At 49.2% G+C, this 56848-nt stretch carries 42 protein-coding genes; 29 read left to right on the forward strand and 13 right to left on the reverse strand.

Annotated elements, in window-relative coordinates; genetic code table 11:
- Positions 1–171: 171 nt before the first annotated feature.
- The 3 genes from pstB to HMPREF3091_RS21245 form a co-directional block, all read right to left on the reverse strand.
- Positions 172–984, reverse strand: coding sequence for a phosphate ABC transporter ATP-binding protein PstB (pstB, locus tag HMPREF3091_RS21235; protein WP_070718871.1), 813 nt, complete (start codon positions 982–984; stop codon positions 172–174).
- Between the two features lie 66 nt (positions 985–1050).
- The gene (pstA, locus tag HMPREF3091_RS21240) at positions 1051–2724 is read right to left on the reverse strand and encodes a phosphate ABC transporter permease PstA (RefSeq protein ID WP_070718874.1); all 1674 of its coding nucleotides are present in this window, start codon (positions 2722–2724) and stop codon (positions 1051–1053) included.
- Entirely contained in the window at positions 2721–4925 is a 2205-nt protein-coding gene (locus tag HMPREF3091_RS21245) for an ABC transporter permease subunit (RefSeq protein ID WP_070718877.1), read from the reverse strand. The genes pstA and HMPREF3091_RS21245 overlap by 4 nt, the downstream gene beginning before the upstream one ends.
- 168 nt (positions 4926–5093) lie before the next feature.
- Between HMPREF3091_RS21245 and ppk1 the strand changes: the two genes are divergently transcribed.
- The 4 genes from ppk1 to HMPREF3091_RS21265 all read left to right on the forward strand — a co-directional run bounded on the left by ppk1 (position 5094) and on the right by HMPREF3091_RS21265 (position 9894).
- A complete protein-coding gene (ppk1, locus tag HMPREF3091_RS21250) occupies positions 5094–7160 on the forward strand; it encodes a polyphosphate kinase 1 (RefSeq protein WP_004091971.1) in 2067 nt (688 codons plus the stop codon).
- A 24-nt stretch (positions 7161–7184) separates the two neighbouring features.
- Positions 7185–8708, forward strand: coding sequence for an exopolyphosphatase (ppx, locus tag HMPREF3091_RS21255; RefSeq protein ID WP_004091961.1), 1524 nt, complete (start codon positions 7185–7187; stop codon positions 8706–8708).
- Between the two features lie 221 nt (positions 8709–8929).
- On the forward strand, positions 8930–9400 hold the full coding sequence (locus tag HMPREF3091_RS21260; RefSeq protein ID WP_246840040.1) for a hypothetical protein: 471 nt from the start codon (positions 8930–8932) through the stop codon (positions 9398–9400).
- A gap of 77 nt (positions 9401–9477) precedes the next feature.
- A complete protein-coding gene (locus HMPREF3091_RS21265; protein ID WP_070718880.1) occupies positions 9478–9894 on the forward strand; it encodes a hypothetical protein in 417 nt (138 codons plus the stop codon).
- Positions 9895–10051: 157 nt separating this feature from the next.
- Here HMPREF3091_RS21265 and HMPREF3091_RS21270 read toward each other — a convergent pair whose 3' ends face one another.
- The 3 genes from HMPREF3091_RS21270 to phoB form a co-directional block, all read right to left on the reverse strand.
- Positions 10052–11008: a PstS family phosphate ABC transporter substrate-binding protein gene (locus tag HMPREF3091_RS21270; RefSeq protein WP_070718882.1), complete on the reverse strand. Its 957-nt coding sequence runs from the start codon at positions 11006–11008 to the stop codon at positions 10052–10054.
- Positions 11008–12357, reverse strand: coding sequence for a phosphate regulon sensor histidine kinase PhoR (gene phoR, locus HMPREF3091_RS21275; RefSeq protein WP_035503075.1), 1350 nt, complete (start codon positions 12355–12357; stop codon positions 11008–11010). Before phoR ends, HMPREF3091_RS21270 begins: the two co-directional genes overlap by 1 nt.
- A 109-nt stretch (positions 12358–12466) precedes the next feature.
- On the reverse strand, positions 12467–13156 hold the full coding sequence (phoB, locus tag HMPREF3091_RS21280; RefSeq protein WP_004091956.1) for a phosphate response regulator transcription factor PhoB: 690 nt from the start codon (positions 13154–13156) through the stop codon (positions 12467–12469).
- Between the two features lie 218 nt (positions 13157–13374).
- Between phoB and sbcD the strand changes: the two genes are divergently transcribed.
- Both sbcD and HMPREF3091_RS21290 read left to right on the forward strand, forming a co-directional pair.
- Complete coding sequence (gene sbcD / locus HMPREF3091_RS21285; RefSeq protein ID WP_070718885.1) at positions 13375–14634, forward strand: exonuclease subunit SbcD; 1260 nt, start codon at positions 13375–13377, stop codon at positions 14632–14634.
- On the forward strand, positions 14631–18317 hold the full coding sequence (locus HMPREF3091_RS21290) for an AAA family ATPase (RefSeq protein WP_070718887.1): 3687 nt from the start codon (positions 14631–14633) through the stop codon (positions 18315–18317). Before sbcD ends, HMPREF3091_RS21290 begins: the two co-directional genes overlap by 4 nt.
- A gap of 199 nt (positions 18318–18516) precedes the next feature.
- On the opposite strand, the gene HMPREF3091_RS21295 is transcribed toward HMPREF3091_RS21290, so the two are convergent.
- On the reverse strand, positions 18517–18873 hold the full coding sequence (locus tag HMPREF3091_RS21295) for a DUF1294 domain-containing protein (protein WP_070718890.1): 357 nt from the start codon (positions 18871–18873) through the stop codon (positions 18517–18519).
- A 259-nt stretch (positions 18874–19132) separates the two neighbouring features.
- Here HMPREF3091_RS21295 and HMPREF3091_RS21300 point away from each other — a divergent pair, with 259 nt between their 5' ends.
- The 5 genes from HMPREF3091_RS21300 to ptsP all read left to right on the forward strand — a co-directional run bounded on the left by HMPREF3091_RS21300 (position 19133) and on the right by ptsP (position 25531).
- The gene (locus tag HMPREF3091_RS21300) at positions 19133–19456 is read left to right on the forward strand and encodes a PTS fructose transporter subunit IIB (protein WP_008814167.1); all 324 of its coding nucleotides are present in this window, start codon (positions 19133–19135) and stop codon (positions 19454–19456) included.
- A 48-nt stretch (positions 19457–19504) separates the two neighbouring features.
- Positions 19505–20761 carry a PTS fructose transporter subunit IIC gene (locus tag HMPREF3091_RS21305; protein ID WP_004091947.1) on the forward strand — a complete coding sequence of 419 codons (1257 nt, stop codon included), beginning with the start codon at positions 19505–19507 and terminating at the stop codon, positions 20759–20761.
- A 112-nt stretch (positions 20762–20873) separates the two neighbouring features.
- Positions 20874–21968: an aminopeptidase gene (gene ypdF, locus HMPREF3091_RS21310; RefSeq protein ID WP_070719034.1), complete on the forward strand. Its 1095-nt coding sequence runs from the start codon at positions 20874–20876 to the stop codon at positions 21966–21968.
- Complete coding sequence (gene ypdE / locus HMPREF3091_RS21315) at positions 21965–23008, forward strand: aminopeptidase (RefSeq protein ID WP_070718893.1); 1044 nt, start codon at positions 21965–21967, stop codon at positions 23006–23008. The genes ypdF and ypdE overlap by 4 nt, the downstream gene beginning before the upstream one ends.
- A 27-nt stretch (positions 23009–23035) precedes the next feature.
- The gene (gene ptsP, locus HMPREF3091_RS21320) at positions 23036–25531 is read left to right on the forward strand and encodes a phosphoenolpyruvate--protein phosphotransferase (protein ID WP_070718896.1); all 2496 of its coding nucleotides are present in this window, start codon (positions 23036–23038) and stop codon (positions 25529–25531) included.
- Here the strand turns inward: ptsP and HMPREF3091_RS21325 are convergent.
- From HMPREF3091_RS21325 to HMPREF3091_RS21335, 3 genes are all read right to left on the reverse strand, one after another.
- Positions 25528–26409, reverse strand: a complete 882-nt coding sequence (locus tag HMPREF3091_RS21325; protein WP_004091942.1) for a helix-turn-helix transcriptional regulator — start codon at positions 26407–26409, stop codon at positions 25528–25530. The two genes, ptsP and HMPREF3091_RS21325, sit on opposite strands and share 4 nt — an antisense overlap.
- A 54-nt stretch (positions 26410–26463) precedes the next feature.
- Positions 26464–26946, reverse strand: coding sequence for a DNA gyrase inhibitor SbmC (sbmC, locus tag HMPREF3091_RS21330; RefSeq protein ID WP_004091941.1), 483 nt, complete (start codon positions 26944–26946; stop codon positions 26464–26466).
- 164 nt (positions 26947–27110) lie between these two features.
- On the reverse strand, positions 27111–27659 hold the full coding sequence (locus tag HMPREF3091_RS21335; protein WP_070718898.1) for a hypothetical protein: 549 nt from the start codon (positions 27657–27659) through the stop codon (positions 27111–27113).
- 286 nt (positions 27660–27945) lie between these two features.
- On the opposite strand from HMPREF3091_RS21335, the gene HMPREF3091_RS21340 reads away from it, so the two are divergent.
- A complete protein-coding gene (locus tag HMPREF3091_RS21340) occupies positions 27946–29271 on the forward strand; it encodes an MFS transporter (RefSeq protein ID WP_070718900.1) in 1326 nt (441 codons plus the stop codon).
- Between the two features lie 69 nt (positions 29272–29340).
- On the opposite strand, the gene mak is transcribed toward HMPREF3091_RS21340, so the two are convergent.
- Positions 29341–30246 (reverse strand): fructokinase, encoded by a 906-nt coding sequence (mak, locus tag HMPREF3091_RS21345; protein WP_070718901.1) that lies wholly within the window; start codon positions 30244–30246, stop codon positions 29341–29343.
- A gap of 301 nt (positions 30247–30547) precedes the next feature.
- Here mak and rdgC point away from each other — a divergent pair, with 301 nt between their 5' ends.
- Complete coding sequence (gene rdgC, locus HMPREF3091_RS21350; RefSeq protein ID WP_070718904.1) at positions 30548–31459, forward strand: recombination-associated protein RdgC; 912 nt, start codon at positions 30548–30550, stop codon at positions 31457–31459.
- 100 nt (positions 31460–31559) lie between these two features.
- Here rdgC and ppnP read toward each other — a convergent pair whose 3' ends face one another.
- Together ppnP and HMPREF3091_RS21360 are read right to left on the reverse strand one after the other, a co-directional pair.
- On the reverse strand, positions 31560–31847 hold the full coding sequence (gene ppnP / locus HMPREF3091_RS21355; protein ID WP_004091927.1) for a pyrimidine/purine nucleoside phosphorylase: 288 nt from the start codon (positions 31845–31847) through the stop codon (positions 31560–31562).
- Positions 31848–31974: 127 nt separating this feature from the next.
- Positions 31975–32928 (reverse strand): aldo/keto reductase, encoded by a 954-nt coding sequence (locus tag HMPREF3091_RS21360; RefSeq protein WP_070718907.1) that lies wholly within the window; start codon positions 32926–32928, stop codon positions 31975–31977.
- A 398-nt stretch (positions 32929–33326) separates the two neighbouring features.
- Between HMPREF3091_RS21360 and HMPREF3091_RS21365 the strand changes: the two genes are divergently transcribed.
- The 16 genes from HMPREF3091_RS21365 (at position 33327) to HMPREF3091_RS21440 (ending at position 56723) form a co-directional block, all read left to right on the forward strand.
- Positions 33327–34616: an MdtA/MuxA family multidrug efflux RND transporter periplasmic adaptor subunit gene (locus HMPREF3091_RS21365; protein WP_070718910.1), complete on the forward strand. Its 1290-nt coding sequence runs from the start codon at positions 33327–33329 to the stop codon at positions 34614–34616.
- A complete protein-coding gene (locus tag HMPREF3091_RS21370) occupies positions 34616–37765 on the forward strand; it encodes an MdtB/MuxB family multidrug efflux RND transporter permease subunit (protein WP_070718913.1) in 3150 nt (1049 codons plus the stop codon). Before HMPREF3091_RS21365 ends, HMPREF3091_RS21370 begins: the two co-directional genes overlap by 1 nt.
- A complete protein-coding gene (gene mdtC / locus HMPREF3091_RS21375; protein WP_070718916.1) occupies positions 37762–40860 on the forward strand; it encodes a multidrug efflux RND transporter permease subunit MdtC in 3099 nt (1032 codons plus the stop codon). Before HMPREF3091_RS21370 ends, mdtC begins: the two co-directional genes overlap by 4 nt.
- 96 nt (positions 40861–40956) lie before the next feature.
- A complete protein-coding gene (gene mdtD, locus HMPREF3091_RS21380) occupies positions 40957–42381 on the forward strand; it encodes a multidrug transporter subunit MdtD (protein WP_004091909.1) in 1425 nt (474 codons plus the stop codon).
- On the forward strand, positions 42378–43760 hold the full coding sequence (baeS, locus tag HMPREF3091_RS21385) for an envelope stress sensor histidine kinase BaeS (RefSeq protein ID WP_070718919.1): 1383 nt from the start codon (positions 42378–42380) through the stop codon (positions 43758–43760). The genes mdtD and baeS overlap by 4 nt, the downstream gene beginning before the upstream one ends.
- Positions 43761–43786: 26 nt before the next feature.
- Entirely contained in the window at positions 43787–44491 is a 705-nt protein-coding gene (gene baeR, locus HMPREF3091_RS21390; protein WP_193763953.1) for an envelope stress response regulator BaeR, read from the forward strand.
- Between the two features lie 173 nt (positions 44492–44664).
- Entirely contained in the window at positions 44665–45006 is a 342-nt protein-coding gene (locus HMPREF3091_RS21395) for a YegP family protein (protein WP_004091895.1), read from the forward strand.
- 590 nt (positions 45007–45596) lie between these two features.
- Complete coding sequence (locus HMPREF3091_RS21400; RefSeq protein WP_004091894.1) at positions 45597–46808, forward strand: PfkB family carbohydrate kinase; 1212 nt, start codon at positions 45597–45599, stop codon at positions 46806–46808.
- A 26-nt stretch (positions 46809–46834) separates the two neighbouring features.
- Positions 46835–47572, forward strand: coding sequence for a glutamine amidotransferase (locus tag HMPREF3091_RS21405; RefSeq protein ID WP_070718926.1), 738 nt, complete (start codon positions 46835–46837; stop codon positions 47570–47572).
- Positions 47573–47663: 91 nt separating this feature from the next.
- Positions 47664–48623, forward strand: a complete 960-nt coding sequence (locus tag HMPREF3091_RS21410; protein WP_070718928.1) for a DMT family transporter — start codon at positions 47664–47666, stop codon at positions 48621–48623.
- Positions 48624–49655: a phosphotriesterase family protein gene (locus tag HMPREF3091_RS21415; protein ID WP_070718932.1), complete on the forward strand. Its 1032-nt coding sequence runs from the start codon at positions 48624–48626 to the stop codon at positions 49653–49655. It abuts the gene before it with no gap.
- A gap of 292 nt (positions 49656–49947) precedes the next feature.
- Complete coding sequence (yegQ, locus tag HMPREF3091_RS21420) at positions 49948–51321, forward strand: prephenate-dependent tRNA uridine(34) hydroxylase TrhP (RefSeq protein WP_004091889.1); 1374 nt, start codon at positions 49948–49950, stop codon at positions 51319–51321.
- Between the two features lie 649 nt (positions 51322–51970).
- A complete protein-coding gene (yegS, locus tag HMPREF3091_RS21425; protein WP_004091888.1) occupies positions 51971–52870 on the forward strand; it encodes a lipid kinase YegS in 900 nt (299 codons plus the stop codon).
- Between the two features lie 222 nt (positions 52871–53092).
- Positions 53093–54307, forward strand: a complete 1215-nt coding sequence (gene manD / locus HMPREF3091_RS21430) for a D-mannonate dehydratase ManD (protein ID WP_070718933.1) — start codon at positions 53093–53095, stop codon at positions 54305–54307.
- Positions 54308–54323: 16 nt separating this feature from the next.
- Entirely contained in the window at positions 54324–55343 is a 1020-nt protein-coding gene (locus HMPREF3091_RS21435) for a Zn-dependent oxidoreductase (protein ID WP_070718936.1), read from the forward strand.
- A 96-nt stretch (positions 55344–55439) separates the two neighbouring features.
- Positions 55440–56723 carry an MFS transporter gene (locus HMPREF3091_RS21440; RefSeq protein ID WP_004091883.1) on the forward strand — a complete coding sequence of 428 codons (1284 nt, stop codon included), beginning with the start codon at positions 55440–55442 and terminating at the stop codon, positions 56721–56723.
- The last annotated feature ends 125 nt before the right edge of the window (positions 56724–56848 follow it).

The following is a 56848-nucleotide window of genomic DNA, read 5'->3' on the forward strand; positions in this document are numbered from 1 at the left end:
AGCGACTGGCCCCCCGACTCGGACGCCTGCACAGTGTACATGTCGGTTTCGGTGTATTAGGCGTACGAAACCTCACACAATTCCCATGTAGATTTCAGCGCATTAGGCATACGAAACCCTTCACAGTTCTATCAAAATACCCGCACAGCGAATCGTTCTAGCATAGAAATGTCACCCATACCTACCCGTAATATAATCCTCAGTCCTCTTCTGTCTTGGCGAGGTAAATAAGGTATCGGTATCGGCATATTCCACCACTTCTCCCTGATGGATAAATGCGGTGTAATCGGATACTCGTGCGGCCTGCTGCATGTTGTGCGTCACCAGCACCACGCTGTAATTTTGTTTTAACCCAACGATCAGTTCTTCAATCGTTAAGGTTGAGATGGGATCTAACGCCGACGTTGGCTCATCCAACAGCAATACTTCCGGTTCAATGGCGATAGCGCGGGCAATAACCAGTCGTTGTTGCTGACCGCTGGAAAGCTTAAAGGCGTTATCACTCAAACGACCTTTCACCTCATGCCATAATGCGGCCTGCCGCAACGCTCGTTCAACGGTCTCATCTAAGACGCGGCGATCGCGCACACCGTTTAACCGCAGACCATAAACCACGTTTTCATAGATAGATTTCGGAAACGGATTTGGCCGCTGAAACACCATGCCTACACGACGACGCAGCGCAGCCACATCAACATCATTGCCGCTCACGCGGCTACCGTTGACGCTTACCTCACCTTCCACGCGGCACTGTTCCACTAAATCGTTCATACGATTAAAGCAGCGCAGCAACGTTGATTTTCCGCAGCCAGAGGGCCCAATCAATGCGGTTACCCTATTTTTAGGGACGCGTAAATTCACGTCAAACAGCACCTGTTTGGCACCATAAAACAGATTCAGGTCTTGAGCGGCCAATGCCGTTTGCTCTGGTGGCAATGCTTGGACATCCAATAGGGGCAATGTTTCCGGTGCGGTTAAACCCACGGGATTGACTCCTCACAATAAATACCTATCCCTGCGGAATTCGAGGAATAGATAGGCAACAAACCGTTATAGCGACAGCGCACGATACTTCTCACGTAAATAATGACGAATCGACATCGCGGCTAAATTCAGCCCTACCACCAGCGTCACTAACAAAAATGCCGTAGCAAACACCAGCGGACGAGCTGCCTCAACGTTCGGACTTTGCAGTGCGCCGTCATAAACTTGGAATCCTAGATGCATAAATTTCCGATCTAGGTGCAAATAAGGGAACACGCTATCAATTGGCAATTCAGGCGCTGATTTCACCACCCCAACCAGCATCAGAGGGGCGGTTTCACCGGCAGCTCGCGCAATGGCGAGGATCAGCCCTGTTAGCATCGCAGGCACCGCCAAAGGTAAAACAACACGGCGCAGCGTTTCTGCCTTAGTGGCTCCCAATGCCAAAGATCCTTGTCGTAACGAAGCGGGAATTCGCGCCAAACCTTCCTCGGTAGAAACAATCACCACCGGCAGCGTTAACAGCGCCAGCGTGAGTGACGCCCATAACAGCCCCGGCGTGCCAAACGTTGGATTCGGCAGCGATTCACTAAAGAGCAGTTGATCTATCGAGCCTCCCAGTACGTATACAAAGAAACCTAAACCAAAAATACCGTACACAATGGAGGGCACCCCCGCCAAATTCACGACCGCAATACGAATCAAGCGGGTAAACCAATTCTTACGCGCATATTCATGCAGATATACGGCGGCAATCACGCCCAAAGGCATCACAATCACGGACATGAGTATCACCATGAGCATGGTGCCGAAAATTGCGGGGAAAACTCCGCCTTCGGTATTGGATTCTCGCGGGCTATCCACCAGAAATTTTTTAATCTGCTTCGCCCAGTGGCGAACTTTGTCGCCCGTACTCATCGCATTCGGCTGCCAAGCGTCGTGAATTTCATAAATCGGAATTTCTCTCTGCACGCCGTTCATATCACGTAATAGAACGCTATCGCTTTTTTGCTCTCTACCCAGCGCATCTATACGAGCAATCAACTGTTGGTGTTTACGCTCCAACTCCTGACGCTCGGCTTTTACCTGTGCTTGTAAACGCGCATCCCATTTCCCCTTCATTTCGGCCTGCCGCTGTGTCAAACGTAGGCTCTCAAACTGGGCGCTGATGGCAGAAAGCTGATGCTGACGCAAATGTGCTATTTTCTGGCTGAGCTCTTTAGTTCTGGCAATTCGCCTCTCAAGATCGCGGACTATTTCGCGGCCAACCAAAGGTTGCCCATTCTCCAGCAGCCCAACCAAATAACCATAAGCATTACCGTTATGTTCGCGCTCCAGAACCAGTAGCTCTTTAGGCTTACGTGTATGGTTGATATCCTCAGCCATCACGACTAAAAAATCCTGATTTTGCCACTCACGGTTACCAATTTTAATGAGAAAGCGTGAAAGCTGGGCGGGTGCGTTCGGCGCTAATTTCACACCGGCATCCAACAGTTGCTGACGCGGAACCTGAGTGATGCCGTAACGCTCACCGATAATATGCTGCCCGCTTTTCAGCTCAAACTCATAGACGGAATGCGGCCAGAAATAACGCATTCCCTGCCCCGCGAGCAAAACGATCAACCCGATCAGCGCCAAGAGGCTGATAGTCACGGCGCCAGCGCTGAGCCAAATCCACGGGCGTCCGCTGCGCATCCAAGGCGTTTTTGTCGCGTTTTGAACCGGCCCCTGAGTACTCATAGCCCTTCCCGCTCAGCGCTGTAGCGCAGGCGTAGCTTCAAACGCACGGCTTCAGCCAACGTGTTGACAATAAAGGTAAACAGGAACAAGACCAGCGCGGTTAAGAACAGCACGCGGTAATGCGCGCTTCCCACTACCGCCTCTGGCATTTCAATCGCAATATTGGCCGCCAATGCTCGCAGACCTTGGAACGGCGTATTATCCAACAGCGGTGTGTTACCCGTCGCCATCAGCACAATCATGGTTTCCCCTACCGCCCGTCCCAGACCAATCATCAAGGCGGAAAATATCCCAGCACTGGCGCTAGGCAACAGCACTCTCATCAAGGTTTGCCACTGGGTCGCCCCCAGCGCCAAAGAGCCCTGAGCCAAACTGGCTGGCACGCTAAACAGCGCATCTTCTGCCAGAGAGAAAATAACCGGCACTAATGCAAATCCGAGTGCAATCGCGACTACCAGCGTATTACGCTGATCGTAACCGTCGCCCAAACGCTCATGCAGCGGCATACCCCATAATAAAATTTCTACATGAGGAGCCAACATGAACCACAGCACCAGCAGTATCGTCAGCAACGGCAATAACACACAGACGTCAAACCGATAACCTGTCCGCTGAGCAAGTGCAGGGAAAAGGCGCGTCCAAAGCGCGGCTCCGCCGACAATCACCAAAGGGATTAGCACCGGAAGCGCCAGCAAAGCTAAAAGATGGTTCTCAATGATGGGAGCCAGCCAAATCGCGGCGACTAAACCAATCACCACCGTAGGAAACGCACCTATCATCTCAATCGCGGGTTTGACTACGCTTCTCTGACGCGCAGACATAAAACAGGCGGTATAAATTGCCCCAGCCACCGCCAGCGGCGTTGCAAATAAAAGCGCATAAAAAGCGGCCTTCAGCGTGCCAAACACGACAGGCCATAGGCTGTACTTGGCCTGATAATTATCGCTGCCTGACGTGGTTTGCCACACATAGTCTGGCTGGGGATAGTTCTCAAACCAAGTCGGTTTGAGCAACGTTTTCCAGCTGATTTCAGGGTAATCGTTGTTCAGTGGATACCAAAACGCGCCCTTCATCGTCTCTACCAGCAGCCCTTTTCCCTGCGGATCGAACCATGCGGTTTTGACTCCTGATTCGATCGACGTCTGCAATACCGCGTTTTCACGTAGAGAAGAGTAGAGTTCCAGTTTTCCACTCGGTGCCAACGCCGCAAATACTCGCCGGTACGGTTCATTAATCAGCATGCTATCGGCTAAGGCTGGCTGATAATGTCTAATTTCAGTCAATTCGCGTTGGCCGTTACGTTGTACATCAAACCATTGGCTAATTTGGCCTTTCGCATTTTGTAGCAACAGAGAGCTGGCTCCCGGCAGCAATGCCATGCGGACGATATTTTTTTGCGCGGGTTTTTGTGGGTCGAAAATAATATTCTGACCTTTACCTACCCCCGCCTGACTTAGCGGGAAAACGCTAAGTTGATTCGGACTGAGCACAAACAGGCGACTCCCCTCTGGAGACAGTAACACCTGACTCACGGGGGCGTTCACTTCAATCTGATTCACCTGCCACCCCGTCGATGCAGGCTGACCTAGCAGTACCCGACCATCCTGCGTCAACGCCGCTATCATTGGCTGATGTTGTTGCATCCCTACGCTAAGCTGGCGCAGCGGCTGGTGCTTATCATCAAACTGTTCCGGCGTTGAACCCCGTAGATAGACCCAGTCTGGGGCGAAGTGGCTGGTATCTCCGGTTTTACCCACCGGGTGGAACTGCGGGCTCACTAAGAGCACTTTACCATCCACGGTGGCTAGTGCGATGGTGGGAAAATCGCCGTTCATACTGGCGGCAGCACTCGGGGCAGTCGCGGTAAACGGCTGTTCCTGCAAAGGTTGCAGCGGCTTATCGGCTGGCTGAAGCGCAAGAAACATCCCTTTTCCATTCTCATCAATGCGCCATACCATTTGGTGGGTCGCATCAACGCCGACGGCTAGCGCGTTGCCATTTTTCGGCCAAGCCAGCGCTTGAGGTTGACCAATACTGGCGGGTTTAAACAACGGCCAGACAGCAACCAGCAAATAGACAAAAATTAACATCAGCATAGCTAGCACCACCATCCCGCCCGCGCTAACGACGTAGCGAGTCAGGCGATCTCGCCAGGCTCGACGCTTATCACGTATTAATAACGCAGGTGTAGTGTGATCCATGCAAATTCCATTAACAGGGCGAATAAAAGCGACACAGCATAATATGGCATCATTGTTAACGCTACATTACTGTTTGGTCATTGGACTTTAGCGTCAACTTCTCGCCATAATAAAGGCAGACACTGGGTACTCCCACTTTTATCGTCGCTGTCTAGTATTGGAGTCGCAATGGGTCAGGAAAAGCTCTATATCGATAAAGAACTGAGTTGGTTGTCATTTAACGAACGCGTTCTACAAGAAGCCGCAGACAAGAGCAATCCGCTCATCGAGCGCATGCGTTTTCTGGGAATTTACTCCAGCAATCTGGATGAATTCTACAAGGTTCGGTTTGCCGATCTGAAGCGCCGTATTCTTATCAGCGAAGAGCAAGGTTCGACCGGCGCCTCACGCCACTTACTCAAAAAAATTCAGGCCAAAGTTCTCAAAACCGATCAGGAGTTCGATTCGTTATACAACGAGCTGCTGCTAGAAATGGCGCGTAATCAGATTTTCTTGATTAACGAGCGCCAGCTCTCAGAGAACCAGCAGGTATGGCTGCGCCAATATTTCAAGAATCACCTACGCCAGCACATCACCCCGATTCTGATAAACAATGAAACCGATTTGGTCTCGTTCCTCAAAGATGACTACACCTATCTAGCCGTCGAAATTATTCGTGGTCATCACACCAGCTATGCGCTGCTGGAGATCCCTTCCGACAAGGTTGAGCGCTTCATTATACTTCCGCCGGAAACCCCGCGCCGCCGCAAGCCTATGATTCTGGTCGATAATATCCTGCGCTACTGTCTGGATGATATTTTCAAAGGCTTCTTCGATTATGACGCGCTGAATGCCTATTCCATGAAAATGACTCGTGACGCGGAATATGACTTGGTAACGGAGATGGAATCCAGCTTAATGGAGCTGATGTCATCAAGCCTAAAACAACGTCTCACCGCAGAGCCAGTACGCTTTGTTTATCAGCGTGATATGCCGGATGAACTGGTTGAACTGCTACGTCAGAAATTAGGGATATCCTCCTACGACTCGGTGATCGCCGGTGGTCGATACCACAATTTCAAAGACTTCATTAAATTCCCGAATGTCGGCAACGCCCATTTGGTGAATAAGCCGTTGCCACGTTTGCGCCATATCTGGTTCGATAAATTCCGCAACGGATTCGACGCCATCCGCGATCACGATGTGCTGCTTTACTATCCGTATCACACCTTTGAGCACGTACTTGAACTGCTGCGTCAGGCCTCGTTTGACCCCAGCGTGCTAGCCATAAAAATCAATATCTATCGCGTCGCCAAAGATTCTCGCATTATCGAATCGATGATCCACGCCGCACACAACGGGAAAAAAGTGACCGTCGTGGTGGAGCTGCAGGCACGCTTCGATGAAGAAGCTAACATCCACTGGGCGAAGCGTTTAACCGAAGCCGGCGTACACGTCATATTCTCCGCGCCAGGGTTGAAGATCCACGCCAAGCTGTTCCTGATCTCACGTAAAGAAGGCGATCACATCGTTCGTTACGCTCATATCGGTACCGGTAACTTCAACGAAAAAACCGCGCGTCTGTACACCGACTATTCCCTGCTCACCGCCGATGCGCGTATTACCAACGAAGTGCGTCGGGTGTTCAATTTTATTGAGAATCCGTATCGTCCGGTCAGTTTCGAGCATTTGATGGTATCGCCACAAAACTCGCGTCGTATGCTTTACCAGCTTATCGATCAGGAAATTACCAGTGCACAGGCGGGGCTAAGCGCTGGGATCACGCTGAAAATCAACAATCTGGTTGATAGAGGCTTGGTCGATCGCTTATACACCGCCTCTTCGGCTGGGGTAAAAATTCGCCTTTTGGTACGTGGCATGTGCTCGCTGGTGCCAAATATTCCGGGCGTTAGTGAAAACATTCAGGTTATCAGCATCGTCGATCGATTCTTGGAGCACGCGCGCGTCTACGTGTTTGAAAATCATGGCGATCCGCTGGTATATCTCTCATCTGCCGACTGGATGACGCGCAATATCGACTATCGTATTGAAGTTGCCGTATCCCTGCTCGATCCAACGCTGCGCCAGCGCGTATTGGATCTGTTGGAACTGCAGTTCAGCGATACCGTCAAAGCACGTTTTCTTGATAAAGATCTCAGTAACCGCTATGTTCCGCGCGGAAATCGCCGCAAGGTACGCTCTCAGTTGGCTATTTATGATTACCTCAAAGCTCTTGAACAGCCCGATAACCAATAACAATTACAGACTTATAGGCCGCTTATGCCGCTAACTCATTCTAATAATAAACCGCAGGAAATTGCTGCTATCGACTTAGGCTCTAACAGTTTCCATATGGTTATTGCCCGTATCGTTAACGGCGCGCTTCAGGTTCTGGGACGCCTGAAGCAACGGGTACATCTCGCCGATGGCCTAGACAGCAACAACATGCTGAGCGAAGAAGCCATGGAACGTGGCATCGCTTGTTTGGCATTGTTTGCTGAGCGTTTACAAGGTTTTCCTGCAGAAAACGTCTGTATCGTTGGCACCCATTCATTGCGTCAAGCCGCCAATGCGGAAGAGTTTCTCAAACGGGCAGCAAAAGTGATTCCCTACCCGATTGAGATTATTTCCGGTCACGAAGAAGCGCGTCTGATTTTCATGGGTGTGGCACACACCCAGCCAGAAAAAGGACGCAAGCTGGTAATTGATATCGGCGGCGGCTCCACGGAAATGGTTATCGGGGAAGATTTCGATCCGCTGTTGGTAGAAAGCCGCCGGATGGGCTGCGTCAGCTTCGCTCGCCAGTTCTTCCCGAACGGTACTATCAGCAAAGATAACTTCCAACGTGCGCGCCTAGCTGCGGCGCAAAAGCTGGAAAATATGGCGTGGCAGTATCGCATTCAAGGCTGGCAGGCTGCTCTCGGCGCGTCTGGTTCGATCAAGGCGGCCCATGAAGTGCTGATTGCTTTGGGCGAAAAAGATGGGCTGATCACGCCAGAACGTCTGGAATTGCTGCGTAGCGAAGTCCTCAAGTACAAACGTTTTAGTGAGCTAACGCTCCCGGGACTATCAGAAGATCGCCAAGCCGTCTTTGTGCCGGGGCTCTCCATTCTCTGCGGTGTGTTTGATGCGCTGGCGATTAAACAGCTACGTCTATCGGACGGCGCATTGCGCGAAGGGGTTCTGTATGAGATGGAGGGCCGTTTCCGCCATCAGGACATCCGCAGCCGCACCGCTCGTAGTTTGGCGGAACATTACAATATAGACCGCGAGCAGGCTCAGCGTGTGCTCAGTACGGTGCAACAGCTGTATGCACAGTGGATGGCGCAGAATAACAAACTGGTGCATCCACAGTTGGAAGCACTACTGAACTGGGCGGCGATGCTACATGAAGTTGGCTTAAGCATTAACCACAGCGGCATGCACCGCCATTCGGCCTATATCCTGCAAAACACCAACCTACCGGGGTTTAATCAGGAACAGCAGTTACTTCTGGCAACGTTAGTACGCTTCCACCGCAAAGGCGTGAAGCTCGATGAACTGCCACGTTTAACGCTGTTTAAAAAGAAACAGTACATTCCGCTGATTCAAATTTTGCGGCTGGCGACGCTGCTAAACAACCAGCGCCAGTCCACTACGACACCGGAATCACTAGAGCTAGAAACGGATGGTTTTCACTGGATCCTGCGTTTCCCTAAAGGCTATTTGCAACAAAATAACCTTGTACAGCTGGACGTGGAAAAAGAGCAGTCATACTGGAAAGATGTAGAAGGCTGGCATCTATTGGTAGAAGAGCAACTGTGAAGTAAAATATTGGATTAGCCATCCCCGATTATTAATCAGGGAAACATCAAACATAGCCATACTTATTTAGCTGGTGGATAATACCACCAGCTTTATTTCAGATTGTGGACACTTTAATTTCCTGCATAAACATTAATTAATCAAATAGCCATTGATAACAGCGCCACCGCCTTGCTAATCTACGTTCAACAACATGGGTAATCCAGTTCTTGAGGTGAGGCGTGAAAAGACCGCTATGTGTCTGGTGTGTTTTATTCATATTAATGCTTTTTATTTTATTTTTCATACCATTAAGTATACATGCTTTGTTTTCATCAATAGCTTTAATCAATAAATACCCATCATTGAATATTGCTATGTATCTCATCGTGGAGTTTATTATCAGAGTGGTTATCGCCATTGTTATGATATGGGCGGTAGTTTCTGTATTTAAAAGAAAAAAACTTGGAAGGCCATTAGCATCGCTATCACTCATTATTATATTTTCCATGAAGATTTATGCTCACAACTCTGCCACCGGTTCTTCAAACCTACTATTTACACTGGATAACGATGCACAAAGAGCTGGCGCATATTTGGCTGACTTAATTGAAGTACTGTTATTCGCCACTCTATTATTTAGATTTAACTTCTCTCATGCTTCTAAAAAATACTTCACTAAGGAAAGTTCAATTAAAATAACAGAGACTTAACTTCAAAAAAAATAACATTCATCCTTTTATTTTACCGGAACAGACTTATAACATTGTTGTTTCATGGAGTATCACCGATGGAACGTAAAAAGAATCAAACCACTAAAATTATCATATTTGTTACGTTGGGTATGCTGGCATTTTTCAGTGCTATTGGTCCAACCCTGTACGCCATGATGCACGGTATAAAGGATGAGGCTCGTGCAGAGATAGATCTGTTGCAAAGTGGACACTTTACAGAAGCCTATCAGGCCGGTTCATCCTCCATGAAAAAAATCATTACGCCTGAAGAGTTTCAGAGATATTTATCACCGATGAACTTTACCGATATTGAAGATTACACCTTTATTCGTATAGCCGTGCAGGATAACCGAGGTGAGCTTTCAGGAAGCGTGACGTTTAAAAATGACCTTGAAGGTGATATTACTGTTCAAATGATAAAAGAAAATAATCAGTGGAAACTGCTATCTGTCGAACTAGTCAAATTTTTGTAAAACGGAATCAGCGACACTGAATTATTATCTCCTTCATACCCATAGCAACAACGGTATTAACGATGATCATGACTCGCCCCATCGACAGGGCGAGTATGGAGCAAGTCCTGAAACTCGTGACGAACATCAATACAACGCCAATCAATATTAGGTGTCTTTACTTCAACCCCAACTCCGCTCTCACTCGTGCGATATCAGCCGCCGACAGCGGCATATAGCCATCCTGTAACACCAGCTTTTGCCCTTGCTCTGAAAGCACGCTATCCATAAATTCCGCAGTTAATGGCGACAGAGGCCGTCCCGGTGCTTTATTCACATAAATGTAGAGATGGCGCACCAGCGGGTAACGACCTTGCACAATATTTTCAGCCGTCGGTTCTACCGCAGGGCTGCCAAATTTGCTTACCGCTAGCGCTCGCACACCGCTGGCGCGAAAACCGATACTGGCATAGCCAATGCTATTGAGTGAGCCCGCTACGGCCTGTACCACTGATGCCGAGCCAGGCAGTTCGTTCACCCTTGGGCTGAAATCACCGTCGCACAGCACCTGCTGTTTGAAATAGCCATAGGTGCCAGATGCGGAATTACGACCATAGAGCGAAATGGCGCGCGATTGCCACTCCCCTCCCAGCCCCAACTTTTTCCAGTGGGTGATTGGGGAAGCTTCACCACAGCGCAACGTGGTGGAATAGAGACTATCAAGCTGATTAAAGCTAATCTCGCGCAGTGGATTATCCTGATGCACTAACACCACCAGCGCATCCAACGCCACCGGCACTGCCAGCGGCGGATAACCATAGCGTTGTTCAAAGGCTGAAATTTCTGCCGCTTTCATTGGCCGACTCATCGGGCCTAACTGTGCTGCGCCCGCGGCTAACGCCGTTGGCGCACTGGAAGAGCCTGCCGCCTGTAGCTGCACGTTCACGTTGGGATTATCTTGCGAAAAATTAGCCGACCACAGTGACATCAGGTTCACCATGGTATCGGAACCCGCGCTGGAAAGATTACCTGACAACGTGGATGGGTTTGCGGTAGCCAGCGACGGGTAAATAATAAAGCTACAAACGACGCCGACAAGCGCCGCTCTCCAACCCTTTAATTGACATCCCTGCATCAAATTTCCTTACTCGGAAGCCCTTTCTGGCCCTTGTTTTTCGCCGTTGGTTTTTCACCGTTCAACGGCACAATTAAATGGGGTGGAAGAGTAAAAACGAAACGCGTTCCCAAGCCAATTTCACTCATGATATTCAGCGTGGCTTCGTGATGATTCAACGCGTGTTTCACAATGGCCAAACCTAGGCCGCTGCCACCGGTTTGCCGCGAACGCGCTTTATCTACACGATAAAAACGCTCGGTTAAATGCCCTAAATGCTCTGGCGCGATACCCGGTCCGTTATCGCTCACCTCAAACTGCGCGCCCTGCGCTGTTTGCTGCCAGCAGACCTCAATTTTCGTGCCGTCAGGCGTATGGTTCACGGCGTTATACACCAGATTCGACACCGCGCTACGCAACTGATCGTCATTACCAAACACCTTCAGTTTGTCATTAATGCGGAAAGTGATTTCATGGCGACCGTTGCTCAACGAGAGAGCTTCTCGCTCTAACATATGCAGCATTACCGGTACATCGACAATTTCATTGAGTGCAATCGGCGGTGCGGCTTCGATTTTAGACAACGTCAGCAGCTGTTTTACGAGACTATCCATGCGCTTGGTTTGCTCCTGCATGGTAACCAGCGCTTTTTGTCGCACCGGCGCCGCCATATCCTCATCGTTCATCATTTCCAGATAGCCCTGCAACACCGTTAGCGGTGTACGTAGTTCGTGGCTAACGTTAGCAAAGAAGTTACGGCGAGTGCCTTCTAGTTGACGTGTTTGCGTGACATCACGCGCCACCATCAGAAGCTGGCCTTCGGCATAAGGCATCACGCGAAATTCGACAAAACGGCCATTATTCAGATGCAGTGTAAGCGGACGAGTAAAATCCTGAGATTGCAGATACTGAGTAAATTCGGGGTAACGCAGAAGGTTGAGAATATGCTGGCCGTTGTCTTCCGGCCAACGGAAGCCCAATAGATGTTGAGCCAGTCCGTTACACCAAAAAATATTCCCTTCTTCGGTTGTCATGATGACCGCATCGGGGAGAGATTCCGCCCCGCTACGGAAACGTTTAATCAGTAACGCTAACTCACGCCGTCTGCGACGGTTCCGTTGCTGCATCTGATAGAGGCCGTAGAACAACGGTTCCCAACTGCCTCGCCCTGCGGGGGGGGTCATACTACGGTCAACCCATAACCAATGGGAAAGGCGCAGCTGGTTATAGCAATGCCATCCCAAGAGCGCTAAAACGGCGGTCAGTAGAAACCACGGCAGATAGCCGATCAGTAGCCCGAGGATCAATGCCGGAATACAGCAAAACACCAGCTCCAGCAATAATCTTTTCCAAGATAGGCGTTCAAGCACGGTGTTGGCTCTTTATTCTTAACGGAATAGACATAAGGGCTTCCCCAGAATCGTCAAAGCCGCACTCATGCGGCCTTATTCTTAAACGTGCACATCGTGAGCATAGGATTCAAAAACGTGCCGAGAAACGATAACCCGTACCGCGTACGGTCTGCACCATTTTATCATGCCCGCTCAGCTCAAGCGCTTTGCGCAGGCGGCGAATATGTACGTCAACGGTGCGATCTTCTACATAAACGTTAGTGCCCCACACATGATTTAGCAACTGCTCACGGCTATAGACACGCTCAGGATGCGTCATGAAAAAATGCAGCAGCTTAAATTCGGTAGGACCCATATCCAGCGGGGCTTCGTTAGCCATAACGCGATGCGAGGTCGGGTCAAGACTCAATCCCTGCACTTCAATGACCTCTTCCACCGCCATCGGGGAAATTCGCCGCATTACGGCCTTAATTCTTGCTACCAGCTCTTTCGGAGAAAAAGGTTTGGTAATGTAATCATCCGCCCCCACTTCTAAGCCACGCACCCGATCTTCTTCCTCTCCGCGTGCGGTCAACATCATCACGGGGATTTCACGCGTTAGCGCCTCGCGCTTCATATGCTTGATGAACTGGATCCCTGAGCCGCCGGGCAACATCCAATCCAATAAGACTAAATCAGGATAAGGCTCAGACAAAGAGTTCACCGCGCTGTCATAATCCTCTGCTTCTACCGGTTGGTAGCCGTTTTGCTCGAGAACAAAACACACCATTTCACGAATTGGCGCTTCATCTTCTACTACCAATATGCGTCTGGCCATTGTTAATCCTGCTTAAGTTTGGTTGCGGGCGCCATTATGCGTCAGATTTATGACAGATTTATGAAAAATAACAGTATACCCAATATCACTGTCATAAATGTTTTTGTAAACAGGAAGCCGAACTTATGTCAGCGGCTTCACGTCCTCCCGAGTTTGCGTATAATCCCTCTATTCTCCGTAGCCCCTAGGCTACGTTCAGCAAGGACGGCAGGAGTACCATGCGTCTTATCCATACTTCAGACTGGCACCTCGGTCAGCATTTCTATACCAAAAGCCGCAGCGCAGAACATCAGGCTTTCCTTAGCTGGTTGATTAAACAGGCCAGCGAGCATCAGGTTGATGCCATTATTGTGGCTGGTGATGTGTTTGATACTGGATCGCCGCCCAGCTATGCACGCGAGCTGTACAACCGCTTTGTGGTAGAGCTACAGACGACTGGCTGTCAGTTAGTGGTATTGGGGGGAAATCATGACTCGGTAGCCACGCTGAACGAATCGCGGGATTTGCTGGCTTGCCTAAATACGCAGGTTATCGCCAGCAGCGCGGGGGATTTACAGCATCAGGTTCTGCCCTTAAAGCAACGCGACGGTTCTGTCGGCGCCATCCTGTGCGCCGTACCCTATTTACGTCCGCGAGATATTCAAACCAGTCTGGCGGGTCAGTCGGCGGCTGAAAAACAGAATGCGCTGCAGCAAGCTATCGCTGAACATTACCAGTCGCTATACGATCTCGCCGTCGCACAGCGTGATGCATTGGGCGGAAACCTCCCGATCGTCGCCACCGGGCATCTCACCACTATCAGCGCAAGCACCTCTGATTCAGTGCGTGATATTTACATTGGCTCGCTGGATGCGTTTCCAGCTTCGGCATTTCCGCCCGCAGATTACATTGCGCTTGGGCATATACACCGGCCACAGCGTGTGACTAGCAGCGAACACATTCGCTACAGCGGCTCTCCGATTCCGCTGAGCTTTGACGAACTGGGCAGCGAAAAAAGCATCTGTCTGGTCGATTTCGCCGGTTCGACCTTAGAAAAAGTCACGCTGCTCCCGGTGCCGCAGTTTCAACCCATGCAGCTTATCAAAGGCAGTATTGAGCAAATCGAACAGCAGCTCGCCGCGTTTAAAGATTGCGATAGCGAAAAACCTATCTGGCTGGATATCGAAATCAGCAGCAGCGCCTATTTAAACGATCTACAACGCCGCATCCAACAACAGACAGAATCTCTGCCAGTTGAGGTTATTTTGCTACGCCGCAGTAAAGAGCAACGCCTCAGCGCACTCACCCGCCAAGATAAAGAAACGCTCAGTGAACTCAGCGTCAGCGATGTGTTTGAGCGCCGCTTGGCGCAAGAAGAAACCGAGGATGAAAACGTGCTCGCCCAGCAGGCGCGAATTCGAATCCATTTCCATCAAGTGCTGGATGAGCTGGTGCTAGAGCAAAATCAAGACGATACCGCAGAGGGGCATAACGTATGAAAATCCTCAGCCTACGCCTAAAAAATATCAACTCGCTCAAAGGTGAATGGAAGATCGACTTCACGCGCGAGGATTTTGCTAACAACGGTCTTTTTGCCATTACCGGCCCAACCGGGGCGGGGAAAACCACGCTGCTTGATGCGCTATGTTTAGCGCTTTATCACCAAACGCCGCGTTTGAAAGTTTCGCCTACGCAAAATGAGCTTATGACCCGGGGTACCGCAGAGTCCTTGGCCGAGGTTGAATTCGAAGTCAAAGGCACCGGATACCGTGCATTCTGGAGCCAGCGCCGCGCCAACAACAAACCAGAAGGCAATCTACAAGCGCCGAAGGTAGAGCTAGCATTTATCGCCGACGGAGAAATTATCACTGACAAAATTCAAACCAAGCTGCACAAGATTGCCGAAATCACCGGCTTGGATTTTGGCCGTTTTACCAAATCGATGATGCTGTCGCAGGGGCAGTTTGCCGCGTTCCTCAATGCCGATCCCGCCGAGCGCGCAGAGCTATTGGAAGAGCTGACCGGAACCGAAATTTATGGGCAGCTTTCCGAACAAATTTTCCAGCGTTTCAAACAGGCCAAAATCGATCTCGATGCGCTACACGAACGTGCCGCGGGCGTAGAACTACTGAGCGAAGAGGCTCTTGCCCAGCTCGCCGAACGCTTGGCACAGCTACAAAACGAAGAGCAACGCCAAGAGACAGCGCGTAAAACGCTGACGTCTGAACTTCAATGGTTGCAAAAACACCAAGAGCTGACGCAGAACCGCGAGCTATGCAATCAACGTACGGCGCATGCGCAGCAACAATGGTTGGATGCACAGCCTGAGCTTTTGCGCTTAGAGCGCAGCGAACCTGCAGAGAAGCTGCGTCCACTGTTACAAAGCCTACGGCAGACCCGCAGCGACTTATCACTTCTGCTCAAAAGCCAGCAACAGCGCCAAGAACAGCAACAGCGACTAGCCTCGCAGTTGGAACCGCTCCAAACCGCCTCGGCCCATGCGTTAACAGCGAAGCAGCAACAGCAGCAGATCCGTACAACAACGGAAACGCTGATTAACCAGCACGTTGTCCCGCTTGATGCTCGTTTGGCACAAACCCGCGACGCACTCACACAACAGCGGCAAAAGCTGACGCAAATCGATGCAGAAAAACAGCAGCATAATACCGCGCTCGGTCAGTTGCGTGAGCAACTGCAAAAACAGCAACGAGAGCTCAGCCAGCTACAACAAATTCTGATGAAAACCGCTCCGCATGCAGAATGGAATAACCATCTTGGCCGTTGGAAAAGCCAGTTCGAGCAATCTGCCGAATTACAGCAGACGCTGAGCGATCTGCAAAAACGTATCGCCAACGCCGAAAAAGTGCTTACCGCCGACGCTGAAAAGCTCACGCTTCAGCAACAGGCCGGAGCATCGCTCAACCAACGTTTAATTGAACAGCAAAAACGTTGCGCCGAAGCCGAAGAGCACTATCAACAAGCCCAGCAAAGCCAAAACCTACAGCAGTTGGAGGCGATGCGTGAAAAACTGCATAGTGGACAGCCTTCACGCCAGATACTCCTGCAAACCAGCCCGCTGTTTGAAAAAGCGGCTCAGCGGCGGCAACAGCTCCAACAGCAAACCGCTCAGCGAAGCCAAGAGCTGCAAACGCTTGAACAGCTGTTAGCGGCCAAGCGATTAGCCTATAAGGAAAAACGTCAGCATCTCATCGACTTGGAAAAACAGATCGATCTACAGCGACGCGTGATCGGCCTTGAGCAAGAGCGAGCACGCCTGATAGCTGGCGATCCCTGCCCACTCTGCGGATCGTTGGAGCATCCGGCAGTTGAAAACTATCAAGCGCCGATCCTTTCTGACAGCGAGCAGCGACGTGACGCCCTACGCCAAGAGGTAGATACCCTTAGCCGCGAGGGCAGTGAACTTGGCGAACGACAAAAACTGTTGCTTCACACTCAAAGTCAGCAACAGCAAGAAACTCAAACCGTCGACCAAGAAATTACCCAGTACCAACGCCGCTGGGAACAGGCCACTGCTACGCTTGAGCTCAAACTAGCGATTGAAGATCGCACCGCGTTAGAAAACTATCTGGCGGATATCGTTCAACAAGAAGACAGCATTCAGAAAAGCATTCGCCAACGAGAAACGCTGAATAAAACGTGGCAGCAGGCTAAAGATGAGCTGAATAAAATTCAGCAAGAGGCGAGTCACACTATCCAGCAAATCAACCTGCTGGAACAAAGCATTCAAACCCAACGTCGACAGTTGGCAGAGTGGCGCGAGGAATACCACAAACAAACGTCACACCAGCAACAGCGCCAAGAGCGTTTAGCGACAGAGTTGCTGGAGCTGCATTTAGTTGCGCCACTCGCGGGTGAAGAAAACGAATGGCTGGCTGCCCGTGGACAAGAGTTCTCCCTCTGGCAACAGCGTCAGCTTCACAGCCAAAAGCTGACGTTAGAAAACACACGTCTCAGCGCAGATGAACAAAACCTGAGCCAAACATTAGCAACGCTGGAAAAACAGTGGCTAACCCAGCAACAGCTTTGTGCAGAACAAGAAAAGCTGCTCGCCCAGATGCAAGCCGAACGCCAAACGCTGCTTGACGGTCGCAGCGTAGATGACGTACGCCGCTCATTGACTCAGGCTGAGCAGCTGGCTGAAAACCAATTACAGCAGGCGCAGAACGCCGAAAGCGCGGTTCGCCAGCAGTTAGATACGCTGAGCGGCGAGCTTAGCAGCGCCCAACAACAGCTATCACAGTTGGAACAACGGTTAAGCCAACAGCAAACTGATTTCGAACAGGCTCTGTCTGCCAGCCAATTCAGCGATGAAGAGAATCTGCTCGCTGCGCTGTTAGATGAGAGTGAGCATCAACGCCTAACGACGCTACGCGAACACAGCAAAAATCAGCTTTCGCAGGCGCAGGCTTTTTTACAACAGGCTGACGCCGCGCTAGCTGAATGGGTCACTCAGCGCCCTGCGACGTTAGCGGACGACAGCACGCTAGAACACCTAAACCAACAATTAACGGCGCTTGCTGAGCAACTGCGTGAAAATAGCGTTCAGCAAGGACAAATTCAGCAGCAAATCCGCAGCGACGCCGAACGAAAACAGGGGCAGCAAAGCCTATTTGCTCGTATTGAGCAAAGCCGTCAGGAATACGAAGACTGGAGCTATCTCAATCAGCTCATCGGTTCTAGCAGCGGAGATAAATTCCGCAAATTCGCACAGGGACTGACGCTGGATCATCTGGTCTATTTAGCCAATCAACAACTATCTCGTTTACATGGACGCTATTTACTGCAACGTAAAACCAGCGACGCATTAGAACTGGAAGTGGTTGATACCTGGCAAGCTGATGCAGTACGCGATACCCGAACCCTCTCCGGCGGTGAAAGCTTCTTAGTGAGCTTAGCGCTCGCGCTCGCGCTGTCGGATCTAGTGAGTCATAAAACCAGCATTGATTCTCTATTCCTCGATGAAGGCTTTGGCACATTGGATGCAGAAACCCTCGACACCGCGCTCGACGCACTCGACACGCTCAATGCCTCCGGCAAAATGATCGGCGTAATCAGCCATGTCGAAGCCATGAAAGAACGAATACCGGTGCAGATAAAAGTGAAAAAGGTGAATGGATTAGGGATAAGCCGGTTAGAAACGCAGTATGCGGTAGGAGAGTAAAGGTTTCACCGAAGGCTGAAGAGAGCCTACAAGCGGATGGGGTTAGGTTTCGCCTGTCGTTTATGGAAATGCCATGTAATGTTTCGTTCGCCAGTCAGCAACTGCTTTTTCATGAGATTGCTGACATAGGCGAACGATGAGGCGCGACAGCATACTGTTCATGAAATTTCAGTGCCTTAGATATGCGCCCCCAAATCCCCTACCACTGCACGCCAATCCCATACTGATAAACCCAATACATCGTGCCAAGCGTTACCGCTAAATTCAAAATCACCGTAATGATGAAGTAAGTTTTATACGGTTGTTTCTGTGTCTTATGGCGAAAAATCTGCTGGCCAAGGATCGCACCGACCCAGCCGCCAATCAGGCCGAAAAAGAGTAGCGTCATTTCTGGAATACGTCGCCATGACTTCACGGCGGCGAGTTTATCTATGCCATAAATAATCAGCGTTAACGCATTAAGCAACAAGCACCACATCACAAACGGATGCATTGAGAACAGGCTGCCAACCGCAGCCAAAACAAGAAGAAGGTAACAAAAACGATTGATATTCATGCAATAAGCCGATTGGAATGAAATAAAAAAAGCCTGCGTATAGTGAGCTACCTCATCCCATCATGCAACTTTAGCTCTACAACCACACGCCCATCCTCGCGATGCGAGTCAGCTCACACTTCAATGTTAGTGGTTCAAATGTCCAGTAAATGCAGGTTTTGTCCAATAACCTATGCCCTTTCTTAGCCGCCATACTCCTTTCATCGTTTCGCTCTCCCGAAACGGCACTCTCCCCCCAATACCTAACGCAGAGGTGTTTATGTCGAAAAAATTTATCGCATTGTGTGCATGTCCAATGGGATTAGCTCATACCTTCATGGCGGCGCAAGCGCTGGAAGATGCGGCCAAGGCCGCAGGCTATGACCAGATAAAAATCGAGACTCAGGGTGCTGATGGCATCGAGAACCGTTTAACCGCACAAGATATCGCAGAAGCAGACATCATCATTCATTCGGTCGCCATCACACCGGAAGATAATGAACGCTTTGAAAACCGTGATGTGTATGAAATCACGCTGCAAGATGCGATTAAAAACGCAGACGGAATTATCAAAGAAATCGAAGAAATGATTCAGGCTGGCTAATCAATATTCGCTTCTGACTTTCAATCACATCATTAGGGATAACTATCAATGGCGATTAAAAAAAGGAGTGCAGTGAATCCCTCAGCAAATGGCGGTGCTTCACTGACAGCGAATCCGGCATCAACTCCAACGGCAAAACCAAGTATCTGGGGCGATTTACCTCAGCACGTGATGTCTGGTATTTCACGTATGGTACCAACGCTGATTATGGGGGGCGTCATTCTAGCCTTCTCCCAGCTCATTGCCTACGCGTGGCTCGATGTCCCCCCAGACATGGGGATTCTGGACGCCATCAACACCGGCAAGTATGTTGGATTTAATTTATCCTTGATGAAGTTCGCTTATCTGTCGCAGTCCTTTGGCGGCATTCTATTTAGTTTTGCGATCCCGATGTTTTCGGCGTTTGTTGCCAATTCTATCGGCGGAAAGCTGGCCTTCCCCGCAGGCTTCATCGGTGGGCTAATCGCAACTCAGCCAACGCCTGAACTCACCTGGGATCTCAGCAAACTGCAATGGGTTACCCATTCACCGGTTCCTTCGACCTTTATCGGTGCGCTGATTATTGCTATCGCCGCAGGGTACTTAGTGAAATGGATGAATGCAAAAATCCAATTGCCACAATATCTGCTGGCATTTAAAACCACATTTTTACTGCCTATTCTGTCTGCCATTTTTGTCATGCTGACAATGTATTACATCATTACGCCGTTTGGCGGCTGGGTAAACGCATGCATTCGCGTGTTGTTACAAGCCGCTGGCGATAAAGGCGTCCTGATGTATGCGGCGGGGATCTCAGCAACAACCGCAATCGACCTCGGTGGCCCAATTAATAAAGCCGCGGGGTTTATCGCCTTTAGTTTCACGACCGATCACGTGCTACCGGTTACCGCACGCGCTATTGCTATCGTTATCCCACCTATTGGCTTAGGGCTAGCAACATTAATTGACCGCCGTTTAACTGGCCGTCGTTTATTTAGCAGCCAGCTCTATCCACAGGGAAAAACTGCGATATTCCTCGCATTCATGGGGATCAGCGAAGGGGCAATTCCCTTCTTGCTCGAAAGTCCATTAGCCTCAATTCCGGCATACATGACAGGCGCAATCGTTGGTTCTACTGCCGCCGTGGCGTTAGGTGCAGTGCAGTGGTTCCCAGAGTCAGCCATTTGGGCATGGCCGTTAGTCAGTAACTTAGGCGCTTATATGTTTGGTATCGCCCTAGGTGCGGTATTGACCGCGCTGATTACCATCTTCATCCGCAATATTCTGTATAAAAAAGGCAAGTTGCATATCGAGGCCATGTCCTGATTCAGGACTCATCACGTCACCGCTACCACTCGCGTACCCTAACGAACGGTAGCGGATGACACTCCAAATTTGCCCTTCCGAGCTAAGCGAGCATGTCATGCATCAACCTTCTATCACCGCTATCTCACGCTATCAGTCGTGGCTGAAACAGCAAAATTTGGATGCGGTGATCGTTAATTCAAAACAGAATAAGTTTGCCCATACCGGATTACTTAGCGCATCTGGGTATGTCTTTATCACTCGCACTAGTCAGCACATTCTGGTCGATTCTCGCTACATACAAGAGTTATCTGCTAAATCAGACGGTTATCAGCTGCATTTGATTGATGCCCAGAACAGCGCCGCAGGCCACATCAACCAAATTATTGCATCTGAAAACCTCAAGAAAGTCGGCTTTGAAGGCCAACATTTGAGCTACAGCGACAGCATAAAACTGATGGAAAGCATGAATGTCGAGCTGAAACCCGTCGATGTAGATGTCCTGCGCCAAATCAAAAACGCGTCGGAAATTAGCACGTTAAAATCAGCTTGTCTGATGGCAGACCGTGCCTGTGCTCATATCCGTCAATACATCCAGCCGGGCATGACAGAACATCAGATCGCAACAGAGCTCGAGTGGTTTATGAAGAATGAGGGCGCTGAAAAAACCGCCTTCGATACTATCGTCGCGAGCGGCATTCGCGGTGCGATGCCACATGCGAAGGCATCAACAAAAAGAGTCCAAGCCGGTGAATTTATCACTCTTGATTTTGGTGCCCAGCACCAAGGCTACTGTTCCGATATGACACGAACGTTTCTCGTCAGCGGTTCTCAACCACAGGCCATTGAAGAACATCCTCTGTATGGAATCTACCAAATCGTTCTGCAAGCCCAACTCGCCGCGATTGCCGCCATTCGTCCAGGAGTGCGTTGCTGTGACGTCGATAGGGCCGCCCGTGATGTCATTAGCTCAGCGGGTTATGGCGACCATTTTTCTCATAACACCGGCCATGCGATTGGCATTGATGTCCATGAAAACCCGCGATTTTCCCCGAGCGATACCACTCAGTTACAGCCCGGAATGCTACTCACCGTTGAACCAGGCATTTATCTACCTGAGCGAGGTGGTGTCCGTATTGAAGATGTCGTACTCGTCACCGAAAACGGCGGTGAAGTTTTATATCAGATGCCCAAACAGTTACTGCTTACTGGGGGAGACGCCCAATGAATATCGAATTACTACAGGCATTATCTAACGCCGATGCGATTGCATCGTCCGAGCAGGAAGTGCGAGACATTCTGATTACACATGCCAAGCAGTGCAATAAACCGATTTCTTTTGATGGACTGGGTTCCACGTTGATTAGGCTAAACCAATCCACGGGGCCAAAGATCATGATATGTGCTCATATGGACGAAGTCGGTTTTATGGTGCGCAACATCACGCGCGAAGGTGCAATTGAAGTCATCCCGATCGGCAACGTCCGTCAACTCGCACGTTTTATGCAGCCAGTACGTATCACCACCCAACAGGGCAATAAAGTTCATGGCCTATTGGATGCAGAACTCCATGGCGGTGAATCACGCAACCTGTGCGTTGATATTGGTGCAACCTCCGCCGAGGAAGTGAACAACAGCGGTGTAAGAATCGGCGACCGTGTTACCTATGATAGTGATTTCAAAATATTGACGCCAAACTCCAGAATCATGGGTAAGGCTTTCGACGACCGGCTCGGATGTTACCTGCTGATCGAATTGTTGCACGCATTGTGCAATGTAGAGCTAAACGCGGAAATCTGGCTCGTGGCTTCTTCAAGCGAAGAGGTTGGAATGCGTGGTGGTAAAACAGCGGCCAATATCATCGAACCCGATTTAGCGTTGATTCTCGATACCGCCTGCTGGGCGAAAAACTTTGATTATGGCGCTGCCAACCATCGCCAGATTGGTCAAGGGCCAATGTTGGTAATGTACGATAAAACGATGATCCCCTCCCCTCGTCTTCTGGGTTTTATCCAAGATATCGCGTTGCAGCATCATATCCCGCTACAAACAGATATGTTCAGCAACGGGGGCACCGACGGAGGCAATGTGCATCTGTGTGGACGTGGTATCCCAACGGCGGTTTTAGGCGCGCCTACGCGTCATGGACACTGCGCAGCTTCTATCGCTGATTTGCGCGATCTTGAGCAAACCCAACAACTGTTAATGGCTTTGATAAAGCAGCTAAATTCAGATTCAGTGCAACACCTGACGGATTTTTCGCATTAATTCGGCTTCAGAAAAGGATTTACCATCATGTTAAAGATAGAGTTTCTCTGCCCTCTGCCTAACGGTCTGCACGCCCGTCCTGCCTATGAGCTTAAAGAACAGTGCAGCCTGTTTGATAGTGAGATTATCTTTATTAACCAAAGGGTAGCGCACCGTGCCGATGCTAAAAGTTCATTGGCACTGATCGGCACGGGGACATTATTCAATGACGCCTGTCAGCTAGAAATTCATGGTCATGATGAAGAAAAGGCTTATCGTGCACTAGACCTTTATATCAAACAACGTTTTGCCGATAGTGATAGCGAACCCGAACCCGCCGCCGTGGCCACTTCGCGCGCGCTGCCGCGCTCTCTTTCTCGCTTTCAGCCCTCGCTGATTCAAGGCTATGGCTTATCAGACGGCCTTGGGCATGGTGCACTTTTTATCTATCGCCACACTAGCCTTGATGTGTACAAGTCACAACCCGCCACCGTGCAAGATTTACTCTTACTTGAACACAGCATCATCACCTTAGCCGAACAGCTAAACCAACAGCTGGCAAGCTTGAAGGGACAAAGTAAAACCATCATCAATGCGCATCTGTCTTTAATTCAGGACAAAGAGTTTAGCCAAAATATTGTGCGCCATCTGAACCAACGTAAATGCAGTTTAGCCGTTGCCGCCATTGAGAATATGGAAGAGGTATGCGGAAAATTAGCCAATTCAGCCAGCGAATATCTACGGGAGCGCGTACAGGATATTCGTGACATCACAGCACAGTTGTTACAGGTCGCGTACCCAACCATTAACTTGGGGACGCCCTTAACACTACATAAGCCGACGATTATTGCCGCCGACGATATTACACCCAGCCAATTTTTAAGCTTGGATCGGCAATATCTACAGGGCATGGTTTTAGCCCAAACGGGTCGCACATCGCATACGCTGATCCTCGCCCGCTCATTTGGCATCCCGGTCTTATCCGGCATCGAACTGGAAGCCTTACAACAGCTAGATGATAAAGATGTATTTATTGATGCTCAGTTTGGCGTTTTGGTTACTGAGCCTAACGACGACGTGCGCCATTACTTTGCCGTTGCCATGCAGCTCGAAGAAAAAAATCGAATTCGGCAGCTCCAAATGGCTGACTTACCGGCGGTGACGCGCGATGGTCGCTGTTTAGAGATTGGCGCAAATATTGGCACCGCTCAGGAAGCGCCTGCGGCATTTACCCACGGCGCAGAGGGCGTCGGCTTATTCCGTACCGAAATGCTGTTTATGGATCGTGACAAAGCGCCTGATGAACAAGAGCAGTTCGAAGCCTATCAGCAAGTGTTAATGAATGCGGACAACCACCCAGTCATTTTCCGAACCATGGACATCGGTGGCGATAAAAAAATCAGCTATCTCAATATCCCGCAGGAAGAAAATCCCTTTCTTGGCTATCGCGCCGTGCGTATTTATCCAGAGTTCACCGAGCTATTCACTATTCAACTACGCGCTATTTTGCGTGCAGCCACCGTGGGCTATGCTCGTTTAATGATCCCGATGGTGCACACGCTAGATGAGATTTTATGGGTCAAACAGCAAATCAGTGCAGCCCAGCAATCGCTGAAAAACGAAGGGTTACGTTACGCAGAAACCATTGAGCTCGGCATTATGGTCGAAGTGCCTTCTGTGTGTTTTATCATCGATCATTTCTGCGATGAAGTTGATTTCTTCAGCGTGGGCTCCAATGACATGACACAGTACCTCTATGCCGTGGATCGCAATAATCAGCGCGTCGCCCATCTCTATAACCCTATCACGCCGTCATTCTTACGCATGCTGCGCCAGATTATTGATGTTGCTCACCGCCGCGAGCGTTGGGTTGGTCTATGTGGGGAACTCGGTGGCGAAACTCGCTATCTGCCGCTGCTCATTGGTCTTGGCCTCGATGAACTGAGCATGAGCAGTGCACGTATTCCGGCGGTCAAAGAGCTCGCTCGAAAACTTAATGCTCAAGAATGCATTACCTTGGCCAATCATGCTTGTGAGTGCAAATCAGCGGAAGAGATAGAGATCTTGCTCGATTCATTGGCGATCCCTGCAGATCAGAAACCGTTACTCGCTCTTGAAAACATCATCGTTCCTGCCCACATGACGCGCAAAGAGCAAGTTATTCAGTACCTGTGCGGCAATCTAGCCATGCAAGATCGTACAGATAATCCTATTGAACTCGAGGAGGATATTTGGCAGCGCGAAGATATTGTCACCACCGGCGTCGGTTTTGGTTTTGCTATTCCGCATACTAAATCGCCTCATATTAAGCACTCCAGCATCAGTATTGCTCGGCTGGAGCAAGAAATTGACTGGCAATCGGAAATGGGCAACGTCGATTTCGTTATTATGCTCACGCTAGGCGCTCAAGACAGCGTTAGCCATGTAAAAGTGTTTTCTCAGCTCGCTCGCAAATTAGTGAAAAAAGAATTTCGCGATGCGATGCGTTCGGCAACAGATGCCAGCGCGATTTTGGCGTTACTGCAGGCAGAGCTAACGTTTTAAACTGATAAAAACTGCTTTCTGTATTCTGAAGGCGTTAAACCAAACTGCCGTTTAAACAAACGACAAAAATAGTTGCCGTCGCTGTAACCACAGCGGCGAGCAACCTCATTTACATTCAAATGATACTTCTGCAAAATCATCTTGGCTTTCCCTAACCGCACCCAGTGCAAATAATCAATAAAACTCATATTTCCCTCCAATTGAAAAATACGAGACAAATGATTTGCCGTTATATTGAAAATAGCGGCCGTACTCTCACGGCTTAATGCACCCGCATAATTATCCTGAATATACGTACAGATGCTTTTATAGAGAAAAGCCCCACGCTGTATCTTATTGACAGAGGGCAAACTGAGTTGGCTATGACATACATGCAGCAGGCTTAACACCAGATATCGACTCACATTAGGATCTGTGACTCTCGCGCCTAAATAGCTTAATGCTTGTAAAATATGTTCCAGTTCACCGGCATTTTGCTGGGGAACCTCCAATTTACGCAACCGATGAAATCCTGCAGACGCAGCACGTTTATCAAAGAAGCTAAAGCCAATGTATGACGGAGTAAAAAGCAGGCTCAATAATAAAACGTCTTTCTCCCATGTTGGCTGGCTGCTGCTATATGCAGGGATGAAAAGAAGATCGCCATGCGTTAGCGTTCCATGCCTCAGCTCATCGTCATTCAACCGCGCACGGGTGGTATAGGTTCCGCGCAGAACAATGTCGAGACGCGGAAATTTTACCGCAAGGCCACCCATACTCGGCAGATGGCCTTGACTATCCTGATAACGTTGAGCAAAAAACGTATGTTTAAGCTGTTGTGGATTCAACACCAGCCCGCTCAAGAGTTCAGTAAAAAAAACCTGTTCCGTCAGAGACATATTCCCTCGTTATCGGGCGCGGTATCGTCAGTACTCCTTACCGTACTCACCCCATCAGGCATCCGCTTCGGCTTTCTTCACCGGCACACACATTTCAAAATCCCAGATGCCACTTTCAGTGCCATCATTGTGGTATTTTTCAAAACAGGGCGCATTGATCGGCACGTAGCCGCTACGAGGCAACACTTCGTTGAAAAACTCCATCCAAGGCCGACCAAAATCGCCGTCCTCAACGTGAGCCTGCGCGACGGCGTAAAGCCCACCTTTTAAGGTATCGATTCGCACGCCTTCGCTGTTCGCGGGTAAAACGAAATCAGGTTCAACGGAGATCACCGTATCAACGCGCATCTCTTCCGGCGGCACTTCTTCAGGATTGTCATAATAAATAGCCATCCAGTCGCCATTCTCTGGAATATTGTTATTTTCGATCCACTGATATAGCTTTTGGAATCCCTTGCCAACGTTTTGGTCAAGCGGCCCAACCATTCGAATGCCGGCAAAAACACGCTCAGCGCGCTGCTCTACTATCATCTCCATCGTAACGCCCTCTGTTTAACCATAAAGAGTGAACAAGAAACAACTGTATCCATAAACAGTATTACCAATGATGACAAAAAAGCCAACTTCATATGTTCGCTTCTGTGATTGACTGCGCTTATTTGAATAATCCTCACGCCGTACATCATGCGCAAGCAGCGTCACTACTTCAGCGTGAAGCTTTGCATCAACATCACCGGTTCAGTTCTGAGCTGATCTTTCATCGCGAGCTTCACCGTCCAAACGCCTTTAGGATCCTTCTCTTCGCCCATAAAACCAACGGCAGCATTGGTCATGTAAATCATCTCTGGAGCGCCCCCTAAAACACCATGGAAGCAAGGACGATTCTTTTCAGTCATCGCCACGGTGCCATCTGGCTGAATTATCTGGATATCGCAACTGATATTAACAACATGTAGTGGATTACTTTTCGGATTAGAAAAGAAGCTGAGAATATAGATTGTCTCACCCACTTTTGCTTCATTAACCTTTTTATAAAAAGGGGACGTGCCTGAAGGCGTATTCCATTTTTCCTCCCAGTCGGCGTCTGGGGTGATGATCATCATTCCGCCAAAACCGTCCACTGAACGCCTTGATGCCGTATCCGTTGCGGGGCAGTTATTCTTATCCTTCCAACCGTATGATTGGCTAAAAGACGCCGATGAAAGGCCAAGAAAAAGCGTGGTCACCAGAAACGCTATACGTAATTTCATCAATAAATCTCCTTGTTAATTTGGCCACCGTCAGCCAAGTGTTCCCTACGTTGAGAAATTATAGCGCTGCGCTATGCGGAAAGATTTTATTCATTTACCCCAAGTGCTTATCGTCATTTATTCATAGCGACTACAGGTCACTACCGCGCTGATCCACAAAGAACTGGCGAGCTTACAAATAGTTACATTGGTTTTTATGCACAAAAAAGAAACACCCACCGACATCACACTTTTCTTTGCTAATAACTTGTAAAAAAAATGCAAACAAAAACACAGGAAGTAGCACATGACATCATCTGCCTCAGCGCCTTCACAGGCCAACGCCCGAACCGTATTCCGCGTAACCAGCGGTAATTTTCTCGAGATGTATGATTTTATGGTATTTGGCTACTATGCCAGCGCCATTGCCGACACCTTTTTTCCGACTCAAAGCCCCTTCGCCTCGCTGATGTTAACGCTGATGACCTTCGGCGCTGGCTTCTTGATGCGGCCACTGGGAGCCATCGTGTTAGGCGCTTACATTGATCATCATGGACGCCGTCGTGGTCTGCTGATTACGTTAGGATTAATGGCACTTGGCACGCTGACCATCGCCTGTACGCCGTCCTATCACAGCATTGGCATGGCCGCACCGCTTCTCATTCTGGCTGGACGTTTACTTCAAGGGTTTTCTGCGGGTGTGGAACTGGGAGGCGTGTCCGTTTATCTGTCTGAAATCGCGCCAAAAAACCGCAAAGGCTTTTACGTCAGTTGGCAATCTGGTAGCCAGCAAATTGCCGTGATTTTTGCCGCACTGCTCGGGGTGGCGCTGAATCAGTATTTAGGCAAAAGCGTGATGACTGAGTGGGGATGGCGTATTCCATTTATCGTCGGCTGCTTGATCGTGCCTTTCCTGTTTTATATCCGCCGTATGCTTGAAGAAACAGAAGCCTTTAACCAACGCAAACATCGCCCTAGCATGAGTGAGATCACTCGCTCAGTCGCCAGTAACTGGCAGTTGGTATTGGTTGGCATGTTTATGGTGGTAACAACCACGGTATCGTTCTATCTGATCACCGCATTCACCCCAACCTACGGTAAAACCGTGCTGCAGTTCACCGCACAGCAAAGTTTCTTGGTGACACTGTTGGTCGGCCTGTCCAACCTGTTCTGGCTGCCCGTAATGGGAGCATTGTCAGATAAAGTAGGGCGTCGTCCGCTGCTCTTGCTGTTTAGCGCATTAATGCTGCTGACGTCCTATCCTTCTCTGAGTTGGTTGGTCGCTCATCCTAGTTTTGCCCACTTGGTGGAGGTTGAACTGTGGCTGTCATTTATGTACGCCAGCTATAACGGCGCAATGGTGGTGTGTTTAACCGAAATTATGCCAGCCGAAGTGCGAGCATCGGGTTTCTCCATGGCCTATAGCTTAGCCACTGCCATTTTTGGCGGTTTCACTCCAGCAATTTCCAGCTATCTGATCCACGCTACGGGTGATAAGGCCATGCCAGGATTATGGCTTTCTGCTGCAGCAGCCTGCGGGCTGGTGGCCGCGATTGCTCTGCCAGCGATTCAAAAATTGAATCACCAACGCGCGGTGATAGCGCCGAACAACGGTGTCGCGACGCCGAAATAATTGCACGACGTAGAATGACAGAATAATACCTATGTCCCGACCTTCTTACCGGAAAGTCGGGATTTTGCTTCATAGCGGCCAGAGCCATGCCGCACCGCGTACGCCGCTCGAATCACCGTGTTTAGCCTTTCTCACCGGCGTTTGACACTCACGTCCAAATACCCACGAAGAAATCAGCGGTGGAACTGTGGTGTATAAGCGGTCAACGTTGCTCATTCCGCCACCCAATACCACAACGTCAGGATCGATGATATTAATCACATGAGCTAAAGACTTAGCCAACCGTTGTTCATAGCGCGCTATTGCCTTTTCCGCACGAGGATCGCCTTGGCGCGAGAGCGACATAATCTCTGCGCCAATGCGTTTTTCCCCACCTAAACGCTGATAGTCGGTTTCAAAGCCAGTGCCGGAGATAAACGTCTCAATGCAGCCTGATTTTCCGCAATAACATGCAACCTCTTTCTGGTACTGCCACTCATCTTCATTGAGCCACGGTAACGGATTATGCCCCCACTCTCCTGCGATACCGTTGCCACCCGCGTGAACCCGCCCATCAATAGCAATACCCGATCCGCAGCCCGTGCCGATAATCACCGCAAACACCAGATGGGCACCGGCGGCGGCACCGTCCGTGGCTTCCGATACGGCAAGACAGTTAGCATCATTGGCAAGGCGAACCTCTCGCGATAGACGAGCGCAGAGATCTTTGTCGAGCGGCTTACCATTCAGCCATGTGGAGTTTGCATTTTTTACTAGCCCAGTAAACGGCGATAGCGTCCCCGGGATTCCCACCCCAACGCTGCCTCGCTGGCCGGTTTTTTCTTCGGCTAACTCCACCAGCCCAGCAATAGCTTCAACGGTTTGCGCATAGTCATCCCGTGGCGTAGCAATACGATGGCGAAACAGCTCTCGCCCATCGTTTTCCAGCGCGATGACTTCAATTTTAGTACCGCCTAAATCTATACCAATACGCACATTGCCCCCTCGCAAAACGGATAGTTGATCAGGGCTAGTGTGCAGAATTTCTCAAATAATTAATACTACAGCCGCCCCTCTTTATTCGTTATCATGCGCCCTGTTTAATGCTTATTTTTGTATACCCCAAATAATTCAAGTTGTGGGTCGGCGGCAAACTTATCAATCCTCTGGAGCTGACTAAAGCCAGTGACTGGGGTGAGTAAATGCAGCCCCCTGCCCCACAACGTGAAGTATGACGGGCATAAGCTCACATTGCTAAAACATGGCGCGCGATGCGTCACGATCAGGGACAACGCTAATGCTATGGTTTAAGAATTTATTGGTTTACCGTCTGAGCCGCGACGTTCATCTGGTTCCAGATGAAGTGGAAAAACAGCTGGGTTCTATGGCTTTCACGCCCTGCGGTAGCCAAGATATGGCAAAAACGGGCTGGGTTTCACCGATGGGTTCTCACAGCGATGCTCTGACTCATTACGTCAACGATCAAATCCTGCTATGCGCCCGCAAAGAAGAAAAAATCCTGCCGTCGCCGGTATTAAAACAGGCGCTTCAAGCCAAAATTGAGAAGTTGGAAGGCGAACAGGGCCGTAAGCTAAAGAAAACGGAAAAAGACTCGCTGAAAGACGAAGTGCTGCATACCTTACTGCCGCGCGCGTTTAGCCGTTTCAGCCAAACGTGGCTGTGGATCGATATGGCTAACGGCCTGATTATGGTTGACGCCGCGAGTCCAAAGAAAGCGGAAGATACGCTGGCGCTGTTGCGTAAAAGCTTGGGTTCATTGCCAGTGGTACCATTAACCATGGAAAGCCCAATTGAGCTTACCCTGACCGAATGGGTACGCTCAGGCGAAGTTCCCGCAGGCTTTACGCTGCAAGACGAAGCCGAGCTGAAAGCTATTCTGGAAGAAGGCGGCGTCATCCGCTGTAAAAAACAGGATCTGGTATCCGACGAGATTGCGGTACATATCGAAGCCGGAAAACTCGTCACCAAGCTGGCTTTGGACTGGCAGGAGCGTATTCAACTGGTGCTGTCAGATGACGGCTCGCTGAAGCGTTTGAAATTCTCTGAGACAATTCGCGACCAAAACGAAGATATCGATCGCGATGATTACGCTCAGCGTTTTGATGCCGACTTTATTCTGATGACCAGCGAACTGGCTGCATTGATCAAAAACTTGGTCGAAGCGCTAGGCGGTGAGTCAGAGAAGTAAATCGCGGAAACAAGAACGGGCTGAATTAAACTTCAGCCCGTTAGTTTATACCCAAATTAGCCGATGCGGCTTCAAGAGCAATACGTGTTATTTAGAGCTGCTAGCTCAAATACTTACACAGATACGACGTTGGCTCTGCCACCTGCAAGTTAAACTCACTATGACCCGGCACAAAGAAGGTTTCTCCTGATGAGAACACCTGCCAATCAGGCGCACCCGGAATCAACACACGCAGAGCACCTGTAATGACCGTCATCTCTTCCGGTTTATCGGTTGAGAAGGTGTATTCCCCTGCGTCCATTACGCCAATGCTTTGACGCCCAATGCTGCCACTGTCAAAACCAATCGACTTTACTTTACCAGCAAAATACTCATTTACATTCAACATACTATGGCACCTGTATTGAGAAGGGGTTACTGCATATTGGATGAAAAAACCGGTGCTGTCACTGACTTAGTTCACACTGTGAGAGGCCAGCGAAAGTTATCGCCTCAAGCGCTCACTTACTGAACGTTTAGTAGGCGCTGGCGTCGGTAATTAGCGCAATTTGCGACTGGCTCAGCGTTAAACGCGCCGCCAACGCTAATTCCTCTAGCTGCTTTAATGACGTCGCGCTTGCAATCGGCGCCGTTATCCCCGGCTGAGCAATCTGCCATGCCAGTGCAACGGCAACCGGTGAAGCATCAACCTCATGAGCCACCTGCTCTAGCGCATCGAGAATACCTAATCCCCGATGGTTGAGATATTTCGCCACAATGCCATCGCCACGCGCACTCTTATGCGCATCCTCGGCGCTGCGGTATTTACCTGATAGGAAGCCGCTCGCCAGTGCATAATAGTTAATGACGCCCAAATGCTCTTTTTGCACGAGGGGAGCCAGTTCGAGCTCAAAGTTCTGACGGTCATACAGATTATATTCCGGCTGAATCGTCTCATAGCGGGCTAACCCCAGTTCAGCGCTCACTTCCAACGCTTTCGCCAAGCGCTCTGCACTGTAGTTGGAGGCACCAATAGCGCGTACCTTACCTTCTTTGATTAACGCATCGAAAGCATTCATGGTTTCCGCTAACGGCGTATCGCGATCGTCATCATGTGACTGATAGAGGTCGATATAGTCCGTTTTCAGACGGCGTAAAGAAGCTTCTACGGCTTCGCGAATATAACGCGCCGATAGCCCTTTGCGCTGTTCCCCCATCGGTTTGCCTACTTTCGTGGCAAGAATAATGTGATCGCGTTTGCCACTTTTCTGTAGCCAGTTGCCAATAATCGTTTCAGATTCGCCGCCCCTATTTCCCGGCACCCATGATGAGTAAACATCAGCGGTATCAATGAAGTTCAACTGATGCTCCAACAAAGCGTCGAGTAGGCTAAAGGACGTGGCCTGATCGACCGTCCAACCAAACACGTTGCCACCAAATGTCAGGGTAGGCACTCGAATGCCAGAGCGGCCCAGTTCGCGTAGTTTCATTGCAGTCTCCTGTCTTAAGGTTTGTGAAAACGACGTTGATAACGAATACTATTAACACTAATTATTCACTGTGGCGAAATACCTTAAATAATTCGAATGGTATGGGCCGGCAAGTGAGCTCCCCTCGATGAGCTTACTCTCGTCAGTGATTCGGGTAAGTAAACGTAGCCAACAAAAAGACAACTTGAAGTATGACAGGGTGACAAATCAGTCTAATTACAGAAAGGTCTTACTCTCGCTGACCTATCTTCCACATTTCCTTCATTTTTAGATCGAGCCTAAGGCCTAGAATAGTAAACTGTGATGAGTAACTAATTTTTGTTGGTGATTGGGCCACTACGCCCAATATTTATATTTGCGCATAAGCGCGGATATTTCTCTGGAGAATTCTGTCTGCAATGAGTGCTTTCAATAAACCGACCTCCCGTAAACGCCTTTGGTGGGCGATAGCCATTCTCGTTGTGGCTGGTGTGATTGTTTGGCATTACACCAGCAGCGGCAACGCTGACAAACCTGTCGCGGGCGCAGAACAGGCACAGAAAGGCAGAACAGGTGGAAAAGCAGGTGGACGCCGTGGCGGCAGTGGAATGCTAGCCCCGGTGCAAGCCTCGGAAACGCGCACGTCCAATGTGCCTAACTACTTAACAGGTTTAGGCACGGTAACCGCTGCAAATACCGTCACCGTCCGTAGTCGCGTTGATGGGCAACTGATGAAAATCCACTTCACCGAAGGCCAACAGGTGAAAGCGGGAGATTTATTGGCGGAAATCGATCCGCGTCCGTTTCAGGTGCAGTTAGCTCAAGCACAGGGCCAGTTGGCCAAAGACCAAGCTATTTTAGCTAACGCTCGACGCGATCTAGCGCGTTATCAAAAGCTGAGCAAAACCAATATGGTTTCTCAGCAAGAGTTGGATACTCAGGCATCGTTAGTGACCCAGACTCAGGGCAGCATTGTGGCCGATCAGGGCGCCGTTGACAGCGCCAAACTACAGCTGACCTATAGCCGCATCACCGCACCGATTGATGGACGTGTCGGTTTGAAGCTGGTCGATGAAGGTAACTATATCACCAGCGGTGATACCACCGGCTTAGTGGTGCTTACCCAGACACATCCTATTGATGTGGTTTTCACTCTGCCTGAAAGCAATATCGCCAGCATTCAGCAGGCACAAAAAGAAAACGGTAAGTTAGAAGTGGAAGCATGGGACCGCACCAATCAGCACTTACTCACTACCGGCACCTTGCTGAGCATGGATAACCAGATCGACACCAGCACCGGCACCATCAAAATTAAAGCCCGTTTTGATAACCAAGACGACACGCTATTCCCTAATCAGTTTGTTAACGTTCGTTTGAAAGTATCGACTCAAAGTGACGCCGTGGTGGCTCCTGCCGCAGCGGTACAGATGGGGAATGAAGGTAGCTTTGTGTGGGTGCTAAACGATAAAAATCAGGTCAGCAAGCACGCCGTATCCGTAGGCACCCGTGACGCATCAGAAGTGGTGATTACCGGTGGGCTTTCTGCCGGTGAGCGAGTGGTTACTGACGGTATCGATCAGCTTACGGAAGGTGCAACCGTTGAGGTCATTGCGCCGCACACAGAAAATGCGGCTCAGACTCAGGCCACCAGCGGTAAAGATAAAGATATTCCAGCTAAGCAGACCACTGGTAAACAGGACAAGTCATAATGCAACACATGCCTGTCGGTTCTGAAGAGCCTAAAAACGAGATCCCCTCCACCGGCGGGCCTTCTCGCCTGTTTATTCTCCGCCCAGTTGCTACCACGCTGCTGATGGTGGCCATTCTGCTAGCCGGTATTGTGGGTTATCGCTCACTTTCGGTTTCTGCCTTGCCAGAAGTAGACTATCCGACCATTCAAGTTGTAACGCTCTATCCGGGTGCCAGCCCTGACGTAACCACGTCTGCCATTACCGCACCGTTAGAACGTCAGTTTGGGCAAATGTCGGGGCTGAAACAGATGGCCTCGCAAAGCTCAGGCGGCGCATCGGTGATCACCTTACAGTTCCAACTCAGCCTGTCGCTTGATGTCGCTGAGCAGGAAGTTCAGGCGGCCATTAACGCGGCGACCAACCTTCTTCCTAACGATCTGCCCTATCCGCCGATTTACAGCAAGGTTAACCCTGCCGATCCTCCGATCATGACTATCGCCGTCACCTCCGACGCCGTCGCCATGACGCAGGTGGAAGACATGGTGGAAACGCGCATTTCGCAGAAAATTTCGCAGGTCAGCGGCGTTGGCCTCGTGACTATTTCCGGCGGGCAGCGCCCCGCCGTTCGAGTACGTTTAAATGCACCGGCGGTCGCGGCTTACGGTTTAGACAGTGAAACCATTCGTACTGCCATTGCCAACGCCAACGTTAACTCCGCCAAAGGGAGTTTCGACGGCCCGACGCGCTCGGTTACGCTATCCGCCAATGACCAAATGAAGTCGGCGGAAGACTACCGCGATCTGATAGTGGCTTACTCCAACGGTGCGCCGGTGCGTTTAAGCGACGTGGCAACCATTGAGCAAGCGGCAGAAAATACCAAACTGGCAGCTTGGGCAGACAAAAAACCCGCCATTATTTTGAACGTTCAACGCCAGCCAGGCGCTAACGTCATCACCACCGCTGACAGCATTCAGGCGTTACTGCCACAGCTGACGGAAAGTTTACCGAAATCAGTTAAGCTCACGGTGTTAACCGATCGCACCGAAACCATTCGCGCCTCCGTGAGCGATGTGCAAACTGAGTTACTGCTCGCCATCGCGCTGGTGGTCATGGTGATTTACCTGTTCCTGCGCAACGTTCCGGCCACGATTATTCCCAGCGTCGCCGTACCGCTATCGTTGGTGGGCACATTCGCTGTCATGTACTTTCTTAATTTTTCGATCAACAACCTCACGCTGATGGCGCTGACCATTGCCACGGGATTCGTGGTGGATGATGCGATTGTGGTGATCGAAAACATCTCTCGCTATATCGAAAAAGGGGAAAAGCCGCTCGACGCCGCATTGAAAGGCGCAGGGGAAATCGGTTTTACCATCATCTCGTTAACCTTCTCACTGATCGCCGTACTCATCCCGCTGCTGTTTATGGGTGATATTATTGGCCGTCTATTCCGTGAGTTTGCGGTCACGCTAGCGGTGGCAATCCTCATTTCAGCGGTGGTTTCTCTAACGCTAACGCCAATGATGTGCGCCCGCATGCTCAGCCACGAATCGTTGCGTAAGCAGAACCGTTTCTCCCGCGCCAGCGAGCGTTTCTTTGAGCGCGTAATTGCCAAATACGGCGAATGGCTGAAGGTCGTATTGAATCATCCAATGCTGACGCTAGGCGTTGCACTCAGCACATTGGTGTTGACCGTTTTACTGTACATTTTTATCCCTAAAGGATTTTTCCCAATTCAGGATAACGGCCTGATTCAAGGGACGGTGCAGGCTCCGCAGTCCGTTTCCTTTAGCGAAATGGCGCAGCGCCAGCAAAAACTGGCGGCTGAGATTTTGAAAGATCCTGACGTTGCGAGTCTAAGCTCCTTTATCGGCGTGGATGGGACCAACGCAACGCTAAATAGCGGACGTTTGCAGATCAATCTCAAGCCGTTAGATGAACGTAAAGATCGCGTACAACAGATCATCCCGCGCCTGCAAACCCTGGCCGACAAAATTCCGGGGATTAAGCTGTACCTCCAACCGGTGCAGGATCTCACTATCGATACGCAGGTGAGCCGTACCCAGTATCAATTCACGCTGCAGGCCATGTCGTTGGATCAGCTCAGCGCATGGGTGCCAAAGCTGATCGGTGCACTGCAAGAATCTCCCATGCTCAAAGACGTGAGCAGTGACTGGCAAGATCAAGGTCTGGTCGCTTTTGTCAACGTCAACCGTGATACGGCAAGCCGCTTAGGCGTTACTATGGCTGACGTTGATAACGCGCTGTACAACGCTTTCGGTCAACGCCTGATTTCGACCATTTATACTCAGGCCAACCAATATCGCGTAGTTCTAGAACATAATCAGGATCATACCGACGGCTTAACCGCCTTTAACGATCTGTATTTGACCAGTGCAGACGGTAAAAACGTTCCGCTGAACACCATCGCGACTATTGAAGAGCGCTTCGGGCCGCTGTCGATTAACCATGTCGATCAGTTCCCATCAACGACGGTGTCGTTTAACGTTGCCGATGGCTACTCGCTAGAGCAAGCGATGAAAACCATCACTAGCACTGAGCAACAGCTCAATATGCCGGTAGATATCACCACTCATTTCCAAGGCGCCACGCTGGCGTTTGAATCTGCCTTGGGTAACACGTTGTGGCTGATTGTGGCGGCAATTGTGGCAATGTACATCGTGCTGGGTGTGCTGTATGAAAGCTTTATCCATCCTGTCACCATCCTCTCGACGCTGCCTACCGCCGGTGTGGGGGCGCTGCTCGCGCTGATTATGGCCGGCAGTGAGCTGGATGTCATTGCCATTATCGGCATCATTTTGCTGATTGGTATCGTGAAGAAAAATGCCATCATGATGATCGACTTCGCGCTTGCCGCCGAGCGTGAACAGGGGATGGCACCTTATGATGCAATTTATCAGGCCTGCCTACTGCGCTTCCGCCCTATTCTGATGACGACGCTCGCGGCCTTGCTCGGCGCATTGCCGCTGATGTTAAGCACCGGCGTGGGGGCAGAACTGCGCCAGCCGCTGGGGATTTGTATGGTCGGCGGCCTAGTGATGAGCCAGGTTCTAACGCTGTTTACCACGCCGGTGATCTACCTGCTCTTTGATAAGGTTTCAAGAAATACGCATCCCGCGAAAGATCCACAGGAGAGCACCCAGTGAGATTCTCGCCGTCTAAAGGTTTCTTCGCCTTATTCATCAATCGGCCGGTCGCCACCACGCTGCTGACGCTGGCGATCACCCTATGCGGGATTTTAGGCTTCAAGCTATTACCTATTGCTCCGCTACCGCAGGTGGATTATCCGGTCATTATGGTAAGCGCCTCTTTGCCGGGCGCATCGCCAGAAACCATGGCGTCGTCGGTTGCCACGCCGTTGGAACGCTCACTTGGCCGTATTGCCGGTATCAGCGAGATGACGTCCTCCAGCTCGCTGGGGAGCACTCGCATCATTATCCAGTTTGATTTTAATCGCGATATCAACGGTGCCGCTCGTGATGTACAGGCAGCCATTAACGCGGCGCAAAGCTTACTGCCATCGGGAATGCCAAGCCGCCCTAGCTATCGTAAGGCGAATCCGTCTGACGCGCCGATTATGATCATGACGCTTACGTCAGACACCTACGATCAGGCAAAGCTTTACGATATTGCCTCGACTCAGCTGGCGCAAAAAATCGCGCAGGTTGACGGCGTTGGCGACGTTTCCGTTGGGGGGAGTTCACTGCCTGCTGTGCGGATCGAGCTCAATCCTGAAGCCTTATTTAATCAGGGCGTTTCGCTCGATAGCGTGCGAACGTCGATTGCCAACGCCAACGTTCGCCGTCCACAGGGGGCGATCGAAAAGAACGATAAACGCTGGCAGGTACAAGCTAACGATGAGATTAAAACCGCGCAGGATTACCAGCCGTTAATTATTCATTACAACAACGGCTCCGCGGTACGTCTAAGCGACGTGGCTAACGTGAAGGATTCGGTCGAAAACGTGCGTAATGCCGGTATGACCAATGCTAAACCCGCCATTCTGATCATGATCCGTCGCAGCGCTGATGCCAACATTATTGAAACCGTCGATCGCATACGCGAACAGATCCCCGAGTTTCGTGCTCTGATCCCTGCGTCCATCGATCTGCAGGTGGCTCAAGATCGTTCACCTACGATCCGCGCCTCGCTTGACGAAGTAGAAAGTTCGCTGGCGATCGCCGTGGGATTGGTGATCATGGTGGTGTTCTTGTTCCTGCGTTCGGGCCGCGCCACGCTGATCCCTGCCGTTGCCGTACCGGTTTCATTGATCGGCACCTTTGCCGCTATGTATCTGTGCGATTTTAGCCTGAATAACCTATCGCTGATGGCGCTCACCATTGCGACCGGTTTTGTCGTGGATGATGCCATCGTCGTGCTGGAAAACATTTCTCGCCACGTTGAGGCAGGAATGAAACCGAAAAAAGCTGCGCTCATCGGCGCACGAGAAGTGGGCTTCACCGTGCTGTCGATGAGTCTGTCGTTGGTCGCAGTCTTCATTCCATTGCTGTTAATGAGCGGATTGCCAGGGCGTCTATTCCGTGAGTTTTCGGTTACGCTCTCCGTGGCGATCGGCATCTCACTGGTGGTATCCCTGACATTAACCCCCATGATGTGTGCCTATCTGCTTAAGCAGCGCCCTTCGCGCCATCAGGAACGTATTCGTGGCTTCGGCAAGCTGCTGCTAAAACTCCAGCAAGGCTATGGCAAAAGTTTAAGCTGGGTGCTGGATCACGCGCGCTGGGTGCTACTGATCCTGATAGCGACGATTGGGTTAAACGTCTGGCTGTATATTTCCATCCCCAAAACGTTCTTCCCAGAACAGGACGTTGGTCGTTTGATGGGCTTTATTCAAGCTGACCAAAGCATTTCATTTCAGGCAATGCGCGGTAAGCTGCAAGACTTCATGAAAATCGTGCGTAACGATCCAGACGTGGATAACGTGACCGGCTTTACCGGTGGTTCAAGCACTAACAGCGGCATGATGTTTATCTCATTGAAACCATTGAGCGAACGTAAAGACAGCGCCCAACAGGTTATCGCTCGCCTACGAGGAAAACTAGCCAAAGAACCCGGTGCCAATCTGTTTTTAATGGCAGAGCAAGATATTCGCGTTGGTGGCCGTCAGGGAAATGCGAGCTATCAATACACGCTGCTTTCCGACGATCTCAGCGAGCTACGCAAGTGGGAACCTAAGATCCGTGCCGCATTCGCCAAGCTGCCCGAACTCGCTGATGTCAGCTCTGATCAGCAGGACAAAGGCTCAGAGCTGGCGCTGATCTACGATCGTGAAAACATGGCGCGGTTGGGTATCAACGTTGCCGACGCTAACGACTTGCTGAATAACGCCTTCGGCCAACGGCAGATTTCGACTATTTATCAACCACTCAATCAATATCACGTGGTGATGGAGGTCGCGCCGGAGTATACGCAGGATGAAAGTTCGCTGGACAAAATGTTTGTGATTAACAGCGATGGCAAGGCCATCCCACTATCCTATTTTGCCAAGTGGCAACCAGCCAATGCCCCACTGTCGGTCAACCATCAAGGCTTAACCGCGGCGTCAACCATCTCCTTCAACCTGCCTGAAGGCAAAGCGCTGTCAGATGCCTCTGCCGCCATCGAGCGCACCATGACGGCATTAGGTGTGCCGAATACGGTACGCGGCACTTTCGCCGGTACTGCTCAGGTCTTTCAGGATACGCAAAATTCGCAGATCGTTTTGATTCTGGCCGCCATCGCAACGGTGTATATCGTGCTAGGCATATTGTATGAAAGCTATGTGCACCCGCTGACCATTCTGTCGACGCTGCCTTCAGCGGGCATCGGGGCACTATTAGCATTGGAAATGTTTGGCGCGCCCTTTAGCCTGATTGCCCTGATTGGCATTATGCTGTTGATAGGTATAGTGAAAAAGAACGCTATCATGATGGTCGATTTTGCCCTTGAGGCCGAACGCAACGGCGGTATGAGCGCACGTGACGCGATATTCCAAGCCAGCTTACTGCGTTTCCGCCCAATAATGATGACCACGTTGGCGGCGCTGTTTGGCGCTCTGCCGTTAGCATTTAGCAGCGGCGATGGCGCAGAACTGCGTCAGCCGCTGGGGATAACCATTGCTGGTGGTCTGATCATGAGCCAGCTATTAACGCTCTACACGACGCCGGTGGTCTATCTCTATTTTGACCGACTGCGCAGCCGTTTTAGTAAAGTAAAAACGCTGAAACCGCTGCCGAGATAGATCTCATACAGCGGCACATTACCGGACAGCTGAGCGGAAAACGGCGGAGGCATGCCCCTTGCCTAAATTATTGTTTAAACAATCGGAGTTTTATCCATGCCTGAACAATCCGCCTCGGTTCGCTGGCAGCTATGGATTGTCGCCTTTGGCTTCTTCATGCAAACGTTGGATACCACCATCGTTAACACCGCGCTGCCCGCAATGGCAGCCAGTCTCGGCGAAAGTCCGCTGCGCATGCAGTCGGTGGTGGTCGCCTATGTATTGACCGTGGCGGTAATGCTACCGGCCAGCGGCTGGCTTGCCGATCGGGTGGGCGTAAAGCGCGTTTTTTTCAGCGCTATCGTCCTGTTTACGCTCGGTTCGCTGTTTTGTGCGCAGGCTGAAACCCTCAACCAATTGCTGATGGCTCGTGTATTACAAGGCGTCGGCGGAGCCATGATGGTTCCGGTGGGGCGTTTGACCGTCATGAAAATTGTGCCACGCAGCCAATATATGGCAGCGATGACGTTTGTCACCCTCCCCGGCCAAATCGGTCCACTGGTCGGCCCGGCGTTGGGTGGTTTTCTGGTGCAATACGCCAGTTGGCACTGGATCTTTCTGATTAACTTACCGGTGGGAATTGTGGGTGCAATCGCCACCCTGTGGCTAATGCCTAACTACAGCATGCAAACTCGTCGCTTTGACATTCGAGGTTTTGTCATGCTGGCGATGGGTATGGCAACGCTCACGTTGGCACTCGACGGCCACAAAGGGCTCGGGCTAGATACCAATATGATTTATGGTTTGGTACTTTCTGGCGGAATCGCATTAGCCAGTTATTATTGGCACGCCAAACGCAGCGACGCCCCGCTGTTTAGCCTAGATCTGATGAAAACACCGACCTTTTCACTGGGGCTCAGCGGCAGCTTTCTAGGACGCATCGGCAGCGGAATGTTGCCCTTCATGACGCCGATATTTCTGCAAATCGGCATGGGGTTCTCGCCGTTCCACGCCGGGCTAATGATGATCCCAATGATCATCGGCAGTATGGGCATGAAGCGTATCGTGGTGCGAGTGGTGAATCAGTTCGGCTACCGGCGCGTATTGGTCTGCGCCACGCTGGCGTTAGCGGCCGTCAGTTTGGCTCTGCCGTTCAGCGCGATGTATATCAGTCTATGGGTGATCCCCGTGGTGCTATTTTTCCAAGGCATGATCAATGCCATGCGCTTTTCATCCATGAATACGCTGACCCTCAAAGATTTACCTGATGAACTCGCCAGCAGCGGCAACAGTCTGTTATCGATGATCATGCAACTCTCAATGAGCCTTGGTGTAAGCATTGCAGGTCTGCTGTTGGGCTTGTTCTCTCATCATCAAATCACCGCTGACAGCGCGGCGATCCATCAGGCATTTTTGCTCACTTATGGCTGTATCGCGCTGATTATCGCCCTTCCCGCGCTGGTGTTTTTACGTGTACCGGACGACACCTTAGAAAACAACACCCTTGAACGTACCGCGCGTCGCCGCAAGGAGAACTCATGAAACTTGGCATTACTGGCAAACTGTTTCTTGCCATCTTCTCCACCTGCATTCTAGTGCTGATCACCATGCACTGGGGCGTTCGGGTCAGTTTCGAGCGCGGCTTTATTGACTACATTAAACACGGCAATGAGCAACGTGTTCGCCTGCTCGCCGCCGAACTGGAAGAACGCTACGCGCAGGCCGGAAACTGGCGTTTTTTGCGCCATAATGACCGCGTGATTTTCCAGATTATGCATAACATTGAACAAAGCAACGAAGGTAACGATACGCTCCCCCCACACGGCTGGCGCACACCGTTTTGGGTAATTGATAGCCGCAACCGTAAAATGGTGGGGCCGCCGGGCGACATTCCAAGTGAAGGCACACGCCAACCCGTGATGTATCAGGGCCAGACCGTCGGCTGGGTCCTCACGACGCCACCAGAACGTTTAACGCGTAATACCGATATTAATTTTGACCTTCAGCAAAGACGCACCAGTTGGCTCATTGTTGCGCTAGCAACATTGCTCGCGGCGGCGGTGACATGGGCGCTGTCCCGCAGCATGCTGGCTCCAGTGAAGCGGTTGGTCAACGCCATGCACAAATTGGCAGCAGGAAATTTCTCGACGCGCGTTGAAGTGGAGTCACGCGACGAATTAGGTAAACTGGCACAGGATTTTAACCAGCTCGCGATTACGCTTGAAAAAAACGAGCATATGCGCCGAGCATTAATGGCTGATGTTTCACACGAACTACGCACACCGCTGGCGGTGCTGCGTGGAGAATTGGAGGCGATGCAGGATGGCGTGCGCCAGATGACGCAGGATTCGCTCGCGTCGTTGCAAGCCGAAGTAGAAACGTTAACCAAATTGGTCAATGACCTGCATCAGCTCTCTATGTCCGACGCCGGTGCCTTGGCCTATCGCAAACAGCACATTGATGTGATTCATCTGGTTCAGTTGGCTGCCAGTGCATTTCATGATCGCTTTAATTTAAAAAATATCACGCTCTCGCTCGATTTACCGGAGAAAGCCTGCGTATTTGGTGATCCCGACCGTTTATTGCAACTCTTCAATAATCTGTTCGAAAATAGCCTGCGCTACACTGACGGCAATGGGCAATTGCAGGTTAAAGGACAAATCAGCGATACCTCTCTTCAACTCTACTGGCAAGATAGCGCCCCCGGCGTGACCGACGAGCAACTTGAAAAGATATTCGAACGTTTTTACCGCGCGGAAGGCTCGCGGAACCGCGCCAGCGGCGGCTCAGGCCTCGGCTTATCGATTTGCCAAAATATTGTTGAAGCACATAGCGGCGTAATGGTCGCAGAGCATTCTCCACTGGGAGGCTTAACCATCAGCCTGCAATTGCCGCTTGATACGGAAAACTATAAAAGGTAATTGATATGAACAGTATCACTGGAAGTATGGCCATCGACCCATCAGGGCAACATGTATTGATCGTTGAAGACGAACCCAAGCTGGGTCAGCTCCTCATCGATTATCTCACCGCTGGCGGCTACCAGCCCCATCTCTTGGCTGATGGCAACGCGGTGCTGCCGTATGTGCATCAAACACCGCCGGATTTGATTCTGCTGGATTTGATGCTGCCGGGTACCGATGGGCTCACGTTATGCCGTGAAATCCGCCGTTTCTCCGACGTCCCTATCGTCATGGTGACCGCTAAAATTGAAGAAATAGACCGCCTATTGGGATTAGAAATTGGCGCGGATGATTACATCTGTAAGCCATATAGCCCGAGAGAGGTCGTCGCACGCGTGAAAACTATCCTGCGGCGCTGTGTACGCAGAACCGAAGCCAATGCAGAACCGATGTTAATCATCGATGAAAATCGCTATCAAGCCAGCTTCCAAGATCAATTACTGGACTTAACGCCCGCCGAATTCAGGCTATTAAAAACGCTAGCGACTCAACCCGGTACGGTACTGTCTCGCGAACAGTTGCTGAACCATCTTTATGACGACTATCGAGTGGTGACCGATCGCACCGTAGACAGTCATATTAAAAATCTGCGCCGTAAACTCGAACAGCTTGAAAACGGCGAGCCGTTTATTCGTTCGGTCTATGGCATCGGTTATCGTTGGGAAGGCACACCGTGTAAAGTGCTGTAAAAATTAACTCTGGCTCCCGCGTCATCGCGGGAGCACGACGTTTATCGACCTCGCCCTCTCCTGCAAATATTCAGCCATTGTCTATACTTACCTTGATTTATTTAGCATGAAAAGTATCCACGCTCATTAGCGCAGTTAATTGAATACGGCTATGTAGATTTAAGGAGATACCCATGGCAATCGGCTATTACGAAATTAAAAAAGCGAAGAACGGACAGTTCCACTTTAATCTGAAAGCAAGCAATGGTGAGATTATTCTCTCCAGCGAGATGTATGCCAGCAAGGCATCCGCCGATAACGGCATCGCCTCAGTGCAGGCTAATTCACCCGACGAAGCACAGTTTGAGATAAAAAATAGCAGCAGCGATCAACCCTATTTTGTTCTCAAAGCGAAAAACCATCAGGTGATTGGCACTAGCGAAATGTATAGCTCTGAAAGCGCCGCCAAGAAAGGGATTCAGTCGGTAGTGAAAAACGGTGCGACAACAGACATTAGGGATTTGACGCACGGTTGAAGCATGGCGGCTAACGCGAATTAATCTTTTGTAACCAGTGTAAAGGTCTACTCACCTATAGCTCCCCAACCCCGCCAGAGCATCCCTGTAACGGCGGGGCTACCAAAACTTCCTCCCCATTGAGAGTTTTTCCTCAAAATCAGACTTACGTAGCCAACGTTAAAAACAAAAATGTTTTTTTCTATCGTCCTATAACCATATTCTTTGCAACTGATTATTCTTCTCGTGAGACTCTAACTAAAAACTCATTGTAATAATTCATCTTATCCATTGCATGTAAAGACCTTGTCTTTATGAGGTTTATTCAGTATTTATGACTATCTATAAACCCGTTTTAAAGAATGTATCTTTGCAGCCTAAAATTAAGGGGAGACTACTCTAATCGCAATGCATGAGAATTATTTATCAATATACCCATCTACAAATAGCACCCCCACCATAAATCTCACATTTAAAATTTAAAATCGATTTTTAAAAACGATTTTGTTTAAAATCCTTTTGCTTTTTTTTGTTTTTCACCGAATCACTATGATAACCATCACACTAACCGGGTATTAAATCACGTAGATTTTTCTCATGAGGTGACAGCGATGATTTTAAAAGAAGAACGACAAAAAAAGATCATAAGCATTTTAAACAATGATGGATTTGTAAAGGTCACGCAGCTAGCGGACCAACTCTCTGTTACGAAAGAAACCATCCGCGCCGATCTTAATTTTCTTGCTAAAAAAGGAATACTAACTCGATGTCACGGTGGTGCTTTTCTAGAGTTCTCATCACTAGAAAAACTCGCCATAAAAGAAATGATTCAATATTTAGAGTGTGTAGATAGCTCTAAGAAAACTTCGGATGAATATATGACGACTAGCAAAATATGTGTTTTGGGTTCTTTTAATGTGGATATGATTAGCTATCTCCCACGACTTCCTGTCGCTGGTGAATCGCTGCTAACCAATAAATTTATTTTTTCTCCTGGAGGAAAAGGAGCCAACCAAGCATTAGCGGCAAGTTTTTCAAATTCGCAGGTTCATTTCATAACTAAAATAGGCCATGACCAGTTCAGTGATTTTGCTCTAAATTATATATCATCATCAAGAATAACATCATCCTGTATTTATAGGACTGATAGCAATCAAACAGGAACTGCGTCAATTTTTGTCTCAGAAGACACTGGTGACAATATGATATCCATTTTCCCCGGCGCTAACATGGATATCACAAAGGATGAGGTTCGCCTACAAACGGATAAAATAATAAACGCTTCAGTCATCCTTATTCAACTTGAAACCAACATTGAAGCACTAAGGGAAATCATTAACATCGGCACTAGCCATAATATTCCAATAATACTGAACCCTGCACCTTATAACGAAGTTTCTTTATCCATCATGAAGGATATTTATTTATTAACGCCTAATGAAACCGAGGCAAGTTTGATTTCAGGCGTGACAATTACCGATATTAAATCGGCCAAAGAAGCCGCTATATTGATCCACCAACTTGGTGTTCAGAAAGTGGTTATAACACTGGGAAAAAATGGCGCAATTGCCTATGACGGAAAAGAATGCATCCACTCGCCCGCTTATTTATCTATTGTCAAAAATACAGCGGGCGCTGGTGATGCATTCAATGGTGCATTATCAGCATCGCTAGCGCGAGGAGAATCATTGAAATATGCCTTACAGTATGCTTCGGCATTCGCTTCACTGGCTGTAGAAACAGAGAATGCTTCCGACATGCCAGAGCATACAAAAGTTATGGCCAGAATTCGACAAAGTCGATATGCCCAATCTTATATTTAAATAATCATTACTGTTGAGGCACTCAAATGAAAATCATGTTTATTGGTGAATCTTGGCATATTCATATGATTCACTCCAAAGGTTACGATAGCTTTACTTCTAGTAAATATGAAGAAGGAGCTACTTTTCTTTTAGATTGCTTAAGAAAAAGAAATATTACTATTGATTATATTCCAGCTCATGTTGTGCAGACTCAATTTCCGAAAACACTTGAAGAGCTGAATAAGTATGACGCGATAGTTATTAGTGATATCGGCAGCAATACATTTTTGTTGCAAAATGAAACTTTCTACACTCTTAAAATAATCCCTAATGCATTATCACTCATTAAAGAATATGTTGCTCAAGGCGGCGGACTTCTTATGATAGGTGGATATTTATCCTTCATGGGAATTGAGGGCAAAGCCAATTATAAAAACACTATTTTAAGTGAGGTCCTTCCAATCCAAATGTTGGATTATGATGATAGAGTCGAAACACCAGAGGGAATTACCCCAAACATAAAAAATCCTGAACATGCCGTTGTAAAAGATATAAATAACTGGCCTATTTTCCTTGGTTATAACAAAACAGTTGAAAAAGAAAATACGGATGTTGTTGCAACAATCGGCGGAGATCCGCTCTTAGTTTTTGGTCAATACTCAAAAGGGAAAACGGCGTGTTTCACCAGTGATTGCTCTCCTCATTGGGGAAGCAAACAGTTTATGGCTTGGGAATACTATGATGAACTGTGGGTAAGAATCTTAACTAACATATCTCGATAAAAATATAACTCACAACGGTGTGATAAAATCTCACCGTTGCTCACTATTGATTCAAATCATCACAACATAAATATTATTAGGATGAAATCAAATGAGTTCAATAAAAAAATTAACGACACCACTACTGATGGCCGCAACAATACTGGCGGGAATGCTTTCTCCAATGCAATCCGCAGTCAATGGTAAGCTCGGTGAATTTTTACAAGATGGCAATGCCAGCGCAGTTATTTCATTTGGCAGCGGCCTAATATTGATGTTTGTTGTTATTCTATCCCGTAGCAGTACGCGAAAACAATTTCTGAGTATCCCTACCCTAATAAAAAATAGAACAATACCATTATGGAATTGGTTTGCTGGGTTGTGCGGAGCCATGGTGGTATTTTCTGAAGGCGCATCTGCCAGCGCCTTAGGCGTTGCTACATTCCAAACTGCGTTGATATGTGCATTGCTAATATCTGGATTATTATGCGATAGATTTGGCATTGGCGTCGATGAGAAAAAATATTTCTCCCCCGCACGTATTTTGGGTGCGGTATTTGCCGCAATTGCTACCGTATTAGTAGTATCACCTCAATGGCATACTCCCTCTTTCTTAGCATTGGCTGTTTTACCGTTTCTCGCAGGATTATTAGCCGGTTGGCAACCTGCTGGTAACTTAAAAGTTTCAGAAGCAACGGGCTCCATGCTGGTCTCTATTACGTGGAACTTTATCGTTGGGTTTACTGTTTTAACCGTTGCATTGCTTATACGCATCTGGGCTGGGCATGTTTCTTTCTTCTTACCACATGATTGGTACATGTACTTAGGTGGGCCTTTAGGACTTCTTTCCATTGCATTAATGGCATTACTGGTTCGAGGACTCGGTTTACTGATGCTTGGCGTTGCCTCAACGGCAGGACAGCTTTTAGGATCATTAATTATCGATATCCCTCTGGGCAACCATATCTATTTTGTGACGTTACTTGGGACTGTATTTGCACTCATAGGTGCCATTATTACCACTCTCCCTGAACGCAAAAAAACGCTTATTAATTGTTCGGAGGGAAAGTAAATGAAAGGCTATCTTCAAACTGTTACTGGATTAGTCAGAAAAGAGGATATGGGACTGACATTACCCCATGAGCATTTATTCAACGATCTATCCTCCGTCGTGGATGAGCCCTTCTATCCTTTCTCTCCACTTTTGGCACAGCAAAAGGTTGCACCCAATATGCAATGGGGGCTGAAGTTTGATCCCTATTGCTGTACAGATAATATGGTGCAGAAAGACATCGATGATGTCATTTTCGAAATTAACAATTTTCAGAGTTTAGGCGGGAGAACAATTGTTGATGCAACAGGTTCAAAAGCCATAGGACGTAATGCTGAAAATTTGCGCACTGTCGCGCAAATAACAGGTATGAATATCGTTGCATCAACTGGGCTTTATTTAGAGAAGTTTGAATCGAGGCGCGTCAGTGAAGATATTGATAAGTTAGCTCGTTTTCTCGAAAACGAATTAAGTATCGGCATTGAGGAGACAGGAATCAAAGCCGGCATGATTGGTGAGATTGGCGTTTCACCTCATTTCACTTTAGGTGAAAAAAATAGCCTACGGGCGGCGTCATTAGCTCAACGTAATCAGCCTCACATCGCCATGAATATACATATGCCAGGCTGGGAGAGACGTGGAGATGAAGTACTCGACCTCGTCATTACCGAAATGGGGGTTTCACCAAACAAAGTTTCCTTGGCACATTCAGACCCTTCAGGCGAAGACCTAGATTATCAGCGTCGTCTACTCGACCGTGGCGTCTGGCTTGAGTTCGATATGATTGGGCTGGATATTTCGTTCCCTAAAGAAGGCATTGCACCCACGGTAAACGACACAGTTAATGCTGTTTATCGACTCATTCAATTAGGCTACCAAGATCAGTTAGTATTCAGCCACGATGTGTTTTTAAAGCAGATGTGGGCAAAGAATGGCGGTAATGGCTGGGGATTTGTACCTAACGTATTCCTTGCACTATTAGCCCAGAAAGGGGTTGCCCCACACATTATCCGGCAACTCTGCGTTGATAATCCGGCTAATTTATTGACGTAACCAGTTAAGGATAAAACCACCACCCACCAGTCTTACTAAAATATTTCCCACTCAAGTGAGACTGGCTGGGTGGCTAGTCGGATCGCAATGCCAATGTTTACGCGGCAGCGGTTTTATCTACGCGCGATTATAAATCTGCGCCTGAAGTCTTAAACGTAAGATATGCCATTGACACCATCAGATACCCACAGCATTTGTGCGGAACCGCTGAACCCTCTATAATGCCCGCCTTCACTGTACCTGCGGGTACAGACTGACTTGTGATCAGACCTTTAAAGAGAAATACAAACCTATGTTTACTCCGGAATTACTCTCTCCGGCCGGTACGCTGAAAAACATGCGTTATGCGTTCGCCTATGGCGCAGATGCAGTTTATGCCGGTCAGCCTCGTTACAGCCTGCGTGTGCGTAACAACGAATTCAACCATGAGAATCTGGCTCAGGGCATCAATGAAGCTCACGCTCTGGGGAAAAAGTTCTATGTGGTGGTGAATATTGCACCACACAATGCCAAATTGAAAACCTTCCTGCGTGACCTAAAGCCCGTCATTGAGATGGGGCCTGACGCGCTGATTATGTCAGACCCTGGCTTGATTTCGATGGTGCGCGAAGCTTTCCCCGAGATGGCGATTCACCTTTCCGTGCAGGCCAACGCGGTTAACTGGGCGACGGTGAAATTCTGGAAACAAATGGGACTAACCCGCGTGATCTTGTCGCGCGAACTTTCTCTGGAAGAAATTGAAGAGATCCGCCAGCAGGTTCCTGATATGGAGCTGGAAATCTTCGTGCACGGCGCATTATGCATGGCCTACTCTGGCCGCTGCCTGCTGTCGGGCTATATCAATAAGCGCGATCCCAATCAGGGAACCTGTACTAACGCCTGCCGCTGGGAATACAAAGTACAGGAAGGCAAAGAAGACGCCGTTGGCAATATCGTACACGTCCACGAACCAATCCCTGTGACCGAAGTACCGGCAGTTGAACCCACGCTGGGTATCGGTGCGCCGACGGACAAAGTGTTTATGCTGGAAGAAGCAATGCGCCCTGGTGAATACATGAGTGCGTTTGAGGACGAACACGGCACTTACATCATGAACTCCAAAGATCTGCGGGCTATCCAACACGTTGAACGCTTGACTCAGATGGGTGTTCATTCGCTGAAAATCGAAGGCCGTACTAAATCTTTCTATTACGTTGCACGTACCGCTCAGGTCTATCGCCGTGCAATTGATGATGCTGTTGCAGGTAAACCTTTCGACCCAACGTTGCTGACGACACTAGAAGCACTGGCGCATCGTGGCTATACCGAAGGTTTCTTACGTCGCCATGTACATGAAGATCAGCAAAATTATGACTATGGTTACTCCGTCTCTGATAGCCAGCAGTTTGTTGGTGAGCTTACCGGCGTCCGCCGTGATGGTTATGCAGAAGTCGTGGTGAAGAATAAGTTCTCACTCGGAGACAGTGTTGAGATGATGACGCCAAAAGGCAATATTCACTTCACATTGGAAGCCATGCAGAACAAGAAAGGCGAGCCGACCGATGTCGCGCCAGGAAATGGGCATATCGTTTACATCCCTGTACCTGAGGATTTAGATTTGGAGTTCGCGCTGCTAATGCGTAATTTGCAAGGCACGGATACTCGTAATCCGCACTCTGCTTCATAATACTCATCTAGGCGTAGCTGATTCTTAAAAAGCTGCGCTTCTTTATCTATTTTTTGTCATTAATATTTCGAATATAAGATTAAGATCACACTTAATCTTATCTCATATCGATATTATTGAGTGGCAAAAAGATATAACGAAAAAGCAATACTAGGAACCACCTCCTTGCCAGCCCAATCTCCCTTGGGCTGGTTTTCTTTTTTGTACAAATACTCTCACCCCTAAACTCTCCTTTATAAAAACAATTCCCACCAACTCAAAGAAATCAAATAAAATCGTTAAAAATCAATAATAAAACAGATTTAATTCGTTTTGCATTTAGTTAATTTCGTTAAGTGATTTATTATTATGATTAACCATAAGAAAAAAACAGCTGAATAGGAGTATATATCATCAACATGATGATTCATAATTTCCCAGACGATTAACCCTCCCATTAATTAATTAAAAACACGCATAATCTATTTAGCCAATGCCTTTATTTCTACAGACTGAAACCTTTCAGCTTGAGAAAGTCCTCTATATTTACCAATGAGAGCGGTTTCATTATTATTTATTAATATGAATAATTTTATCGGTAAACCATAAGAACCATCTATGTTATAACAATGTAAGTATTAATATTTTTACCCGTTTCAGGAGATCACTCATGCATCAACAACACTCCGCGCTCATCATCTTGAATGGTAAAGGTGCTGGAAATGAGGAAGTACGCGAAGCAATTGATGGGCTGCGTACTGCAGGTCATACGCTACATGTTCGCGTCACTTGGGAGCACGGTGATGCGAAGCGCTATGTGGCTGAAGCTGTTGAGCTTGGCGTTGAAACCCTTGTGGCTGGCGGTGGCGATGGCACTATTAACGAGGTCTCTGATGCGCTAAGTCAGCATAGTGAATCATCGCGTCCTGTATTAGCCGTATTACCACTCGGTACTGCCAATGATTTTGCGACTGCCTGCTTAATTCCAGAAAATCCGCAGTCTGCACTTCAGCTCGCTTTACAGGGACGAGCAGTCCCCATCGACTTCGCCCGTGTCAATGGAAAGCGCGTCTTCATCAACATGGCGACGGGGGGATTTGGTACCAAAATCACGACTGAAACCCCTGAAAAATTGAAATCAGTGCTCGGTGGAGCCTCCTACTTCCTACACGGCATCTTACGCATGGATACGCTAAAAGCGGATTTCTGCCAAATATCCGGCCCTAACTTCAACTGGGAAGGAAAAGCACTGATTGTCGCTGTCGGCAATGGTCGTCAGGCCGGAGGTGGACAACCGCTGTGTCCAGAAGCACGCATTAACGATGGAAAACTCGAACTACGCGTACTCACTTCTGACGAGTTATTACCGGCACTTCTTGAAAGCTTACTCAAGGGCGAAAGCAATAAAAATGTCATCGAAGCCTCACTACCTTGGCTGGAGATCAGTGCACCTCACGACATGACACTCAATCTAGACGGCGAGCCGCTAAGCGCCAAACAGTTCCGCATTGAAATTGAACCCGACGCAATAAACCTTCGCCTTCCTCCAAACTGCCCGTTAATCGGATAAGTTAATACGATTTATTGACTCCGCAGCGCTCTCCTTCTAGGGGAGCGCTCTCTCTTTGCATCACCACAGTCCCTCCGTGAGCCCTCCTTTCTCATCAAAAAACGTGATCTCCGCGTGCACTTTTTGAACTAAATACTTGTATGGTAGTTATATCAGATCTATGTTTCCGACATCGAAACGCTCGCAAAGCAAGTCCAGAAAACAGTGGTGAGGGAGTTCAAAATGAAGATCGTTAAGGCCGAAGTATTCGTAACTTGTCCAGGACGTAATTTTGTCACGGTAAAAATCACTACCGATCAAGGACTCACAGGCATCGGCGATGCAACGCTCAACGGCCGCGAATTGCCGGTAGCGTCTTATTTACAAGATCATGTTTGCCCGCAGTTGATCGGCCGTGATGCTCACCGGATCGAAGATATCTGGCAGTTTTTCTACAAAGGTGCCTACTGGCGCCGTGGCCCTGTAACGATGTCCGCGATTTCTGCCGTCGATATGGCGCTGTGGGATATCAAAGCCAAAGCCGCCAATATGCCGCTATATCAGTTACTTGGCGGGGCATCTCGCGAAGGCGTCATGGTTTACTGCCACACGACCGGCCACTCGATTGATGACGTACTTGAAGATTATGCCAAGCACAAAGAGATGGGATTCAAAGCTATTCGCGTCCAGTGTGGCGTTCCAGGAATGAAAACCACCTACGGCATGTCAAAAGGAAAAGGGTTAGCCTACGAACCGGCAACCAAAGGAAACTGGCCGGAAGAGCAACTGTGGTCAACAGAAAAATATCTCGATTTCACACCGAAACTATTTGAAGCCGTGCGCTCTCGATTTGGCTTTGAAGAACATCTGCTGCACGACATGCACCATCGTTTAACGCCTATTGAAGCAGCGCGCTTTGGTAAAAGCATCGAGGATTACCGCCTCTTCTGGATGGAAGATCCTACCCCCGCAGAAAACCAAGAGAGCTTCCGTCTCATTCGTCAGCACACCGTCACCCCGATTGCCGTTGGTGAGGTCTTCAACAGCATTTGGGACTGCAAACAGTTGATCGAAGAGCAGCTAATCGATTATATCCGCGCCACGATTACCCACGCCGGTGGCATTACCGGTATGCGCCGTATCGCAGATTTCGCCTCACTGTACCAAGTTCGTACCGGCTCGCATGGCCCTTCTGATTTGTCGCCAATCTGTATGGCTGCGGCACTGCACTTTGATCTCTGGGTACCTAACTTCGGTGTTCAGGAATACATGGGATATTCCGAGCAAATGCTGGAAGTCTTCCCACATAGCTGGACATTCGACAACGGTTACATGCACCCAGGGGAGAAACCCGGTTTAGGCATCGAATTCGATGAAAAACTGGCCGCCAAATATCCGTATGAACCGGCATATTTACCGGTCGCTCGCTTAGAAGACGGCACTCTGTGGAACTGGTAAATAAGAGGACTTATTGATGAAAAGCGTTGTAATACAGCAGCCAGAACAATTAGCGATCGAAGATCGTCCGATCCCCCAGCCACAGGCAGGAGAAGTACGTATCCGCGTATGTAGTGCGGGGATCTGCGGCTCAGACGTACATATTTTTCGTGGGCATAATCCGTTCGCCAAATATCCTCGTGTTATTGGTCATGAATTTTTTGGCATCATTGATGCCGTTGGCGAAGGCGTAGAAAACACACGCATCGGTGAACGCGTGGTTGCCGATCCGGTTGTTAACTGTGGTCATTGCTATCCCTGTTCTATTGGGCGACCGAACGTCTGTACCGAGTTGCAGGTGATCGGCGTCCACCGCGACGGTGGCTTTAGCGAATATGCCTGTGTCCCCGCCCGCAATGCATATTTAGTGCCCATCCGCATTCCCGATGCGGAAGCCACGATGATTGAACCGTTCTCTATTGCAGCAAACATATGTGCGCAGGTTAAGCCGCAACCTAATGATATTGCACTGGTTTACGGCGCGGGGCCAATGGGGCTGACCGTCATACAAGCCCTGCGCGGCGTTTATGGCGTAGCAAAAATTATCGTAGCCGATCGTATTTCAGAGCGTCTGCAAATGGCGCAAGACAACGGAGCCGATCGCCTAATAAACAACACCAATGTCGATGTCTCGGACGTATTAGCACAGGAAAATATCCGCCCAACATTAATTATTGATGCCGCATGCCATCCGTCGATTTTGCCTCAGGCTATTGCGTTGGCCTCACCTGCCGCACGTATCGGCATCATGGGGTTCTCATCCGAACCATGCGTACTGAATCAACAAAGTATCACCAGTAAGGAAATCGCGATCTTCAGCTCACGCCTAAACAGCGCACGTTTTCCACAGGTCATTGAGTGGATGACGGAGAAAAAAATTCATCCAGAAAAGCTGATTACCCATAGCTTCCCGCTTGAACAAGTTAGAGATGCATTAGTGCTGTTTGAACAAGATCAGAAAACCTGCTGCAAAGTACTTTTAAGTTTTCATCAGTAAGTCAGAGCGACTAATCCGTTAAATGCGAACCCGCTAAATGCGTGCCCCATAGGTGGCACGCGCCCTACAACATAATAATAACTGCGTGGAGTACTTATGTTTAAGAACTTGCGTTGGACAATCGTTTTTTTGTTATTTTTAGTTTACATGATCAACTACTTAGATCGTGTCGCACTTTCCATTACATTGCCGATGATCGAACAAGATCTCTCGCTCAATGCTGAACAGTTCGGGATTATTTTTGGCAGTTTCTTCTTTGGGTACGCCGTATTTAATTTTATCGGTGGCCTTGCAGTAGACAAATTCGGGCCTATGCTGGTGCTCGGCGTCGCGGTTGGTTTGTGGTCAATATTCTGCGGCTTCACCGCCCTCGCCTCTGGTTTCTATTCCATGCTGATCCTTCGTGTACTTTTCGGCATGGCTGAAGGCCCGATTTGTTCATCAGCTAACAAAATGATCAACGGTTGGTTTCCTCGCAAACAGGCTGCAACCGCAATGGGATTACTCAGTGCCGGTTCTCCCTTGGGTGGCGCAGTCGCTGGCCCAATTGTCGGCTATCTGGCACTGGCCTTCGGTTGGCGTCCTGCATTTATGATCATCTGCGCTATCGGCATTGTCTGGATGCTAATCTGGTTCTTCGTGGTATCCGATTCTCCAGAGAAAAGCCGTCACGCCAGCCAAGCTGAACGCGCGTTAATTGCACAGCAGAAACACGAAGAAGCCACAACGGACACCAACCAGCAGCCCGGCCATTCGCTCATGTTCTATATGAAGCAGCCAATTATTCTGGTCACCGCTTTTGCTTTCTTTTGCTACAACTACATCTTGTTCTTCTTCCTAAGCTGGTTTCCCTCTTATCTGGTTCAGGCGCACGGCCTGAACATCAAAGAGATGAGCATTACCACCGTTATTCCGTGGATCGTCGGCTTCATTGGATTAGCGTTGGGCGGCATCATTTCTGACAAAATTTACCGTATGACGGGCAAGTTGCTGCTTTCACGCAAAATTGTGCTGGTTGTGTGTCTACTCGCATCCGCTATCTGTGTCGCGCTGGCTGGAACCGTCACTCAGGTTATACCGGCCGTGATACTGATGTCGGTTTCCATTTTCTTCCTATACGTCACCGGTTCGATTTACTGGGCGATTATTCAAGACGTGGTGCATAAATCACGTATCGGTGGTGCCAGCGGCTTTATTCATCTTATCGGCAGCATATCCGGCATTGTGGGGCCAATCGTGACCGGGTTTATCGTGCAAAACACCGGTAAATTCGATAGCGCATTTATTCTGGCGGGTGGTGTCGCCGCGCTCGGCGCAATTTTAGTGCTGTTTGTTATCCGGCCTTCACGTTCTGAACCGGAATTAGCCGCTCATATTTAGCAGCCAAGTTTAAAAGCCTGTGTAGATAAATATCCGCGTTTATCTATACCCTAAATAATTCAAGTTGTATTGAGGCGGCAAGTGTGCGAGCCCCGATGAGCTTACTCTAGTCAGTGATTCGGGTA

The organism is Hafnia sp. HMSC23F03 (assembly GCF_001816025.1).
Lineage (GTDB): Bacteria > Pseudomonadota > Gammaproteobacteria > Enterobacterales > Enterobacteriaceae > Hafnia > Hafnia paralvei.

Bases quoted from the DNA above. Each gene is read 5' to 3' on its own strand.
- sbmC (WP_004091941.1), bottom strand. From the start codon at position 26,946: ATGGAGATGATAGTAGAGCAGCGCGCTGAGCGTGTTTTTGCCGGCATT.
- HMPREF3091_RS21400 (WP_004091894.1), top strand. From the start codon at position 45,597: ATGATTTTAAAAGAAGAACGACAAAAAAAGATCATAAGCATTTTAAAC.
- yegQ (WP_004091889.1), top strand. From the start codon at position 49,948: ATGTTTACTCCGGAATTACTCTCTCCGGCCGGTACGCTGAAAAACATG.
- HMPREF3091_RS21325 (WP_004091942.1), bottom strand. From the start codon at position 26,409: ATGTCTCTGACGGAACAGGTTTTTTTTACTGAACTCTTGAGCGGGCTG.
- HMPREF3091_RS21365 (WP_070718910.1), top strand. From the start codon at position 33,327: ATGAGTGCTTTCAATAAACCGACCTCCCGTAAACGCCTTTGGTGGGCG.
- phoB (WP_004091956.1), bottom strand. From the start codon at position 13,156: ATGGCCAGACGCATATTGGTAGTAGAAGATGAAGCGCCAATTCGTGAA.
- ptsP (WP_070718896.1), top strand. From the start codon at position 23,036: ATGTTAAAGATAGAGTTTCTCTGCCCTCTGCCTAACGGTCTGCACGCC.
- HMPREF3091_RS21410 (WP_070718928.1), top strand. From the start codon at position 47,664: ATGAGTTCAATAAAAAAATTAACGACACCACTACTGATGGCCGCAACA.
- baeR (WP_193763953.1), top strand. From the start codon at position 43,787: ATGGCCATCGACCCATCAGGGCAACATGTATTGATCGTTGAAGACGAA.
- HMPREF3091_RS21335 (WP_070718898.1), bottom strand. From the start codon at position 27,659: ATGAAATTACGTATAGCGTTTCTGGTGACCACGCTTTTTCTTGGCCTT.
- sbcD (WP_070718885.1), top strand. From the start codon at position 13,375: ATGCGTCTTATCCATACTTCAGACTGGCACCTCGGTCAGCATTTCTAT.
- ppk1 (WP_004091971.1), top strand. From the start codon at position 5,094: ATGGGTCAGGAAAAGCTCTATATCGATAAAGAACTGAGTTGGTTGTCA.
- rdgC (WP_070718904.1), top strand. From the start codon at position 30,548: ATGCTATGGTTTAAGAATTTATTGGTTTACCGTCTGAGCCGCGACGTT.
- HMPREF3091_RS21295 (WP_070718890.1), bottom strand. From the start codon at position 18,873: ATGAATATCAATCGTTTTTGTTACCTTCTTCTTGTTTTGGCTGCGGTT.
- HMPREF3091_RS21370 (WP_070718913.1), top strand. From the start codon at position 34,616: ATGCAACACATGCCTGTCGGTTCTGAAGAGCCTAAAAACGAGATCCCC.
- mdtD (WP_004091909.1), top strand. From the start codon at position 40,957: ATGCCTGAACAATCCGCCTCGGTTCGCTGGCAGCTATGGATTGTCGCC.
- HMPREF3091_RS21435 (WP_070718936.1), top strand. From the start codon at position 54,324: ATGAAAAGCGTTGTAATACAGCAGCCAGAACAATTAGCGATCGAAGAT.
- HMPREF3091_RS21405 (WP_070718926.1), top strand. From the start codon at position 46,835: ATGAAAATCATGTTTATTGGTGAATCTTGGCATATTCATATGATTCAC.
- HMPREF3091_RS21265 (WP_070718880.1), top strand. From the start codon at position 9,478: ATGGAACGTAAAAAGAATCAAACCACTAAAATTATCATATTTGTTACG.
- pstA (WP_070718874.1), bottom strand. From the start codon at position 2,724: ATGAGTACTCAGGGGCCGGTTCAAAACGCGACAAAAACGCCTTGGATG.
- HMPREF3091_RS21290 (WP_070718887.1), top strand. From the start codon at position 14,631: ATGAAAATCCTCAGCCTACGCCTAAAAAATATCAACTCGCTCAAAGGT.
- HMPREF3091_RS21440 (WP_004091883.1), top strand. From the start codon at position 55,440: ATGTTTAAGAACTTGCGTTGGACAATCGTTTTTTTGTTATTTTTAGTT.
- manD (WP_070718933.1), top strand. From the start codon at position 53,093: ATGAAGATCGTTAAGGCCGAAGTATTCGTAACTTGTCCAGGACGTAAT.
- baeS (WP_070718919.1), top strand. From the start codon at position 42,378: ATGAAACTTGGCATTACTGGCAAACTGTTTCTTGCCATCTTCTCCACC.
- HMPREF3091_RS21340 (WP_070718900.1), top strand. From the start codon at position 27,946: ATGACATCATCTGCCTCAGCGCCTTCACAGGCCAACGCCCGAACCGTA.
- ppx (WP_004091961.1), top strand. From the start codon at position 7,185: ATGCCGCTAACTCATTCTAATAATAAACCGCAGGAAATTGCTGCTATC.
- HMPREF3091_RS21360 (WP_070718907.1), bottom strand. From the start codon at position 32,928: ATGAAACTACGCGAACTGGGCCGCTCTGGCATTCGAGTGCCTACCCTG.
- HMPREF3091_RS21395 (WP_004091895.1), top strand. From the start codon at position 44,665: ATGGCAATCGGCTATTACGAAATTAAAAAAGCGAAGAACGGACAGTTC.
- HMPREF3091_RS21305 (WP_004091947.1), top strand. From the start codon at position 19,505: ATGGCGATTAAAAAAAGGAGTGCAGTGAATCCCTCAGCAAATGGCGGT.
- HMPREF3091_RS21300 (WP_008814167.1), top strand. From the start codon at position 19,133: ATGTCGAAAAAATTTATCGCATTGTGTGCATGTCCAATGGGATTAGCT.
- HMPREF3091_RS21270 (WP_070718882.1), bottom strand. From the start codon at position 11,008: ATGCAGGGATGTCAATTAAAGGGTTGGAGAGCGGCGCTTGTCGGCGTC.
- ppnP (WP_004091927.1), bottom strand. From the start codon at position 31,847: ATGTTGAATGTAAATGAGTATTTTGCTGGTAAAGTAAAGTCGATTGGT.
- ypdE (WP_070718893.1), top strand. From the start codon at position 21,965: ATGAATATCGAATTACTACAGGCATTATCTAACGCCGATGCGATTGCA.
- HMPREF3091_RS21245 (WP_070718877.1), bottom strand. From the start codon at position 4,925: ATGGATCACACTACACCTGCGTTATTAATACGTGATAAGCGTCGAGCC.
- HMPREF3091_RS21415 (WP_070718932.1), top strand. From the start codon at position 48,624: ATGAAAGGCTATCTTCAAACTGTTACTGGATTAGTCAGAAAAGAGGAT.
- yegS (WP_004091888.1), top strand. From the start codon at position 51,971: ATGCATCAACAACACTCCGCGCTCATCATCTTGAATGGTAAAGGTGCT.